Source organism: Streptomyces sp. NPDC102279, from assembly GCF_044766365.1.
In the GTDB taxonomy this organism is placed as follows: Bacteria; Actinomycetota; Actinomycetes; order Streptomycetales; family Streptomycetaceae; genus Streptomyces.
Genome location: NZ_JBIWLU010000003.1, coordinates 616,914 through 673,192, shown reverse-complemented (window position 1 = coordinate 673,192; position 56,279 = coordinate 616,914). Strand labels below are relative to the sequence as shown.

Below are 56,279 nucleotides of genomic sequence, written 5' to 3'. Positions count from 1 at the left end.
GGCCGACATCCTGGCGTACGGGGCCGACGAGGTGCCGGTCGGGGACGACCAGACGCAGCACGTCGAGCTGACCCGGGACCTGGCGGTGCGGTTCAACCAGCGGTACGGGCACACGTTCGTGGTGCCCCGGGCGATCCGGCCGGAGGTGGCGGCGCGGGTCATGAACCTTCAGGAGCCGACGTCGAAGATGGGCAAGAGCGACGACGTGGGACCGGGGGTCGTCTATCTGCTGGACGAGCCCGACGCCGTACGGAGGAAGGTCATGCGGGCCGTGACCGACAGCGGGCAAGAGGTCGCGTACGACCGGGAGGAGCGGCCGGGGGCGTCGAACCTGCTGGAGATCCTGGCGGCCTGTGAGGGCGGGGACCCCGAGACGCTGGGCGGTACGTACACGTCCTATGGCGCTTTGAAGAAGGACACTGCCGAGGCCGTGGTCGAGCTGCTCAGGCCCGTGCAGGAGAGGCACAAGGAACTGTGCGCCGATCCCGCCCAGGTCGAACGGGTGCTGCGGGACGGTGCGGCGAGGGCCAGGGAGAGGGCGCGGCCGACGGTGGACGCGGCGTACCGGGCGATCGGGTTGCTGCCCGCGGCGGACTGAGGGGCTCTGGGAGCGCGCCTTCGGCATCCCGGTCGCCGGGTGCCGAAGGCGGTCGGCTCGGTCAGCTGTTGCCGGAGGCGAGCTCGCGGCTGCGGTCGCGGGCCGCTTCGAGGGCGGCGATGAGGGCGGCGCGTACGCCGTGGTTCTCGAGTTCGCGGATCGCGTTGATGGTGGTGCCCGCGGGGGACGTGACGTTCTCCCGGAGCTTGACCGGGTGCTCCCCGCTGTCGCGGAGCATCACGGCGGCGCCGATCGCGGACTGGACGATCAGTTCGTGGGCCTTGTCGCGGGGCAGGCCGAGCAGGATGCCCGCGTCCGTCATGGCCTCGACGAGGTAGAAGAAGTACGCCGGTCCGGAGCCGGACAGGGCCGTGCAGGCGTCCTGCTGCGACTCGGGAACGAGGAGCGTCTTGCCGACGGCTCCGAAGATCTCCTCCGCGTAGGCCACGTGCTCGGGCGTGGCGTGGCTGCCGGCGGAGATGACGGACATGGCCTCGTCGACGAGGGCGGGGGTGTTCGTCATGACGCGGACGACGGGCGTCCCGGCGGCCAGGCGCTCCTCGAAGAAGGAGGTGGGGATGCCGGCCGCGCCGCTGATGATCAGGCGGTCGGCGGGGATGTGCGGCGCGAGTTCGTCGAGGAGCGTGCCCATGTCCTGCGGCTTGACGGTCAGGATCAGGGTGTCGGCGGTCTTCGCCGCCTCCGCGTTGGTGACCGGGGTGACGCCGTGACGCTCCCGGAGTTCCTTCGCCCGCTCCGGCCGGCGGGTGGTGACCAGGAGGTCCGTGGGGGCCCAGCCGGCTCGGATCATTCCGCTGAGCAGAGCTTCGCCGATCTTGCCGGTGCCGAGGACTGCGACTTTCTGGATCATGGTTGCGGGTGCCCTCCGAGGGTTGGGTCGTCCGTGTTCATCCTCCCACCGGGATCATGGGCGCGGGCGGGGTGTCCGGTGGGCGGACGAGCACGGACGGCTCCGTCGGGGCGGGCGGCTAGGACGTACGGCGGCGCAGCGTGGCCGCGCCGAGGAAGAGGACCAGCACGGCGCTGCCGGCCACGATCAGGATGTCGCGTACGAAGGTCGCGGTCATGTCGGTGTGTTTGAGGACCTCGTTCATGCCGTCGACCGCGTACGACATCGGGAGTACATCGGAGACGGCCTCCAGGACGGGGTGCATGGCGGAGCGCGGGGTGAACAGGCCGCAGAGGAGGAGCTGGGGGAAGATCACGGCCGGCATGAACTGGACGGCCTGGAACTCGGAGGCGGCGAACGCCGAGACGAAGAGGCCGAGGGCCGTTCCGAGGAGGGCGTCGAGCAGGGCGACGAGCAGGAGCAGCCAGGGTGAGCCGGTGACGTCGAGGCCGAGGACCCAGACGGCGAGGCCGGTGGCCAGGGCGGACTGGACGACGGCGACCGTGCCGAAGGCGAGGGCGTAGCCCGCGATCAGGTCGCCCTTGCCGAGGGGCAGGGCGAGAAGGCGTTCGAGGGTGCCGGAGGTGCGTTCGCGCAGGGTCGCGATGGAGGTCACCAGGAACATCGTGATCAGCGGGAAGATCCCGAGCAGGGACGCGCCGATGGAGTCGAAGGTCCGGGGGCTGCCGTCGAAGACGTAGCGGAGCAGGAACAGCATCACGCAGGGGACGAGGATCATCAGCGCGATGGTGCGCGGGTCGTGGCGGAGCTGGCGCAGGACGCGGCTCGCGGTGGCGGTGGTGCGGGAGATGTTGAGCGCGCTCGGACGGGAGACGGAGCGCGGGCCGGAGGCGGGGTCCGGCGTGGAGGCGGCCGGAGTGTCGGGGGTCGTGGCCGCGGTCGGCTGTGCGGGGCTCATCGGGCGGTCTCCTCGCGGGGGTCGGTGGCACCGGCGGGCCGGGGTGCGGGGGTGGCGGCCGGGTGCGGGGTGTCCGTCCCGGGCCGGCGGGCGGCGGCGGCCGCCTCGTCGACGAGGGTGAGGAAGGCGGCCTCGACGGTGTCGGAGCCGGTCCTCTCGCGCAGGGCGTCCGGGGTGTCGTCGGCGAGGATCTCGCCCTCGCGCATGAGCAGGAGCCGGTGGCAGCGCTCGGCCTCGTCCATCACGTGCGAGGAGATGAGCAGTGTGGCGTCGCGCTCTTCGGCGATGGCGTGGAAGAGGCTCCAGAGGTCGCGGCGCAGGACGGGGTCGAGTCCGACGGTGGGTTCGTCGAGGACGAGGAGTTCGGGGGCTCCGAGCAGGGCGACGGCGAGGGAGACGCGGTTGCGCTGGCCGCCGGAGAGGGTGCCGGCCAGAGCGTCGGCGTGCGAGGTGAGGTCGACGTCGGTGATGGCGCGGGTGACGTCGGCGTGCCGGCGCTCGGCGGCTGCCCGGCCGGGGTCGAGGATCGCGGCGAAGTAGTCGAGGTTCTGGCGGACGGTCAGGTCGTCGTAGACCGAGGGGGCCTGGGTGACGTAACCGATGCGCGAGCGGAGCGTGGGGTCGCCGGCGGGGCGGCCGAGCACTTCGAGCGTGCCGTCGACCTTGGCCTGGGAGCCGACGGTCGCGCGCATCAGGGTCGATTTTCCGCAGCCGGACGGGCCGAGCAGTCCGGTGATCCGGCCGCGCGGGACGGTGAAGTCGATTCCCCGCAGGACGGTACGGGGGCCGCGCAGGACGGTGAGGCCTTCGGCGCGGACGGCGGGCTGGGGTGAGGACACGGGCGTTCCTGGGAGTCGGGTGTTCAGGAGTGGGGCTCGTTGGGGCGGGACGGAGGGGGCTGCGGGGGCCGGATGCCGGGTGCTTGCCGGCGGGTGGGCACGCCGGTGACGTCCGGCTCCCGGGCCGGTGTCCGGCTCCCCGTGATGTCCGTGACGCCCATGACATCTGGGGCGTGCGTGGTGTGTGTGGTGTCAGTGGTGTCTGAGATGCGTGTGACGTCGGTCGGCCGCGGCTGAATAATCATCACTCGATGAATATTGCTCCTGCCCGCGAGACCGGTCAAGGGCCGGGAGGGCGGGGCCGCTTCGCCCTCCCGGCGGCGGGCGCGGGGGCGCATCGGGGTGGGCGGGCCGTTCGATGACGTGCGGCCACGGCCATCGTGGGTGCCACCGTCATCCGTGAGTGCCCCCGTCGCCCGTAGGCCTCGGGTGGCTCTCGGAGGCGGAGGTGCTGGGGCGGGGCCGTCCTGGCGTCCGCGCTGATCGCTTCGGCGCAGGCGTGGTTCAGCGTTGCGGCGGTGTCCGGGGACGCGGACGTACCGATGGAGGCGGGCGGTTCGTGCGCGGCCCCGGGGCGGGCCGCCGCACGGGGTCACGAGTGGGTCGCGACCAGGAGCTCGACGACGTAGGTCTCCTCGACGAGCCCGTCCGGGAACGTCCCGAGGAGGTGCTCGCGCTCCTCCGCGAAGAACGCCGCGGTGGCCTCCCCGCCGAGGACCAGGAACGCCGAGTGGCTGCCGATGTTGGCGAGGTGGGTGTCGAGCGGGACGTGGCGGCTCCAGCGGACCTGGCTGCGGTCGAAGGACAGGCGTCCACCGGGGTCGGCGCTGAGGGAGTGGGCGGCACGGGCGCCGCTGCCGTTCTTCTCGACCACCGGGTCGATGCCGAGGAAGCGCTCGGTGCGCCGGGCGGCCGCCTCGATCCACGGCACGTCGAGCGCCTCGGTGTTCCACCACAGGGCCAGAGACCCTCCGGGCCGCAGCACCCGCAACGCCTCCGGCACCGAACGGTCCGGGTCGGTCCAGTGCCAGGACTGGGCGTACGTCAGGAAGTCCATGGAGGCGTCCGCGAGCGGAAGGGCGTCGCCGCTGCCCCGGACGATCGGGAGGTGGGGGTGGACGCGGCGGAACTCGGCGGCCATACCGGGACCCGGTTCCACGGCGAGGACGTCCGCGCCGCGGTCGTGCAGGAGGACGGTCGAGATACCGGTCCCCGCACCGATGTCGGCGACCCTGGCACCGGCCAGGGTCCGGCCCGCGATCTCCTCGACGGCGTCGAAGAGGGCGGGCGGATACGAGGGACGGTTCGCCGCGTACTGGGCCGCCGCCGCGTTGAAGGAGTGCGCGCGGGTGGCGTGCGGGGCGGGCTCGGGGCGGGGGGCGGAGGGGGAGGAGGAAGCCGTCATGGGGTCATGATCGCTGGCGGGGCGGAGGCTTGAGTAGGGAGTTTCGTACGAGGGGAGAGCGGGGCGCGCTGGCTTCTCACGCCGATCCCGCACCGACGGGCTCGGATCCGGCCCCTCCCCCGCGCCGGGTCAGGCCTTGCGCTTCTGCTTCGCCTGCGGGTCGAGGTCGGGCTCTACGGCCGTTCACCGGCTGCGGGACCAGGTCAGGCCCTGCGGCTCTTCGCCTGCGGATCGAACGCAGGCCGTACGACCGTTCACCGCCTGCGGGAGCAGGTCAGACCTTGCGGCTCTGCTTCGCCTTCGACGCCTTCGACGGGTTGCCGGTGCGGCGCGTGGTGCGGCGGGCGTACTGCTCCTTCGCCGTCTCGTACTCCTCGCGGTGGAGCCGCTCACCAGGGGCCTCCGTGAGGGAGCGGAAGCAGTAGGCGAGCAGGGAGCCGACGAAGCCGATGGCGAGGAGTCCGCGGAGGGAGGCCTGGCGGTCGGGGTCGGGCCGCCTGGTGAACGAGCCCGAGGTGTGACGGAACGCGAGGGCGCTGCACACCGCGAACATCACGACGACCATCACCGTCACGGGTGTGCCCACGTCGGCGATGGCCAGGCCCTGGTAGGCGAAGCGGAGCACGAAGCAGGCGGCCACGGCGGCGGCGAGCGAGCCGGCGGCCACACCGGCGCGCCGGCCGGCGTAGCCGCCGTCGTGCTCCACCCATGTCGTCCCGAAGAAACGCAGGGGCTCGGGCAGGGGTCCCGCGGGGGTGCCGGTCACGGTTCCGGGGGTCGTCTTGTCGGTCACCCGACGATTATCGCCCCGGTTCCGGGACCGGTGGGCGCCGCGGGGGCCCTGGTGCGGTGGTCCGGGTCAGGAGCACTGCGGGGCGACGTAGCCGTCGCTGCCCGTGTGGACGTAGGCGTCCGAGACGAACTGGGCGTTGGCGATGTTGTCCCAGATGGTCGACGTGCCGTAGTAGCCGCTGACGGACTCCCCCTGGCACTGACAGCGGATCGGGACGCTCTGACCCGCCGGGATCGTGCGGACGACCGGGTAGTGCGTGCCGGGCCCGCTGCGGACATTGACGCTGGCACCGGGCGCGAGCGGATACGTCCTGGTGACCGCTGCCGCCTGGGACATGGTTCCCGCCACGGCCAGGAGCGCGGCGGCGAGCCCGCCCACCAGCATCCCCTGTCTGCCGGACACGATCTTCACAGTCGGTTCCCTTCGTCTGACGTCAGGAGCATTTCGGGGCGACATAGCCGTCGCTGCCCGTCTGTACGTACGCGTCCGACACGAACTGGCCGTTCGAGATGTTGTCCCAGATCTTGCTCGCGCCGTAGGGGCCGCTGACGGACTCCCCCGGGCACTGGCAGTAGATCGGGATACGCGAACCCGCCGGCAGGGTGCGGACGATGCTGAAGTGGGTGCCTGGGCCGCTTCTGACGTTGACGTTGTGACCCGGTGCGAGTGGGAAGGTGCGGAGCGCCTGGGCGGTCAGCGGCTCGGCTTCCGCCGCTTCGGTCGAGTCCGTGAGAGCAATGTCTTCCGTGGCCATATCTATCTCCCCCGTTGATTGGTTCACGCCAAAATCATGCTGCGCGCCGAGGCTAGCAAGCCGCCGATGTTTCGTACGCAGGATCGACTAGGCTCTGCGCGTCGCGCATGCGGTCGAACCCACGGGGGTGAGTGATGCCGCCACAGCGCAGCACCGGTACGGACCCGGAAGCGGAACAACCGCGCTATGCCGGGCAGTACCTGCTGGAGGCCGAACTCGGCTCCGGCGGCATGGGCATCGTGCATCTGGCGCGCTCCGCCTCCGGGTTGAGACTCGCCGTCAAGGTCGTCCACGCCGCACTCGCCCAGGACCCCGAGTTCCGGGGGCGGTTTCGCCAGGAGGTCGCGGCTGCCCGCCGGGTCAGCGGTGCCTTCACCGCGCCCGTGGTCGACGCCGATCCCGAGGCCGAAAACCCGTGGATGGCAACCCTGTTCATCCCGGGGCCGACCCTTGCCGAGCACGTGAAGCGGAACGGCGCGCTGTCGTCGGCGCGGCTGCGGCACCTGATGGCCGGGCTCGCCGAGGCACTGCGGGACATCCACCGGGCCGGAGTCGTTCACCGCGACCTCAAGCCCAGCAACGTCCTGCTGGCCGATGACGGTCCGAAAGTCATCGACTTCGGCATCTCCCGCCCCGCGGACAGTGAACTTCGCACGGAAACCGGCAAGTTGATCGGCACGCCGCCGTTCATGGCGCCGGAGCAGTTCCGCAAGCCACGGCATGTGGGCCCGGCAGCCGACGTGTTCGCCCTGGGTTCGCTGATCGTGCACGCCGCCACCGGGAGTGGACCCTTCGATTCGGACAGTCCCTATCTGGTCGCCTATCAAGTCGTCCACGACGAGCCGGACTTGACAGGTGTTCCGGACGACATGGTCGGCCTGGTCGCCCGCTGCCTGGCCAAGGAGCCGGAGGACCGGCCGACCCCGGACGAGCTGATGACGGCGCTGCGCTCGGTCTCCGCGTCGTACGACACCCGGGCGTTCATACCCGAACAGCGCTCCTGGAAGGGGGAGTCGGACAAGCCGGCATTCGCGGTCCGGGCGGCGCCGCCCGAGCGTCCGGAGGGTTCCGAGGACCTGACCCACACGGCCGGGCGGAAGGGGCCCGGGAGGCGGTGGCGCCTACCGATGGCAGTCGCGGTCGCCGCCCTGACCGTAGGCGGGCTCGCCGTCCTCGGCCTTCACGGACACCCGCATGATCCTGCAACGAAGCAGGACACGGCGGCGACACCTCGGAGCGCCTTCCGCCCGTGGGAACTCGACCTCGGTGCCTCCGGCGCGAAGGCCGAGGGGCAGCCGCAGTGCACGGATGCGCCGAAGGCGCTGTTCTGCGTCCGGCCCGGTGTCCTGGCCGCCGCGATCGATCCGGATGACGGCAAGGTGCTGTGGTCCCGGAGCGACCCGGGGGACGCGAGTGCCTACGCCACCCCGGCTCCGGTCCTCTCCGGAGGGCTCCTGCTGGTGGGCAGCAGCAACGGGCATCGCCTGACCGCGCTGGATCCCGCGACCGGCTCGACGCGCTGGAGCCGCGACGTCTCGCGCTACTCCGGCGGTGTCGCCCACGTCGCCGGAGTTGTCCTGCTCAGCGGCTCCGACTCCCGGGTCACCGCCCTGGACGCCGCGACCGGCGAGGAGAAGTGGCGCCACGCGATCCCGGGGTTGGCCGTGCCGCAGTTCCACACGTACGGGGACGGAACCGCCTACGCGATGGCGCCGCCTTCCGGGACGGGGACCCGGGTGACCGCTGTGAACCCGGAGACCGGCGCCGTGAAGTGGCAGCGCCGCGTGGAGGGGACGCTGGACCTGGTGGCTGCCCGCGACGGGACCGCCTGGTTCACCTCGGCCACCGTCGACCAGTACACGAATGCCGTCCTGCGCTACGACGTGGCGACGCGCGCCCTCCACCGCACCGTGCTGCGCATCCCGCAGGCACAGGCCCAGACGGTGCTCCGGGGGGACGTGGCCTACCTGTTGGGAAGCGACGGTTCGCTGGTCGCCGTGGACACCCGGACCTCGAAGCAGCTGTGGCGGGTGGAGACATCCGTCAGCAAGGCGTCGGCGCCGGTCGTGTCGGGCCATCGCCTCTACCTCAGCGCGGTGGACGGGCGACTCATCGCGGTCGACACCGATCGGGGCACCCTGCTCGGCCAGACCCGGGCCCGCCTGGGCGACAAGCGGGGCTCACTCGTCAGTCTGCTTCCCGCCCCCCTCCCCGACCGCGACAAGATCTACGCCACCTCACCCGACGGCTCCCTCTTCGCGGTCGACGCGCGGGATCCTTCGGGTTGGTGACAGGCCGAAGGGGGCCGCCCCGGCGGGAGCGGCCCCCTTCGCAGTCCTCAGGCCGGTGTTCAGCCCAGCTTCGAGACGTCCCGGACGGCGCCCTTGTCCGCGCTCGTCGCCATCGCGGCGTACGCGCGGAGCGCGGCGGAGACCTTGCGCTCGCGGTTCGCCGGGAAGTAGGCGCAGTTCAGGGCCTCGTGGCGGGCGGCCAACTCCTCGTCGGAGACGAGGAGTTCGATCGAGCGGTTCGGGATGTCGATACGGATGCGGTCACCGTCCCGGACGACGGCGATCGTGCCGCCGGACGCGGCCTCCGGGGAGGCGTGACCGATGGACAGGCCCGAAGTGCCGCCGGAGAAGCGGCCGTCGGTGACCAGGGCGCAGGTCTTGCCGAGGCCGCGGCCCTTGAGGAACGAGGTCGGGTAGAGCATCTCCTGCATACCCGGGCCGCCCTTGGGGCCCTCGTAGCGGATGACGACGACGTCGCCGTGCGTGATCTCCTTGCGGAGGATCTTGTCGACGGCCTCGTCCTGCGACTCGCAGACGACGGCCGGACCCTCGAACGTCCAGATGGACTCGTCGACGCCGGCGGTCTTCACGACGCAGCCGTCGACCGCCAGGTTGCCCTTGAGGACCGCGAGGCCGCCGTCCTGGGAGTAGGCGTGCTCGGAGGAGCGGATGCAGCCGTTCTCGGCGTCCTGGTCGAGCGCCTCCCAGCGCTCGGACTGGGAGAAGGCCTCGGAGGAGCGGACGCAGCCGGGGGCCGCGTGCCACAGCTCGATCGCCTCCGGGGACGGCGAGCCGGCGCGCACGTCCCAGGTCTTCAGCCAGTCCGAGAGCGACGGGCTGTGCACCGAGTGGACGTCCTCGTTCAGCAGGCCCGCGCGGTGGAGCTCACCGAGGAGGGCGGGGATGCCGCCTGCGCGGTGCACGTCCTCCATGTAGTACGTGCGGTCCTTCGCGACGTTCGGGGCGACCTTGGCCAGGCACGGCACCCGGCGCGACACCGCGTTGATCTCGTCCAGGCCGAAGGGGACGCCCGCCTCCTGGGCGGCGGCCAGCAGGTGCAGGATCGTGTTGGTGGAGCCGCCCATCGCGATGTCGAGCGCCATGGCGTTCTCGAAGGCGGCGTGGGTGGCGATGTTGCGCGGCAGGACCGACTCGTCGTCTTGGTCGTAGTAGCGGCGCGTGATCTCGACGACCGTGCGGCCGGCGTCCTCGTACAGGCCCTTGCGGGCGGTGTGGGTGGCGAGGACCGAGCCGTTGCCCGGCAGGCTCAGGCCGATGGCCTCGGTCAGGCAGTTCATCGAGTTGGCGGTGAACATGCCGGAACAGGAGCCGCAGGTCGGACAGGCGTTCTCCTCGATACGGAGGATGTCCTCGTCCGAGATCTTGTCGTTCACGGCGTCGGAGATCGCGTCGACCAGGTCGAGCGTGCGGACCGTGCCGTCGACCAGGGTGGCGCGACCGGACTCCATGGGGCCGCCGGAGACGAAGACCGTCGGGATGTTCAGGCGCAGGGCGGCCATGAGCATGCCGGGGGTGATCTTGTCGCAGTTCGAGATGCAGATCAGGGCGTCGGCGCAGTGCGCCTCGACCATGTACTCCACCGAGTCCGCGATCAGGTCGCGGGAGGGCAGCGAGTACAGCATGCCGCCGTGGCCCATCGCGATGCCGTCGTCGACCGCGATGGTGTTGAACTCGCGGGCGATGCCGCCGGCCGCCGTGATGGCCTCGCTCACGATCCGGCCGACGGGCTGGAGGTGGGTGTGGCCGGGCACGAACTCCGTGAAGGAGTTGGCGACCGCGATGATCGGCTTCCGTCCGATGTCCGCGCCCGGTACACCGGAGGCGCGCATCAGGGCGCGTGCGCCCGCCATGTTGCGGCCGTGGGTGACTGTGCGGGACCTCAGATCGGGCATCGTCGCTCGCTCCTTCGGGGAGGCATGAGGAGAGTTATGACTGACGTCGAGCCTACGCCGGTGCTCCAGGATCCGGACAGGGTGTCCGCATCCCGGGACACCCGTCTCGCCGAGCGGCCACCACTACGGGGTGTACGCGCAGGTCAGCGAGGTTGCGACGGCCCGGCTCCCCACCGTACGCCGGTCCACTCGCTCATGGGTTCGTCAGGTGTCCCTGGACCACGGGGGCCACTCCCGCCACGATGCGCTCGACGTCCGCGGAGGCCAGCGGCTCGATCCTGATCACGTAGCGGAGCATCGCGACCCCGACCAGCTGGGCCGCCGCCAGCTCGGCGCGCAGCTCCGCGTCGGGGGCGTCGAGCCGGGCCGCGATCCGGCGCAGCAGCTGTGCGGCGACGAGCCGACGGAAGACGGAGGCCGCGGTGTCGTTGTTCACCGCCGAGCGGACGATCGCGAGCAGCGGGGTACGGCTCGTGGGGTTCTCCCAGACGCCGAAGAAGAAGCGCGTGAGGCGTTCCCCGACGCCGTCGAGCGGTCCCTCGACGATCGTGTCCGGGGCGCCGAGCGCGGGGGCCATGGCTCCCTCGACGGCCGCCTCGAAGACCTGTTCCTTGGTGCCGAAGTAGTGGTGGACGAGCGCGGCGTCCACGCCGGCGGCCTTGGCGATACCGCGCACCGACGTCTTCTCGTACCCGCGCTCGGAGAACTCCTCGCGGGCCGCGTCGAGGATGCGGTCGCGGGTGGCGGGGCCCGCCTCCGTCTGCGTACGGGTGGGGCGTCCCCGGCCGCGGCGGGGGGCGACGTCCGTCACCGGCGGGGCACCTTCACGGCGGAGGCGAGGTGGAGCCGGGTGAAGGCCAGGGCCTCCGCCAGGTCGGCCTCGCGCTCGGCGCTGGACATGGCGCGGCGGGTGTTGACCTCGATGACGACGTGGCCGTCGAATGCGGACTGGGCGAGGTGGTCGAGCAGCTCGGCGCAGGGCTGGGTCCCGCGGCCGGGGACCAGGTGCTCGTCCTTTGCGGAGCCGTTGCCGTCCGCGAGGTGCACGTGGCCCAGGCGGTCGCCCATGCGGTCGATCATCTGGAGGGCGTCCGTGCGGGCGGTCGCGGTGTGGCTGAGGTCGATCGTGAAGTGCCGGTAGTCGTCCTTCGTCACGTCCCAGTCGGGGGCGTACGCGAGCATCTCCCGGTCGCGGTAGCGCCACGGGTACATGTTCTCGACGGCGAACCGGACGTCCGTCTCGTCGGCCATGCGCCAGATTCCGGTGACGAAGTCACGGGCGTACTGGCGCTGCCAGCGGAACGGGGGGTGCACCACGACGGTGCTCGCGCCGAGCTTCTCGGCGGCCGCCTTCGCGCGCTGGAGCTTGGTCCACGGGTCGGTGGACCAGACGCGCTGCGTGATCAGGAGACACGGGGCGTGGACGGCGAGGATCGGCATCCGGTGGTGGTCGCTGAGGCGGCGGAGGGCGTCGATGTCCTGGCTGACCGGATCGGTCCACACCATGACCTCGACGCCGTCGTAGCCGAGGCGCGCGGCGATCTCGAAGGCCGTCGCCGTCGACTCCGGGTACACGGACGCCGTGGACAGCGCGACCTTCGCATCCGGGATCCGCACGACTGGTTCTGCCACGAGGGACAGCGTACGGGGTGCCTCCGGCAGGTGGGTGAGGGTCGGTGGGGGTGGCCGGGACGCTCCGGTGGCCGTCCCGGGCCGGGGCCCTTCGCCCTGGGGAGCGGGGCGATCGGGCTTCGGGGCGGCGGCGGTTGGGCTCCTGCCTGGGGGTTCTCCGTCGCTCCGGGGTGGAGGCGGTGCGGGTTCCGCTCGGGGGGTTGTGAGGCTGGTCTCCCGGCAAACTGTGGGCGAGGCCACGTGGCGCGGGGAGGCGGTACGGGGCTTGGGGGTGCCCCGTGCGGGGGTGGGTGGCTGCTCGCGCCGTTCCCCGCGCCCCTGAGTCCGTCTCCGCCCACGTCCGATTCCAGCCCGGTCCGCGTGCCCGGCCACTCGCCGTGTCCACCGTCGGCCGTTCCCGGGTGCGGGACGCCTGTGGCTGATCGCGCCGTTCCCCCGCGCCCACGACCGGCGTCCCCGTTCCCCCGCCCCCGACCGGCGTCCGTCCACGCCCAAGCCCGCTCCCGGCTCGCCCCTGCCGGTGTCTCCAGCCAGTTGTGTTCGCTAGTTCGATTCCATTTGGTCCAGGCGGCGGAGGATTACTCCCTCTCGTAGGGCCCAGGGGCAGATTTCCAGCGTTTCCACGCCGAAGAGGTCCATGGCGCCCTCGGCGACCAGCGCGCCGGCGAGGAGTTGGCCGGAGCGGCCCGGGGAGACGCCGGGGAGTTCGGCCCGTTCGTCGGCCGTCATGGCGGTGAGGCGGGGGACCCAGTCCTCCAGGGAGCGGCGCTTCAGTTCGCGCTGCACGTACAGGCCGTCGGTGGAACGTGCAGCGCCGGCGAGGCGGGCGAGCTGCTTGAAGGTCTTGGACGTGGCGACCACGTGGTCGGGGGCGCCGAAGCGGCTGAACTCGCCGACGGTCCGGGCGATCTGGGCGCGCACGTGACGCCGCAGAGCCCGTACGTCCGACGGGTCCGCCGGGTCGGTGGGCAGCCAGCCCGCGGTCAGCCGGCCCGCACCGAGCGGCAGCGACACCGCCGCGTCGGGCTCCTCGTCGATGCCGTACGCGATCTCCAGAGACCCCCCGCCGATGTCAAGGACGAGGAGCTTGCCCGCGGACCAGCCGAACCAGCGCCGCGCGGCGAGGAAGGTGAGCCGGGCCTCCTCGGCGCCGGTGAGGACCTGCAGCTCGACACCGGTCTCGGTCTGCACGCGCGCGAGGACCTCGTCGGCGTTGCTCGCCTCGCGGACGGCGGACGTCGCGAACGGGAGCAGGGCCTCGACGCCCTTGTCCTCGGCGGCCTCCAGGGCCTCCTGGACCGTTTCGATCAGTTTGTCGACGCCCTCGGGATCGATCGCCCCGCTCTCGTCGAGCAGTTGGGCGAGCCGCAGATCGGCCTTGTGCGAATGCGCGGGCAGCGGGCGGGCGCCGGGATGGGCGTCCACCACCAGCAGATGCACCGTGTTCGAACCCACGTCGAGGACACCGAGTCTCATGTACGGAACGCTACTGCCAGCGCGGCGCTTCTCGTGGGGCGGGGCGAAAGGCCTTGTCAAAGGGTGATCTGCGGGTGACGGACGGGGCGTCCCCGGAGCGGGCGGAAGCGACTTACCCTGGACCCGTGCCAAAGACGAAAAAGGCGAAGTCCGACAAAACAGCCACGGGTTCTTCGCAGGCGAAGGCCACGAAGTCGAAGAAGGCAGCGATGAAGAGCGACGAGAAGGGCCTCGACTTCGCCCGCGCGTGGGTGGAGTTTCCCGATCCGGCCGACGACGAGCAGATCTTCCGGTGCGATCTGACATGGCTGACCTCTCGCTGGAACTGCATCTTCGGGAGCGGCTGCCAGGGCATCCAGGCCGGCCGCGCGGACGACGGCTGCTGCACGCTGGGGGCCCACTTCTCGGACGAGGAGGACGAGCAGCGGGTGGCGGGGCACGTGGCCCGGCTCACGCCGGAGCTCTGGCAGCACCATGACGTGGGTACGGAGACCGGCTGGGTCTCGGAGGACGACGACGGCGAGCGCCAGACCCGCCCGTACAAGGGCTCCTGCATCTTCCAGAACCGCCCCGGCTTCGCCGGCGGCGCGGGCTGCTCGCTGCACATCCTGGCGGTGAAGGAGGGGCGCGAGCCCCTGGAGACCAAGCCGGACGTCTGCTGGCAGCTGCCCGTGCGCCGCACGTACGAGTGGATCGACCGGCCCGACGACACCCGGATCCTCCAGGTCTCGATCGGCGAGTACGACCGCCGGGGCTGGGGCCCGGGCGGCCACGACCTGCACTGGTGGTGCACGTCGGCGACCTCGGCGCACGGCGCCGGTGACCCGGTGTACGTCTCGTACCGGCCGGAGCTGGTCGAGCTGATGGGCAAGGAGGGCTACGACCGCCTGGTCGAGCTGTGCGAGGAGCGCCTCGCCTCGCAACTGCCGCTGCTGGCACCGCATCCCGCGGACCCGGTGGCCTGACAACCCGGTGGCCTGCCCCGTCCGACGGGGGGCCACGGCCCGTATGCCTCGTACACCCCCGCCCTACGACGAGGGGCTCGCCGTGCCGCTCTCGCTCGGCGGGGGTGTCGAGCCGCCCGGGTCCGAGGGGGACGAGTCGCTGGGCGTCGGGGTGGGCGACGGGTCGGCCGGGGTGTCGGACGGCTCCGGGTCGGCCGGAGGCGTCGCGCCCGGCCCCGACGGGCTGGTGTCGCTCGGGGTCGGAACGGGTCCGTGGCTGTGGCCGTGGCCGCCGGGGTGGGACGGGCGCGCGTTCCCGTACCCGTCGATGGTGACGACCGCTCCCGCCGGGGCGATCGACACCCGCGCTCTCCAGTGGCCCAGCGGCTCGTGGAGATGATCGACGTACACCTTGATCGTCAACGATTCGCCGGGTTCGAGCGTTCCCGACGCCTTGCTCAGGTAGATCCAGGCCGCGCCGGTGCGGGCCGACCAGTGGACCGGTGCGCTGCCGGACGCGGTCAGGGTGACCAGCGTGGTGTCCCCGTCGTTGCGGGCCGCCACGGAGAGGTGCCCCTGGCTGCTCCCCGGGGCACTGACGACCTCCACGGAGACGTCCGGTGAGCGGCTGCCCTTGGTGAAGCGGGAGCCGGGCCGGGAGCTGGCGTTGCCCGCGTTCTCGTAGCCGCCCGCCCGGCCCGCGTCCAGGCCGTCGGGGTCCTGGGCCTCGCTCGCGGTGGCCGGACGGCCGTCGACGCCCTCGCCCGTCAGCGGCGCGCCCCGGTACGCCGCCCACAGGGCGACGACGGGCGCCGCGACGACGGTGGCGACGATCGCGGTCGTGACGGCACGCGCGCGCAGCCGGTCCCGCCGGGCCGCGTGATCCTTGGGGTCCATCGGGAATCCGCGCCGGTCGAAGCGCGGAGCGCTGCCCCGCGCGCGTGGAGCGTGTGCCATCGCCACGCGCAGGTCCGCCTGCGGGGCTTCGAGGACCGGGAGCGCCGCGGGCGTGACGCTGGTGCCCGGCCAGGTGCCGGGGACCGCGCGCTCGGCGGTACGGCGGCAGCGCGGGCAGTCGTCGACGTGCCGGACCAGCTCGCTGCGCAGGGTGGCGCTCAGGACGAGCCGGCTGTCGCCGGTGAGCCGGGCGACGCTGGGGCAGGTGCCCGTCTCGACGACGGCGAGGGCCGCACGCGTGCGTTCCACCTCGCAGGCGGCCGAGGCGAGCAGCTCGCGCGTGCCGGCCAGGTCCATGCCGAGGACGGCGGCGACCTCGTGGGCGGCGAGCTGGTGGCGGACGGCGAGTTCGAGCGCCTCGCGCTGTTCCGGGGTCGTACCGGCGGCCTCCGGCCAGGCCAGCAGGGCGAGTTCATGACTCCGTCGCGCCTGGGCCTCCTCGGAGAGGGGGACGGCGCTCAGTGCCTCGGCCGCGCGCCGGTCGGCGGCGGCCTTGTGGGCTCCTTTGTGGGGCGCCCTGCCCTCGGCAGCCCCCGCGGTGGCGCCGGACGCGCCGAAACCCTGGGAGTCGTTCCTCTGTCGCTTCGACGGCTTCCGCGGGGTGTGTCGCCCGGAGGCGTGCGCCGCCTGGCGCTTGCGCCGCGCCTCGGTGAGCTTGCGCAGGCAGGACCAGCGGGCCAGAGCGTAGAGCCAGGCCCTGCGGTCGGCGCCGGACTCCGGGCCGCGCGGACCGCGGCGCTCGGCGAGGGCGAGGGTGTCCCCGAGGGCGGCGGTGGCCTCGTCGTGGTCGCACAGCACGGACAGGCAGTAGGTGAACAGGCCGTCCAGGTACGGCTCGTACCGCGCGGGGGGACGCTCGGCCAGGGTGTGGGGGGTCGCGCCACGGGGCACGGCCGCCCGCTTGCGCGCGGCTCCGTGCGCCCGGTGTGCGCCGGTGGTGTGCGTGGAGGTCTCCGGACTGCTGCTCATCACCCGTGCGACCGTAGGTGCCCGGCGGTGGCCGCTTCCTCCACCTTGAGCACATTTAATCCGTACGGGTGAAACGATCCCTCAATAGGGGACAGTGACCCCCGATCCCTGGCCTGGGCCGTCACGGGCGGCGATGGCAGTCGATGGCAGATGACCCGGCGCGAGGCCACCGGAGGTTCCGTCACGCGGGGGTGGAACCGGGGCACGGGGGGCTCGGGGTGGCGACGCGAGGGCAGGGCCGGGCGCAGGGGCGACGCGACGGCGGGCCGCCCGGAGAGACGGCTCGCGATCGCGCCCGGGCGCACTTGATCCGTTGCCGGCGGCCGGCGGGGGCCGGGTTGTCAGTGGGTCCGGCTACGGTTCGGTCATGGCTGCCCGTACGAAATCCGCGAAGGACCGGCCGTCCTACCGCTGCACCGAGTGCGGCTGGCAGACGGCCAAGTGGCTCGGCCGTTGCTCCGAATGCCAGGCATGGGGGACGGTCGAGGAGTACGGCGCGCCCGCCGTCCGGACGACGGCTCCGGGCCGGGTGACCACCTCCGCGGTCCCGATCGGACAGGTCGACGCCCGTCAGGCCACCGCCCGCAGCACCGGCGTGCCCGAGCTGGACCGCGTCCTCGGCGGCGGACTCGTCCCCGGCGCGGTCGTCCTCGTCGCGGGCGAGCCCGGCGTCGGCAAGTCCACGCTGCTGCTGGACGTGGCGGCCAAGTCGGCGAGCGACGAGCACCGCACGCTGTACGTGACGGGTGAGGAGTCGGCCAGCCAGGTGCGCATGCGCGCCGACCGCATCAAGGCGATCGACGACCACCTGTATCTCGCCGCCGAGACCGATCTGGCCGCCGTCCTCGGCCACTTGGACGCGGTGAAGCCGTCCCTGCTGATCCTGGACTCCGTGCAGACCATCGCCTCCCCGGAGATCGACGGCGCGCCCGGCGGCATGGCGCAGGTCCGCGAGGTCGCGGGCGCGCTGATCCGCGCTTCCAAGGAGCGGGGCATGTCCACCCTGCTCGTGGGCCATGTCACCAAGGACGGCGCGATCGCGGGCCCGCGCCTGCTGGAACACCTGGTGGACGTCGTCCTGTCCTTCGAGGGCGACCGGCACGCGCGCCTGCGCCTCGTGCGCGGCGTCAAGAACCGCTACGGGACGACGGACGAGGTCGGCTGCTTCGAGCTGCACGACGAGGGCATCACCGGGCTGACCGACCCCTCGGGGCTCTTCCTGACGCGCCGCGCCGAGCCCGTGCCCGGCACCTGCCTGACCGTCACCCTCGAAGGCCGCCGTCCCCTGGTCGCCGAGGTGCAGGCGCTCACCGTGGACTCGCAGATCCCCTCCCCGCGACGCACGACGTCCGGTTTGGAGACCTCCCGCGTCTCGATGATGCTCGCCGTCCTGGAGCAGCGCGGCCGGATCAGCGCGCTCGGGAAGCGGGACATCTACTCGGCGACGGTCGGCGGCGTGAAGCTCTCCGAGCCCGCCGCGGACCTCGCCATCGCGCTGGCCCTGGCGTCCGCCGCGAGTGACACCCCGCTGCCCAAGAACCTCGTGGCGATCGGTGAGGTGGGCCTCGCGGGCGAGGTGAGACGCGTCACGGGCGTGCAGCGCAGGCTGGCCGAGGCGCACCGGCTGGGCTTCACGCACGCCCTCGTTCCGGCCGACCCCGGCAAGGTCCCGGCCGGTATGAAGGTCCTGGAAGTCGCCGACATCGGAGAGGCGCTCAGCGTCCTTCCGCGCTCGCGTCGCAGAGAGGCCCCACGGGAAGAGGAGCAGCGCCGGTAGACTTTGCCCTGGTCTCGCCCGTCCGTACGAACCGAGCGCGACCGGAAACCCGCGACCGGAGGAGTGCAGTGGCAGCCAACGACCGGGCAGCAGCTCCCGGAAAGTCCGGTGGGAGCTCCGGCGCCGATGGCCAGATGCGCGCCGCGCTCAGCGCCGTGGCACCCGGTACGGCACTGCGTGACGGACTCGAACGGATTCTCCGCGGCAACACGGGCGGACTCATCGTGCTCGGCTCCGACAAGACCGTCGAAGCGATGTGTACGGGTGGATTCATCCTGGATGTCGAGTTCACCGCGACCCGTCTGCGCGAGCTGTGCAAGCTCGACGGCGGCATCGTGCTCGACAAGGACATCACCAAGATCCTGCGGGCGGGTGTGCAGCTGGTGCCCGACCCGACGATCCCGACGGAGGAGACGGGTACGCGGCACCGCACCGCGGACCGGGTGAGCAAGCAGTGCGGCTACCCCATCGTCTCGGTCTCCCAGTCGATGCGCCTGATCGCCCTGTACGTCGACGGTCAGCGCCGTGTCCTGGAGGACTCCGCCGCGATCCTGTCCCGTGCCAACCAGGCCCTCGCGACCCTGGAGCGCTACAAGCTCCGGCTGGACGAGGTCGCGGGCACGCTGTCCGCGCTGGAGATCGAGGACCTGGTCACCGTGCGGGACGTCTCGGCGGTCGCGCAGCGGCTGGAGATGGTGCGCCGTATCGCGACCGAGATCGCCGAGTACGTCGTGGAGCTGGGCACCGACGGACGTCTTCTGCCGCTCCAGCTCGACGAGTTGATCGCCGGTGTCGAGCCCGACCGCGAGCTGGTCGTCCGGGACTACGTGCCGGAACCGACCGCGAAGCGGTCCCGCACCGTCGACGAGGCGCTCTTCGAACTGGATGCGCTCAGTCACGCGGAGCTTCTCGAACTGTCCACGGTGGCACGGGCATTGGGCTACACCGGCTCCCCCGAGGCGCTCGACACCGCGGTGTCCCCGCGCGGGTTCCGGCTGCTCGCCAAGGTGCCGCGGCTCCCGGGCGCGATCATCGACCGGCTCGTCGAGCACTTCGGCGGGCTGCAGAAACTGCTCGCCGCGAGCGTCGACGACCTCCAGACGGTGGACGGCGTGGGCGAGGCCCGGGCCCGCAGCGTCCGCGAGGGTCTGTCCCGGCTGGCGGAGTCCTCGATCCTGGAGCGCTACGTCTGAGGCCGACGGCCGATCGCCGGACGGGCACGCCTCGTCCGGCGTTCGCCGCGCCCCGAGCGCACACGACGTGTGAGGCCTTCGGGAAGGCGGCGCCGCGAAGGCCCCGGGCCTCCCGCCGGGAGACCGCGTCCGGCGCTCAGTCCTTCGAGAGCACGAACGACGTCTGCGCCTTGGACAGGCCCGGGGCCTTCGCCTCGACCAGGTAGGTGCCGGCGGGGGCGGAACCCGCGGGGGGCGTCGCGCACTTGGGGGCGCTGGGCTTGCGGTCCCACTTCACGGTGTAGATGACCTGGTTGTGCGCTGGGACGCGGTACAGCGTGCCCGTGGCGCCCTTCGGGCAGTCGTCGGACGCCCAGATGTCGTCGTCGCTACCGGCCTGAGTGATCGTCAGAACCGTGTTCTTCGGGCCGAGATCGACCTTGCAGTCGCTGCCCGAGGTGTTCTTGGCGATGAGCTGGACGGTGGGCCGCTCGTCGGGGGCGTACGAGTTGTGCTCGCTCTTGAGCGTCAACTTGACGTAGTTCGGGGTGCAGTTGGGGAGGCTGGAACCGGCCGGGAGCTGACCGCCAGCCCCGCCGCCGCCGTCGTTGGCCCCGTCGCCGGAGCCGCCCCCGGCGCTTCCGCCGGAACCTGCGGTCCCCGAACCGTCGCCGGAGCCGTCACCGCTCCCGCCGTCGCCACTGCCGTCCCCGCCACCACTGCCGCCGCTGCCGCCGCTGCTGCCGCTCGACTCGTCCCGGCCGCCCGGGTGTTGACTGATCGCGGGACCCGAGCCGGAGGGTCCCGGCGTGATCGAGGGCGCGGGGTTCTTCCCGTTCGATCCGCCGGAGTTGTTGTCACCGCCCCCGCCGCCCGGGCCGACCACCCAGACCGTGAGCAGCGCCAACAGGGCTGCCACGGACAGCAGAACGGCCCTCCGACGCCAGTAGATGGTGGAGGGAAGCGGCCCGACCGGATTGCGCAGTGATCCCACGGCGCAAACTGTACGAGAGATCCGCGGCGTCACTGGCCCCACCCGCCGCCCCGGCATCAACTTTTCCGGATCATCATCCCGGTCGGCACCCTTCGGGGGCCGTGGAGAGGGCCCGGTGCGGTCTTTCACCACCGCCCGCCCCCGGCGTCGCCCCCACGTCCCCGCCCCCGCATGGCAGGATCGATACCGCCATGACTGCACCCACCAAGCCCACCGAAACCGCCCGGAACGCTCCCGGCGAGGACCTCCACGCGCCCGTCATCGACTGGTTCGACGAGCACGCCCGCGAACTGCCCTGGCGCCACCCCGACGCCGGACCCTGGGCGGTGATGGTCAGCGAGTTCATGCTCCAGCAGACCCCCGTCAACCGCGTGCTGCCCGTGTACGAGCAGTGGCTGGCCCGCTGGCCGCGCCCCGCCGACCTGGCGAAGGACGCCCCCGGTGAGGCCGTCCGGGCCTGGGGCCGGCTCGGTTACCCGCGCCGCGCGCTGCGGCTGCACGGCGCCGCGGTGGCCATAACGGAACGGCACGGCGGCGACGTACCGACGGAGCACGCGCAGTTGCTGGCGCTGCCCGGCATCGGGGAGTACACGGCGGCGGCGGTCGCCTCGTTCGCGTACGGACAGCGGCACCCCGTGCTGGACACCAACGTCCGCCGGGTCTTCGCCCGCGCCGTCACCGGCGTGCAGTACCCGCCGAACGCCACCACCGCGGCCGAGCGCCGGCTCGCCCGCACGCTGCTGCCCGAGGGCGAGAACACGGCCGCACGCTGGGCGGCGGCCTCGATGGAGCTCGGCGCACTGGTCTGCACGGCGAGGAACGAGTCCTGTCACCGCTGTCCGATCGCCGCGCTGTGCGCGTGGCGGCTGGCCGGCAAGCCGGAGCACGACGGGCCGCCGCGCAAGGGACAGACGTACGCCGGCACCGACCGCCAGGTGCGGGGCAAGCTGCTGGCCGTCCTGCGCGAGGCCCATGTGCCGGTTCCGCAGGCCGCGCTGGACCGCGTGTGGGAGGAACCGGTCCAGCGGGCCCGGGCCCTGGACGGACTCGTCTCCGACGGACTGGTCGAACCGCTCCCCGGCGGTCTGTATCGGCTGCCGTCGACATAGCCGGAGGGTCGAACCAGAACCAACCCGGACATAGACCCACTCCGCCTTACCCAGCTCCTACATCCGTTACACAACCGACGGACAGCCGAGTGCTGGCCGCAGGCTGTCTCGGACAACCCCGTGACAACGCCTCCGTAGCTTCATTGCCGTACCGCAGGGCGGGCCGCGACAAGCGGCCGGGGAGCCCTCGGTCGCAGGCAATGGAGAACCGGCAGCAGGCAGGTCGGAAACGGGGATGGAGGCGGTTGATCATGGCGCACGGCGAGGTGCTCGAATTCGAGGAGTACGTCCGCACCCGACAGGACGCGCTGCTGCGCAGTGCCCGCCGTCTGGTCCCCGACCCGGTCGACGCCCAGGACCTGCTCCAGACCGCGCTCGTGCGGACGTACGGCCGCTGGGACGGGATCGCCGACAAGCGGCTGGCCGACGCCTACCTGCGCCGCGTCATGATCAACACCCGCACCGAGTGGTGGCGGGCCCGCAAGCTCGAAGAGGTGCCCACCGAGCAGCTGCCGGACGCGAGCGTCGAGGACGCCACCGAGCAGCACGCGGACCGCGCGCTGCTGATGGACATCATGAAGGTGCTGGCACCCAAGCAGCGCAGTGTCGTGGTGCTGCGACACTGGGAGCAGATGTCCACCGAGGAGACGGCCGCCGCACTCGGCATGTCGGCCGGAACGGTCAAGAGCACGCTGCACCGGGCGCTGGCCCGGCTCCGCGAGGAGCTGGAGAGCCGCGATCTGGACGCCCGCGCGCTCGAACGTGAGGAGCGGGAGCGTTGCGCGGCCTAGGAGTTCGGGCCAGACAGGTCCTGAAGGCGGGGAGTTCGGCAGTGGCCGCGCTCGCCGCCCTCGGCCTTTTCATGACCGCCTGCGCGACGGGCGGCACCGGGGCCCGCGACGAGGGCCCCGCGGGCACTGACGCCGTCGCCAAGGGCAGTACGGCGCCGGTCGGCTCCGCGTCGCCGACCAAGGCGCCCCGGCGGGTGGACGCGGTGAAGATCGTCCGCGACGATCCGGCGGTCAGCGCGGCGGTCAAGCGCGGCCTGAAGCCGTGCGTCGCCGACGAGTACCCCGTCGACGTGTCGTACGGGGACCTCACCGGCGGCGGCTCGAACGACATCGTCATCAACGTGATGACCTGCGCCGACGCGGTCGGCATCGGCTCGTACGTGTACCGCGAGCAGAACGGCCGGTACCAGAACGTCTTCAAGGCCGAGGAGCCGCCGGTCTACGCGGAGATAGACCGGGGCGACCTGGTGGTGACCCAGCAGCTGTACGAGAAGGGCGACCCCGTGTCGTACCCCTCCAGCGAGGAAGTGATCACCTACGGCTGGTCGACGGCCCGTTTCGTCGAGCGGTCCCGGATCCACAACGACTACAGCAACGCGGTGGGCGGCGCGAGTTCGGCCTCCCCCGACGCGAACTGAGAGCAGACGGAGCAGCCGGATGGCAGAGCAGACCCACGTCCTGTTCGTCGAGGACGACGACGTCATCCGCGAGGCCACGCAACTCGCCCTGGAGCGCGACGGCTTCGCGGTCACGGCCATGCCCGACGGGCTGTCGGGGCTGGAGGCGTTCCGCGCCGACCGCCCCGACATCGCCCTGCTGGACGTGATGGTCCCCGGGCTCGACGGTGTCTCGCTGTGCCGCCGCATCCGCGACGAGTCGACCGTCCCCGTCATCATGCTGTCCGCGCGCGCCGACTCCATCGACGTCGTGCTCGGCCTGGAGGCCGGCGCCGACGACTACGTGACCAAGCCGTTCGACGGCGCGGTCCTGGTGGCCCGGATCCGCGCGGTGCTGCGCCGCTTCGGGCACGCGAACGGCGGCCACGGCGCACCCGGCGAGGGGCCCGCGTCGGTGGACGGCGGTGTGCTCGCCTTCGGCGACCTGGAGATCGACACCGAGGGCATGGAGGTGCGCCGCGACGGGACGCCGGTTGCGCTGACGCCCACCGAGATGCGGCTGCTCCTGGAGTTCTCCTCCGCACCCGGTACGGTGCTGAGCCGCGACAAGCTGCTCGAACGGGTGTGGGACTACGGCTGGGGCGGGGACACCCGCGTCGTCGACGTCCATGTGCAGCGGCTGCGTACGAAGATCGGCCAGGACCGTATCGAGACGGTCCGCGGCTTCGGCTACAAGTTGAAGGCCTGAGCAGGGGTATGCGGGGGATATTTCAGCGGTCGGCGGCGGCTCCGGGCAAGCGCCCGATGCCGGGGCAGGGACCGGTTCGGGACAGACGCGCGGACACGGTCGTGGGCCGGGTCACGCGCCCGGCCGGCGGGCCGGGCACCAGCGACGGCGGGGGCCGGGACGCGGGCAGGATCCGCGGTCTGAGCATCGGCATCGACCGCGGCACGGACTCGGGCACGAGCATCCGTACGGGCATCCGCTGGAAGCTCAGTACGGCGATCGCCCTGGTCGGCGCGCTCGTCGCCATCGCGCTCAGCCTCGTCGTGCACAACGCGGCCCGCGTCTCGATGCTCGACAACTCGCGCGATCTGGCGGACGAGCGCATCCAGCTCGCCGAGCGCATGTACGGGCCGGGGCGTCCACCGCCGTTCGGCGCCAAGATCGACGACCCCTCCATCCCCGCGGACCTGCAGGAGAAGGTCGGCGAGGGCCGGCGGGCGACCTACGTCTCCGACAGCTCGGCGGGGGTCCCCGACATCTGGGCCGCCGTTCCGCTCAGGAACGGGCAGGTGCTGTCCTGGCACGAGCGGTTCACCGACCGCAACGCGGACGTGATGAAGGACCTCGACCAGGCGCTGGTCATCGGCTCCATCGCCGTGGTCTTCGGCGGCAGCGCGCTCGGTGTCCTCATCGGGGGCCAGCTGTCGCGCCGGCTGCGCAAGGCGGCGGCCGCCGCGAACCGTGTCGCCAAGGGCGAGACCGACGTCCGCGTCCGGGACGCGATCGGCGGTGTCGTGCTCGACGAGACCGACGACCTCGCACGGGCCGTGGACGCCATGGCCGACGCGCTCCAGCAGCGCATCGAGGCCGAACGCCGGGTGACCGCCGACATCGCGCACGAACTGCGCACACCGGTGACGGGGCTGCTCACCGCAGCCGAACTGCTGCCTCCCGGGCGCCCCACCGAACTGGTTCGGGACCGGGCGCAGGCCATGCGGACCCTCGTCGAGGACGTCCTGGAGGTCGCCCGGCTCGACGGCGCCTCCGAGCGGGCCGAACTGCAGGACATCATGCTCGGCGACTTCGTCACCCGCCGCGTGGCCGCGCGCGGGGCGGACGTCGAGGTGCGCGTGGTGCACGAGTCGGAGGTCACGACGGACCCGCGGCGCCTGGAGCGCGTCCTGTTCAACCTCCTCGCGAACGCCGCCCGGCACGGGAAACCGCCCATCGAGGTCACCGTCGAGGGCCGCGTCATCCGGGTGCGCGACCACGGTCCCGGCTTCCCGGAGAAGCTCCTCGCCGAGGGCCCGAGCCGCTTCCGCACCGGCAGCACGGACCGCGCGGGCCACGGCCACGGCCTCGGCCTCACCATCGCCGCGGGCCAGGCACGGGTGCTCGGCGCCCGGCTGACCTTCCGCAACGTACGGCCCGCGGGGGCTCCCGACGGCGTGCCCGCCGAGGGCGCGGTCGCCGTCCTGTGGCTGCCGGAACACGCGCCGACGAGCACGGGCAGCTACCCGATGCTGCCGCCCGCCGCGAAGTAGCGGGCGGCCGGGGCGGGGCCGATCCGTCAGCTCCAGTCCCGCTCCAGGTCGAGGTCGCCCTCGCGGCGCTGGGTGAAGGAGAACCAGTTCCCGGAGTCGTCGCGGAAGAGGGCCTCCGTGCCGTACGGGCGCTCCTGCGGTTCCTGGAGGAACTCCACGCCCCGGTCCTTGAGCTTGCGGTAGTCGCCGTGGATGTCGTCGGTCCGCAGCACGCCCGCGCCGAGCGCGCCCTTGGCGACCAGCTTCTTCATCATCTCGGCGGACTCGGGGTCCATGGCGGGCGGCCCGGGCACCATGAGGGTCAGCTCGACCTCGGGCTGGTCCGGCGCGCCGACGGTGAGCCAGCGCATGCCGCCCTCCCCCATCGTCATGTCCGTACGGACCTCCAGACCGAGCTTCTCCGTGTAGAACTCCCGGGCCCGGTCCTGGTCGAGAACCCAGACGGTCGAGATGGCCAGCCCTTTGATCATGGTGTGCTCCAGGTGTGCGGGGTCGCGCGGTACGGCACGGCGCGTCTGCGTGCCCTGCCACCGTAGGCAGCCGCCGGGTCAGGGCGCTTCTCCGGAATTGCGGTCTTCCTCAGCAGGGGCCGCAGGGGGCCCGGCGTTCGCGTCCGGGCCCTTTCCCGCAGCGCCCGGGCCCGTCCGGAAACCGCCGGCCCAGAGCATCGCGTAGCAGCCGGGGATGAGCGCGGCGCCCCGGCCGACGTGCCGCTCCCGGTACGCGCTCGGTGTCAGCCCGGTCCACGCCTTGAAGCGCGCCGAGAACGTGCCGAGGCTGCTGAAGCCGACCAGGTGGCAGATCTCCGTCACCGAGAGGTTCGCGGTGCGCAGCAGGTCCTCGGCACGGTCGATGCGCCGGTGTGTCAGGTACTGGCCCGGCGTCTCGCCGTACGCCGCCTTGAACGCGCGGACGAAGTGGTACCGCGAATACCCGGCCCGCGCGGCCAGCGCGTCCAGGTCGACGCCGGGCTCGGCCCAGTCCCGGTCCACGACGTCCTTGGCGAGCCGCAGCTGCCGCATTCGGTCCACGCCCCGATGGTGGCACGCGGCACCGACAGGGGCCCTGTACGGGCGAAGGCCCCCGGGGGCGGACAACCGCCGGGGGCCTTCGGGTCGGAGCGAGAGGGAGCAGGTGGGTGAGGTCAGACCGGCTCGGCCAGGGGGGCCGGCACCGCGTCGCTGGGCTCGTCCTCGCCGGGCTTGGGCGCTCCCGCCCCCTTCAGCGGGACCTCCTTCACGAAGACCGCCGCGATCAGGGCGACCACCGCGATCACGGAGCCGAGCAGGAACGCGGAGTGCGTACCGGACGACACCGCGTGCTGGTACGCCTCCCGGGCCGGAGCCGGCAGCTTCGCCAGGCTGGCCGCGTCGAGCTGCGCCGACTTCTCGGTCAGCTTGGAGCCGAGCGCCCCCGCCTTCTCGGTCATGACGTCCTGCACCCGGTGGTTGAACAGCGCACCCATGATGGCGACACCGAACGAGGAGCCGAGCGTACGGAAGAGGGTGGTGGACGAGGACGCGACGCCCATGTCCTTCATCTCGACGCTGTTCTGCGCGACGAGCATCGTGATCTGCATCAGGCAGCCCATGCCCGCGCCGAGCACCGCCATGTACAGGCCGGAGGTGAGGCGGGTGGTCTCGGTGTCCATCTGAGAGAGCAGGAACAGGCCGATGATCATCAGCACGCTGCCGACGAGCGGGAAGATCTTGTAGCGGCCGCTGTTGGTGGTGACGCGTCCGGCGACCATCGAGACGGCGAGCATCGCGCCGAGCAGCGGCAGGAGCAGCAGACCGGAGTTGGTGGCGGACGCGCCCTGCACGGACTGCTGGTACAGCGGCAGGAAGAGCACGGCGCCGAACATCACGAAGCCGGTGATGAAGCCGATGATCGACATCAGGGTGAAGTTGCCGCTGCGGAAGATGTGCAGCGGGATGACCGGGGCAGCGGCCTTGGTCTGCCAGTAGACGAAGCCGACGAGGGCGGCGACGCCGATGCCGATCAGCTCCATGATCCGGGCGGAGCCCCAGGCGTACTCGGTGCCGCCCCAGGTGGTGACCAGCACGATGGAGCAGATGCCGAGGGCCAGCAGCCCCGCGCCGAGGTAGTCGATCTTCGCCTGGACGCGCTTCTTCGGCAGGTGCAGCACCGCACTGACCGCGAGGAGCGCGACGATGCCGAGCGGCAGGTTGATGTAGAAGGACCAGCGCCAGCCCCAGTGGTCGGTGATGGTGCCGCCGACCAGCGGGCCGAGGATCATCGCGAAGGCCATGACTCCGGCCATCATGCCCTGGTACTTGCCGCGCTCCCGCGGCGGAATCAGGTCACCGATGATCGCCATGACGCCGACCATCAGACCACCTGCGCCGAGGCCCTGGATCGCACGGAAGCCGATGAGCTGCCCCATGTCCTGGGCCATGCCGCTGAGCGCGGAGCCGATCAGGAAGATCACGATCGAGGTCATGAAGGCGCCCTTGCGCCCGTACATGTCGCCGAGCTTGCCCCAGATCGGGGTGGAGGCCGCGGTGGCGAGCGTGTACGCGGTGACCACCCAGGACAGGTGCTCCAGACCGCCCAGCTCACCGACGATCGTCGGCATCGCGGTGCCCACGATCATGTTGTCCAGCATCGCGAGCAGCATCGCGATCATGAGCGCCAGCAGCACGACGCGCACGCTGCGTGGCTTCTTGTCCTGCGCCACCGGTTGGCCTTCGGCCTGTCCCCCGGCCCCCGCGGCCGGCACGGCCACCTGTGTCTTGTCCGCCATCGATTCCACTCCCCTAGCTGCGACTGCTTGCCGTTCGGCTACTTACTTGCCGACCGGCAAGCTGACTACACTGAGGAAAGTAGACCCGTAACTAGCCGGGCGTCAAGTAAGTTTAAGTAGTTTTGCCGCGGGGTCACAGGTAGGTTTTCAGGGAGCGCGAGGAGCACGAGGATGGGCGGCACGATGGACGGCACCAAGCGGCAGCGCCGGGGCGACACCCGGCAGCGCATCCAGGACGTCGCCCTAGAACTCTTCTCCGAGCACGGGTACGAGAAGACCTCGCTGCGGGAGATCGCCGAGCACCTCGACGTCACGAAGGCGGCGCTCTACTACCACTTCAAGACCAAGGAAGAGATCCTCATCAGCATCTTCGAGGATCTGACGAGGCCGCTCGACGAGCTGATCGAGTGGGGCAAGCAGCAGCCGCACACCCTGGAGACCAAGCAGGAGGTCCTGCGCCGCTACAGCGACGCGCTCGGCGGCGCGTCCCCGCTCTTCCGCTTCATGCAGGAGAACCAGGCGACGGTCCGCGAGCTGAGCATCGGCGAGACCTTCAAGCACCGGATGATCAGCATGCTGGAGATCATCAAGGAGCCGGAGTCCCCCCTGACCGACCAGGTCCGCTGCATCAGCGCGCTCTTCACGATGCACGCCGGGATGTTCGTCCTCAAGGACGTGGAAGGCGACCCCGAGGACAAGCGCAAGGCGGTCCTGGAGGTCGCGATCGATCTGGTGACACAGGCCCACGGCGGCTCGGCCGCGTAGGCACGAACGCGGAGGCGGAGCCTCGCGGCGCCGCTTCCTGACGCCGTGAGACTCCGCTTCGGTCCGCCCCGTCCGGGCACTGCCGCGCCGGCTCACCGGCGCGGGGTGGATCAGACCTTGACGCCCTTGCCGTGCAGGAAGGCGACGGGGTCGATGGCCGAGCCGTAGTTCGGGGTCGTACGGATCTCGAAGTGAAGGTGCGGGCCGCTCGAGTTTCCGGTGTTGCCGGACTTGGCGATGTGCTGACCGGTCGTGACGACCTGGCCTATCTTCACGTCGATGCGCGACAGGTGGGCGTACTGCGAGTACGTGCCGTTGCCGTGCTTGATGACGATGGCGTTGCCGTACGCAGGACCGTCACCGGCGCCGTTGCCGCCGGTCTTGACGACGGTGCCGCCGTGCGCGGCCATGACGTCCGTGCCCAGCGGCACGGCGTAGTCCTGGCCGGAGTGCTTGTGGGACCACATGCCGCCGGCCTGGTTGAAGGTCGCGGACAGCGTGTACTTCTTGACCGGGTCGATCCACGAGGCGGCCTTCTTGGCGGCGGCCTGCTTGGCGGACACGGTGGACTTCTTGGCGGCGGCGGCCTTGGTGGCGGCTGCGGCCTTCTTCGCGGTTGCGGCCTTGGCCTGCGCGGCGGCCTGCGTCTGCACGGCGTGCGCCGCGGTGACGGTTCCACTGCTGCTGAGGCCGGATTCGGCGGCGGTCGCGACCCCGGCGCCCAACGCGACCGTGGCGCTCAAGCCGACAGCCACGACGGCCGCCCGGTTGCGGACCAGGGACGTGAGGGACTTGCGGGACGTGACGCGCTTCGACATGGATACCTCGCGATGACGGGGACAAGGACGGTGCGACCACTCGGTTGCGATGACCGCCGACCGGGTGGGCCATACCTTGGTAACCCGCACACCCAGGGATGCCCAAACCCCCTCGCTACGACGCAAACTAGTAGTTCATCCCGAAACCGAATGAACCTTGACAGCTCGGACATCGGGGACGCGATCTTCCCGTTTCGGCCCGGGAAGCGAGGTTTAGGCCCACTTCGGGCTGCGGCATCCCTGGTGAAACGGGCTTCCGGACCGTCGGCCCGCAGGGCGGGAGGACCGTCCCGGAGGTTCCGGGCCAAAGGTCCTTTATGTCCGTTCTCATGCATCCACTATTCGTCCTAGTACCGGACAAATCGCCTGTGCGCCATGTCACCGGGCGGCCGGTTCCGGACCCCCCTGAATGTGACCCGGGCTACCCTCCCGCCCCTGGTCACAAGGCACTTGGGGTTGTGCCCCAGGCCACTTCACCCCTCTCCGTACTGACCCACGGCGACGGCCCGGACGTGGTCCGCGACCGCGGGGAGGGGGTTCGGGGGGGGCGGGCCCGCTCCGGGCAGCCAAGAAGGCGGGAAACAGGGGCTGCGACGGGTCGTCTCGGGCCCCCGTCCTGCTTTCTCCCGTGCAGCTGAGCCTGGACGGCGGGGCGAGGGCCGCAGGGCCGCGGAGCTGGTGCAGACGTGGCCTCAGGGCTGCGGGCCGCAGGGCTGCGGAGCTGCTGCGAGGCGGTACCGGTGCAGCCCCACTGCGGCCCGCGCGGGGCATGCGCACGGGACCGCTGGGTGGCATACGGAAGATCGCACGGTGCGGCGTGCGGACGGACCCCTGTGCGGCGCGGGCCCCGCCCGATGGGCGGGCTTGCTGCCCAGCGGCCCGCCCCCCGGCTCTCGAGCGGCTTACGCGGGGAGCCGCACCCACAAAGGTGCGCCCCCGCGACCGCGTACACGAAAGGGGCTGCCCCAGGACCGTGGTCCTGGGGCAGCCCCTGTCAGGCGAACCCGGGGGTTACGCCTCCTTGCTCAGGTTGGGACCGGCGCCGCCGGCCGCCTGCTCGATCGGCGGGACGTCGGGCAGTGCCGACTTCTCCTCGCCGCGGAAGGTGAAGGCCTTGGTCTCGCCCTCGCCCTCCGTGTCGACGACCACGATGTGGCCGGGACGGAGCTCGCCGAAGAGGATCTTCTCGGAGAGGATGTCCTCGATCTCGCGCTGGATGGTCCGGCGCAGCGGCCGGGCGCCCAGCACGGGGTCGTAGCCCTTCTTCGCGAGGAGCGACTTGGCACTGGGGCTGAGCTCGATGCCCATGTCCCGGTCCTTCAGACGCTCGTCCACCTTCGCGACCATGAGGTCGACGATCTGGATGATGTCTTCCTCGGTGAGCTGGTGGAAGACCACCGTGTCGTCGACACGGTTCAGGAACTCCGGGCGGAAGTGCTGCTTCAGCTCGTCGTTGACCTTGGCCTTCATCCGGTCGTAGTTGCTCTTGACGTCGCCCACGGCCGCGAAGCCGAGGTTGAAGCCCTTGGAGATGTCCCGCGTGCCGAGGTTGGTCGTCATGATGATGACCGTGTTCTTGAAGTCCACGACCCGGCCCTGGGAGTCGGTCAGTCGACCGTCCTCCAGGATCTGCAGCAGCGAGTTGAAGATGTCCGGGTGGGCCTTCTCGACCTCGTCGAAGAGGACGACGGAGAACGGCTTACGACGGACCTTCTCGGTCAGCTGGCCGCCCTCTTCGTAGCCCACGTAGCCGGGGGGCGAACCGAAGAGACGCGAGACCGTGTGCTTCTCGCTGAACTCCGACATGTCGAGGGAGATCAGCGCGTCCTCGTCACCGAAGAGGAACTCCGCGAGGGTCTTCGACAGCTCCGTCTTACCGACACCCGAGGGGCCGGCGAAGATGAAGGAACCACCGGGACGCTTCGGGTCCTTCAGACCCGCTCGCGTACGACGGATCGCCTGCGAGAGCGCCTTGATGGCGTCCTTCTGGCCGATGACCCGCTTGTGGAGCTCGTCCTCCATGCGCAGCAGACGCGAGGACTCCTCCTCGGTCAGCTTGAAGACCGGGATGCCGGTGGCCGTGGCGAGGACCTCGGCGATGAGCTCGCCGTCGACCTCGGCGACGACGTCCATGTCGCCGGCCTTCCACTCCTTCTCCCGCTTGGCCTTCGCCGCCAGCAGCTGCTTCTCCTTGTCGCGGAGAGACGCCGCCTTCTCGAAGTCCTGGGAGTCGATGGCCGACTCCTTGTCGCGGCGCACGCCCGCGATCTTCTCGTCGAACTCGCGGAGGTCCGGCGGCGCGGTCATCCGGCGGATGCGCATCCGGGAGCCCGCCTCGTCGATCAGGTCGATCGCCTTGTCGGGCAGAAAGCGGTCCGAGATGTACCGGTCGGCGAGCGTCGCCGCCTGCACCAGGGCCTCGTCGGTGATGGAGACGCGGTGGTGGGCCTCGTACCGGTCGCGCAGGCCCTTGAGGATCTCGATCGTGTGGGGGAGGGAAGGCTCCGCCACCTGGATCGGCTGGAAGCGGCGCTCGAGGGCCGCGTCCTTCTCGAGGTGCTTGCGGTACTCGTCCAGCGTGGTGGCACCGATGGTCTGCAGCTCACCGCGGGCCAGCATCGGCTTCAGGATCGAAGCCGCGTCGATGGCGCCCTCGGCGGCACCCGCCCCGACGAGCGTGTGCAGCTCGTCGATGAACAGGATGATGTCGCCGCGGGTGCGGATCTCCTTGAGCACCTTCTTCAGGCGCTCCTCGAAGTCACCGCGGTAGCGGGAGCCGGCGACCAGCGCGCCGAGGTCGAGGGTGTAGAGGTGCTTGTCCTTGAGGGTCTCGGGCACCTCGCCCTTGACGATGGCCTGGGCGAGGCCTTCGACGACGGCGGTCTTGCCGACGCCGGGCTCACCGATCAGTACCGGGTTGTTCTTCGTGCGGCGGGACAGCACCTGCATGACCCGCTCGATCTCCTTCTCGCGCCCGATGACCGGGTCGAGCTTGGACTCACGAGCGGCCTGGGTGAGGTTCCGGCCGAACTGGTCGAGGACCAGGGACGTGGAGGGGGTGCCCTCGGCGGGACCGCCACTGGCGCCGGCGGTCTCCTTGCCCTGGTATCCGGAGAGCAGCTGGATCACCTGCTGCCGCACCCGGTTGAGGTCTGCGCCCAGCTTGACCAGGACCTGGGCGGCGACGCCCTCGCCCTCACGGATCAGGCCGAGCAGGATGTGCTCCGTGCCGATGTAGTTGTGGCCCAGCTGAAGGGCCTCGCGGAGCGACAGCTCCAGGACCTTCTTGGCACGGGGGGTGAAGGGGATGTGGCCGGACGGGGCCTGCTGGCCCTGGCCGATGATCTCCTCCACCTGCTGGCGGACCGCCTCGAGCGAAATCCCGAGGCTCTCCAGGGCCTTAGCGGCGACACCCTCACCCTCGTGGATCAGGCCCAGGAGGATGTGCTCGGTGCCGATGTAGTTGTGGTTGAGCATCCGGGCTTCTTCCTGAGCCAGGACGACAACCCGCCGCGCGCGGTCGGTGAACCTCTCGAACATCGTTAATCGCTCCTCAGAGCGGTCAGGCAGTAAGGGGACGCTCCCCTCCCTGTCCTTCCGCAGCTTAGTCCCGCAAGCGGGGACCGCTCATTCCAACTGCCGACACCGTCCTTGGCCTCCTGACCCCGAACGCCGACATCTGCCTCAACCTGATGGTGCGAGACGATGTTCCCGCAGGCCAGGCAGATACCCTCACCATCTGTACGCCGATGGCGAACGTGAGATGCCGGATTCCTGCGTGTCGCCCCTCCCACTAGGGATGTCTTACCCGCACGCACGGACAGTCCATGCCGCGCGCACCCGTTCCCTCCGCTACGGGCGAACACCCATGCCCCGCCGAACGCTTCCGCACGCCCGTTTGTCCGGAACTCTGTGCGCCCATGGAGACACCCAGCGTAACTCCGGGGCTGTTCCGGCGGTTGCTCCTTGCATGGTTCCCACCGTTCCCCTTCCCCGTCGGCCGCTCGACCCGGGTGATCCGGTCGATCCGGTGCAGCAGTGGTACGAGAACGAACTGGGCTGGGCCACGGTGCCCGGTCCGCCGTCGCGGCTCGTGACCGGGGTGCTCTTCGACGTCCTGGAGGGACCGGCCGAGGCGGGATTCGCGGCGCTGCGGCATCTCGGGCCCGGGTCCCCGGTGGTTCTGCACGGGGACCGGATGGGGCTGCTGGTGGCCGCGGGGAGCGCGGAGGAGCTGCCGGGGCTGCTCGACTGGCTGGAGTGGGGCGGCCTGGCGCTGGACCTCACGGCGGTCGGCGCGGGCGGGAGCGTCGAGGCTCCCCCGCCGCCGGGTTTCCTTACTCCGCCGGCCGGACGGGAGACGCGGGAGGACCCGCGAGGGGCCGCCCGCTGGCTGCGGCCCCCCGAGCCCGGCTGTGCCGTGCGACCGGCACTGCCGACGCTGTCGGCACTGGGCGGCGGGGCCGTCGGCGGGGGCGTTGGGGGCGCCCCCGATCTCGTACGCGTCGTACAGACGATGGCGACGCAATGTCACCGGGTGCGGCTGGGGCGCGTGAGCGCTCAGCCGTTGACCTCTTCGTACTTCTCGCGAATGGACGCGGGAACGCGGCCGCGGTCATTGACCTCGTAGCCGTTCTCCTTGGCCCACGCGCGGATCTGCGCGGTGTCCTGGCTGCCGCCGGAAGTGGCGCGCGCCTTTCCGCGTCCGCCCGAAGCACGGCCTCCGGTACGCCGGCCACCCTTCACGTACGGCTCGAGAAGGCCACGGAGCTTGTCCGCATTGGCGGTCGTGAGATCGATTTCGTACGTCTTGCCGTCCAGCGCGAACGTCACGGTCTCGTCCGCCTCGCCGCCGTCGAGGTCGTCGACAAGAAGGACCTGAACCTTCTGTGCCACTGGATTTCCTTTCATCGATAACTTCAGGGCAAGGAGGGTCTGCGGCGTCCGCCGTTTCGCCGTCCCTTGTTATATGCAGTACTGCAGTACGTCGGAAAGCAAACCGCTTTTGCTGGAAAAACACAAACCCCTGGCAGAGACTCAGTGGACACCGACTGCCGGGAAACATGCGCGTTTCGGACATAGGGCACCTGGGCAAGGCGCTCGGCCGGAATAGCCGACGGCGATCACAGATGCAGAAGCATCCGGCTGTTGCCCAAGGTGTTGGGTTTCACCCGTTCGAGACCGAGGAACTCCGCCACGCCCTCGTCATAGGAACGCAGGAGCTCGGCGTACACCTCGGTGTCGACAGGAGTCTCACCGATCTCCACGAAGCCGTGCTTCGCGAAGAAGCCGACTTCGAAGGTCAGACAGAAAACCCGCCGAACGCCCAGCCACCGGGCGGTCTGCAGCAACTTCTCCAGCAGCCGATGGCCCACACCGAGGCCCTTGAGCGCCGGGTTCACGGCGAGAGTACGGACTTCCGCGAGGTCTTCCCACATCACGTGCAGCGCACCGCAGCCGACGACCTCGGCGTTGTCGTCGCGTTCCGCGACCCAGAACTCCTGGATGTCCTCGTAAAGGGTGACCGTGGGTTTGTCGAGGAGGATGCGGTGGCGCACGTTCGCGTCAAGGAGCCGGCGTACGGCCGCGACATCGCTGGTCCTGGCCCGTCGGACGGTGAGGGCTTTTGCGGCGACTTCGGGATGCTGTGCCGGAAGGTCTGCTGGATGCTCTGCTGGCATGAGCGGACGCTATCGCCCGGAGCCGTCCTCGTGGGCGGCGGGGTTCTCCTCGGAGAGCTCGGCCTCCGGTGGCCTTTCGGCGGCTTCGGAAGCCGGGGGTTCGGGTAGTTCGGGCCCTTGCACCATCCGTACGGCATCACTGAGCGCGACCCGTTGTTCCTGGCTCATCATCCCGAAGAAGGCGACGAGAGCGGCCGCCGGGTTGTCGCTCTGCGACCAGGCGTCGTTCATGAGGGCGGCGGAGTAGGCGGCTCGCGTGGAGACCGCTTCATATCGATAGGCCCGGCCTTCCGCCTCGCGGCGGACCCAGCCCTTCTGATGGAGATTGTCCAAAACGGTCATCACCGTGGTGTACGCGATGGACCGTTCCTGTTGAAGGTCTTCCAGGACTTCCCGAACAGTCACCGGGCGGTTCCACTTCCACACCCGCGTCATGACCGAGTCTTCGAGTTCTCCCAATGGGCGAGGCACAGTCCAGAACAATAGTGGGAGAGAGTCAACAAAAAGGGCGTACGACTCGAAGAACGTATGAAACACATGAAACGTCCGAGTCGTACGCCGTGGAGGGCGCGGTGCGCGTCAGGGCGGCCGTGCGCCGCGGAGCCCCGGGAGGGGACTCCGCGGGGCGTCCGGAGGGTTCAGACCCCGGCGTCCTTGGGGCCCGAGGCCTGCCGGGCGCTCTCCGCGCGCGCGAGGACGGCGTCGACGGCCGCGTCCTCCTTGGCCTTGTTGGCGCCGCCCTGGGTCTTCACGATCGTCACGATGAGCCCGACGAAGAAGACGGCCATCACGACGGGGGGCACGAGCGCGGAGACATAGTCCATGCCTCCAGAGTAGCCAGGGGGCGCCCTGCCGATCCCTTGGGGTCGGCGACCGGTGTCAGCCCGCCGCGAGCTGCTGCGGAGGGTTCGCCGGGGGCGGGCCCGGCTTGCGGCGCGGCGGGAAGACCTCACCCGGGGTGGGGATGGGGCGGTCCGTGCGCGGGGTGTCGGCCGGGGGCTGCGACCGGGGTTTCGGCTCGGCCCTCTTCTCCGGCCGGTCGGCGGCCCGGCCTCCGGGCAGCGCCAGCAGCCGGGTGCGGGACGACGGGACCGACGGTGCCGCGGCGACCGAGCGGCCCGCGAGCCGGGCGCGCACGTCCTGCTCGGCGAGGACCCGGCAGCGGTCCAGCAGGGCTGCCGCGGTGGGGTTGCCGCGCAGCGCGCGGAGCGCGGCGAGGTCGTCGGGGTTCGGCCGGTAGCCGGCCCCGAGGACCTCCTCCAGGAGCACGAGGTAGCCGCCGACGGTGCCCGGCAGAGCGGCACGGTAGCGGGCGAGGTCCGCCAGGAGGAAGGCCCGGAGCCTGACCCCCTCCTGGAGCGCCTCGTCGACGGACTCGGCGAGGCGATGGCAGTCCTGGACGTCCTCGGCCGAGACGGGACTGGGGTGCAGGGCAAGGGCGAGAGCGCGACGGAGCACACGCAGCTCCTCCGCACCGAACGCCATGCCGCCGTGGGATCCGTAGGGCGTGGGCATGCGGTGACGATACGCGCTAATCAGACAAAAGCCGCATAACGAAAGAGATATGGCGCGCCTCGCTCGGGGCGGTCATCGAAGAACTCCGGAGAACGGTTCCGCGGGAACTCCCCGGAGAAGTCCGCGAGAACGCCGTCGCGGGACAGCGGGAACACGTCGCGCGAAGACCCGCGGATGCCGAAGATGGCGTATTCGGAAAGGGGCGCGGCAGAGGCCTGTCCATTCCGGAGGAGTTCTCGGCGATGCCGGGGTCCGGCGGGTGGCCGGACCCCGGGGCTCACATGCGGGAGACGTTGCGCTCGTAGACCAGGCGCAGCCCGATCAGGGTCAGCCACGGTTCGTGCTCGTCGATCACCGAGGACTCGCCGAGGACCATGGGGGCGAGGCCGCCCGTGGCGATCACGGTGACGTCCTCGGGGTCGTCCGCGAGTTCGCGCGCCATGCGGTTCACGACGCCGTCCACCTGGCCGGCGAATCCGTAGATGATCCCGGACTGCATGGCCTCGACGGTGTTCTTGCCGATCACCGCGCGCGGCCGGGCCACCTCGATCTTGCGGAGCTGCGCGCCCCGGACACCGAGCGCCTCGACGGAGATCTCGATGCCGGGCGCGATGACGCCGCCGATGTACTCGCCCCGCGCGCTGACGGCGTCGAACGTGGTCGCCGTGCCGAAGTCGACGACGATCGCCGGTCCTCCGTAGAGCTCGACGGCCGCGACGGAGTTGATGATCCGGTCGGCGCCGACCTCCTTCGGGTTGTCCGTGAGGATCGGTACGCCGGTCTTGACGCCGGGTTCGACGAGGACGGCGGGAACATCGCCGTAGTAGCGCCGCGTCACCTCGCGCAGCTCGTGCAGCACGGACGGGACGGTGGCGCAGATCGCGATGCCGTCGATGCCGTCGCCGAGCTCCTCGCCGAGCAGCGGGTGCATGCCCATGAGGCCCTGGAGCAGCACGGCGAGCTCGTCGGCGGTGCGGCGCGAGTCGGTGGAGATGCGCCAGTGCTCGACGATCTCCTCCCCGTCGAAGAGACCGAGGACCGTGTGGGTGTTGCCTACGTCGATGGTCAGCAGCATGGCCGGGGTTACTCCGCCGCTCGCAGGTCGAGGCCGATGTCCAGGATCGGCGAGGAGTGCGTGAGCGCGCCCACGGCCAGGAAGTCGACGCCCGTCCCCGCGTACGTCCCGGCGTCGGCGAGGGTGAGCCGGCCCGAGGCCTCCAGGAGGGCGCGGCCCTCGACGACGCCCACGGCCTTCTCGCACTCGGCGGGCGTGAAGTTGTCCAGAAGGATCAGGTCGGCGCCCGCGTCCACGACGTCGCGCAGCTGGTGCAGGGTGTCGACCTCGACCTCGATCGGGAGGTCCGGGAAGGCCTCCCGCACGGCCTTGAAGGCCTGTGCCACGCCGCCCGCGGCGACCACGTGGTTGTCCTTGACCAGTGCGGCGTCCGAGAGGGACATGCGGTGGTTGACGCCGCCGCCGCAGCGCACGGCGAACTTCTCCAGCGAGCGCAGGCCCGGCGTCGTCTTGCGGGTGTCCCGCACGCGGGTCTTGGTCCCCTCCAGGGCGTCCGCCCACGCGCGTGTGGCGGTCGCGATGCCGGACAGGCGGCACAGGATGTTGAGCGCGCTGCGCTCTGCCGTGAGCAGGTCGCGGGTGCGGGTGGTGACGCTGAGCAGGGTCTGGCCGGCCTCGACGCGGTCGCCGTCCTCGACGTGCCGCTCGACCTCGAACTCGTCCGTGCAGACCACCGAGAGCACGGCCTCGGCGACCCGCAGGCCGGCGACGACGCCCGCGTCCCGGGCGGTGAAGTCACCGGTGGACACGGCGTCCTCGGAGACGGTCGCGACGCTCGTCACGTCCACCCCGTGGTCGAGGTCCTCCTGGATCGCCACGTTGGCGATGTCCTCGACCTCGAGGGGGTCGAGTCCGGCGTCGGCGAGGAGCTGGGCGAGCGCGGGGTCGAGGCCGCACTCCAGGTACTCCTCGTCCGTTTCGGCGCCGCAGCCGCAGCCGTCGCCGCAGCCGCCGCTCTGGACGAGGGGAAGGTCGGGGGTGCTCACTTCGGTCACTGCTCCTGGGGAAGGGACGGGGGCGCCTGACGAGGCTGCCGGGTCGTCGGGGGGAAGTCTGCGGTATCGGTGGTCCGGACCGCGAGTGTCCGGTCGGGATTCAGCCGTACGACGATGTGGCGGCGCCAGTCCGTGTCGTCCCGGTCCGCGTGGTCCTCGCGCCAGTGGCAGCCGCGGGTCTCCTCGCGGAGGAGGGCGGCGGCGACCAGGACGCGGGCCACGCACAGCAGGTTGGTCGCCTCCCAGGTGTCGACGCCCGGCTCGGAGGTCTTGCCGTTCTCGTCGAGGGACTCCCGCGCCTCGCTGTGCAGCCGCTGGAGCTGGTCGGCCGCGGTCGCGAGGGACTCGCCGGAGCGCAGCACGCCGGCGCCGCCGGTCATGATCCGCTGGATCGCGAACCGGGCCTCCGGAGCGAGCAGCGGGTGCGCGGGCTTCTCGGGATGCGGGACCGGCTCGGGCACGCGCGCGTGGAGGCCGTTCTCGGCGCTGCCGGCCGCGATGTCCGCGGCGATGCGCTCCGCGTAGACCAGGCCCTCCAGAAGCGAGTTCGAGGCGAGCCGGTTCGCGCCGTGGACGCCGGTGCAGGCGACCTCGCCGCACGCGTACAGGCCGGGGACGGTGGTGCGGCCGCGGGCGTCGGTCCGTACGCCTCCGGAGGCGTAGTGGGCGGCCGGGGCGACCGGGACGGGCTCGGTGACGGGATCGATGCCGTGGGTACGGCAGGCGGCGAGGATGGTCGGGAAGCGGTGTTCCCACATGTCGGCGCCGAAGTGCCGGGCGTCGAGGAACATGTGCTCGGCGTCCCGCTCCTGCATGCGGCGCGTGATGCCCTTGGCGACGATGTCGCGGGGCGCCAGCTCGGCCAGTTCGTGCTGGCCGAGCATGAAGCGCACGCCGTCCGCGTCGACCAGGTGGGCGCCCTCGCCGCGCACCGCCTCGGAGACGAGCGGCTGCTGGCCCTCCGCGTCGGCCCCGAGGAACAGCACCGTCGGGTGGAACTGGACGAATTCGAGGTCGGAGACCTCGGCGCCCGCGCGCAGGGCGAGGGCCACGCCGTCGCCCGTGGAGACGGACGGGTTGGTGGTCGCGGAGTAGACCTGGCCCATGCCGCCGGTGGCGAGGACCACGGCGGGGGCGTGCACGGCGCCGACGCCGTCGTGCTGGCCCTCTCCCATGACGTGCAGGGTGACGCCCGCCGTGCGGCCCTCGGCGTCGGTGAGGAGGTCGAGGACGAGCGCGTTCTCGACCGTGGGCAGGCCGCGCGCGCGGACCGCCTCGACGAGGGCCCGGGAGATCTCGGCACCCGTGGCGTCGCCGCCCGCGTGCGCGATGCGCCGGCGGTGGTGACCGCCCTCCCGGGTGAGTTCGAGGCCGCCCTCGGAGGACTCGTCGAAGTGGGCGCCGGTCGCGATGAGCCGGCGGACGGCGTCGGGGCCCTCGGTGACGAGGATGCGCACCGCCTCCGCGTCGCACAGGCCGGCACCCGCGACGAGGGTGTCGTCGAGGTGCTGCTCGGGGGTGTCGCCGTCACCGAGGGCCGCGGCGATACCGCCCTGCGCCCAGCGGGTGGAGCCGTCGTCGAGGCGGGCCTTGGTGACGACGACGGTGCGCAGCCCCGCCGCCTCGCAGCGCAGGGCCGTGGTCAGGCCGGCGACGCCGGAGCCCACGACCACGACGTCCGCGGTGAGGGCCCAGCCGGGAGCGGGTGCGTGCAGGCGTATGCCGGTGCCTGTGGCGGTGTCTGAACCTGTGCCTTTGCCGGTCACGAGGCGGCTCCGAAGGTGAGGGGGATGTTGTCGATCAGCCGGGTCGTCCCGACCCGGGCGGCGACGGCGAGGACCGCCTCGCCGGTGAAGTCGTCCTGGATGTCGGTGAAGTCGGACGGGTCGACGAGGGCGAGGTAGTCCAGCATCAGCGGCGGGTTCATCCGCGCCGCCTCGTCGAGGACGAGGCGGGCGGCCGAGCGGACCCCGACGGGTCCGCCGGGGGCGGCCTTCGCGACGGCGTGCGCGTCGGCCGCGGCCCGGGACTCGCCCAGGGCGCTGAGGGCCTCGGCCCGCGCGCGCGTGGCGGGCACCTCGCGGGCCCGGGCGCGCAGCGCCTCCTGTGCGGCGTGCCGGTCGCGGCCCGCGAACAGGGCCTGCGAGAGGGCGAGCGCGGTGTGCCGCTCGGCCGCCGCCAGGTAGCGGTTGCGGCTGGAGAGGGCGAGGCCGTCCTCCTCGCGCACGGTGGTCACGCCGACGATGTCCACGCCGAAGTTCAGGTCGCGGACCATGCGCCGGATCAGGGCCAGCTGCTGGGCGTCCTTCTGCCCGAACAGCGCGGCGTTCGGGCGGGTGAGGTGCAGGAACTTGGCGACGACGGTGAGCATGCCGTCGAAGTGTCCCGGCCGCGCGGAGCCCTCCAGGCGCTCGCCCATCGGCCCGGCGGAGATCCGGACCTGCGGTTCGCCGCCGGGGTAGACCTCGTCCACGGAGGGCGCGAACACGACGTCCGCACCGGCCAGTTCGGCGATCTTCAGGTCGGCGTCGAGGGTGCGCGGGTAGCGGTCGAGGTCCTCGCCCTGCCCGAACTGGAGGGGGTTCACGAAGACGGTCACGACGACCTCGCCGCCGTCGCCCGCGATCTCGCGGGCGGCGCGGACCAGGGTGGCGTGGCCCTCGTGGAGGGCGCCCATCGTCATGACGACGGCGCGGCGGCCCGTGCGGGAGCGCGCGTGCAGCTCGTCGGCGGTGCGCAGCAGGGCGGTGGTCATCGGGTGTCTCCCTCGGTCCCCTGGGTCCCGTCCGCTCCGTTGGCGAGTACCCCCAGGAGGTCCTCGGCGAGTTCCGGCTTGAGCAGTCCGTGGGCGAGCGCGCGGTCGGCGGTCGCGCGGGCCATCGCGAGATAGCCGGCGACGGTCTGCGGTGCGTGCTCGCGCAGTTCGGCGACGTGTGCGGCGACCGTGCCGGCGTCACCGCGCGCGACGGGACCGGTGAGGGCCGCGTCGCCCGATCGCAGGGCGTTGTCCAGCGCGGCGCCCAGCAGCGGGCCGAGCATCCGGTCCGGGGCCTCGACACCTGCGGTGCGCAGCAGCTCCATGGACTCGGCGACCAGGGTCACCAGGTGGTTGGCGCCGAGCGCGAGGGCCGCGTGGTAGAGCGGCCGGGACTTCTCCGCGATCCACTCGGGCTCGCCGCCCATCTCGATCACCAGGGCCTCGGCGGCCAGCCGCAGCTCGTCGGGGGCGGTGACCCCGAAGGAGCAGCCGGCGAGCCGCTGGACGTCCACGGCGGTGCCGGTGAAGGTCATCGCGGGATGCAGCGCGAGCGGCAGCCCGCCCGCCCTGAGGACCGGGTCGAGGACGCGTGCGCCGTACCGGCCGGAGGTGTGCACGACGAGCTGGCCGGGCCGGACGGCCCCGGTCTCGGCGAGTCCTTCGACGAGCCCGGGCAGGGCGTCGTCCGGGACGGTCAGCAGCACCAGTTCGGAGCGCTCCAGGACCTGCGCCGGGGAGAGCAGCGGCACGTCGGGCAGCAGCTGCGCGGCGCGGCGCCGGGAGGCGTCGGAGACGCCCGAGACGGCCACCGGGCGGTGCCCGGCGAGCTGGAGCGCAGCGGCGAGCGCGGGGCCCACACGGCCGGCGCCGACGACGCCGACGGCGAGCCGCGCGGGGCGGTCCTTGGGCTCTGGCTGTGGGAATGTACTCACTCGACGGCGGCCTTCCGTTCCAGTCCGCTCGGGGTACCGGACGATTTCTCGTCATGTTAACGCGATTGTCTCGGGGGGCGTCGGTCGTCCACAGGCTGTGGACGACCGCGGACGGCCTGAAACCGCGGACGACCGACCGCGCGAACACGATCTGCGCAGGTCACAGGCGTGCGAAAAATTCGAGATGACCGGCCGGGCTCGCTCAGGACATCATCCAGGGATGAGTGACAGGGCGACAGAGACCGGTACGGAGCCTGCGGAGCAGGTCGGGGAAGAGGCGGCACCGCTGTCTCCCAAGGAGCGGTTCGAGCGGCGCGCGGTCGCCTGGAAGACGGCGGAGCGGGTGCTGTGGCGGCCCAGCTACCAGCAGACCCTTCGTGAGCGCCTGGCGTCGCTGAGCGAGGCCGCCGAGAAGACGTACGACCTCGACGGGCGGGTCGACATGTACGGCGACGGCATCGTCGAGGCCCTGGAGGAGCGCGTCGCCGGGCTGCTGGGCAAGGAGGCCGCGGCGTTCTTCCCGACCGGCACCATGGCGCAGCAGATCGCGCTGCGCTGCTGGGCGGGCCGCACCGGGAACCCGACGGTGGCCCTGCACGCCCTCAACCATCCCGAGGTCCATGAGCGGCACGCGTTCAGCCAGGTCAGCGGTTTGCGCCCGGTGCGTCTGACGGACGAGTCGCGGATGCCGACCGCCGAGGAGGTACGGGACTTCCCCGAGCCGTTCGGCGCGCTGCTGCTGGAACTGCCCCTCAGGGACGCCGGTTTCGTCCTGCCCACCTGGGAGGAGCTGACCGAGGTCGTCGAGGCCGCCCGCGAACGGGACGCGGTGGTCCACTTCGACGGGGCACGCCTCTGGGAGTGCACCCCGCACTTCGGCCGCCCCCTCGACGAGATCGCGGGCCTCGCGGACAGCGTGTACGTGTCGTTCTACAAGTCCCTCGACGGCTTCGGCGGCGCGGCGATCGCCGGCCCCAGGACGCTCGTCGACGAGGCGAAGACCTGGCGGCACCGGTACGGCGGCATGATCATCCAGCAGTTCCCGACCGTCCTGTCCGCCCTGAACGGCCTGGAGCGGGAACTGCCCCGGCTGCCGGAGTACGTCGCTCACGCGCGCGTGGTGGCCACCGCTCTGCGCGAGGGGCTCGCCGAGGCCGGGGTGCCGTGGGCCCGCGTCCACCCGGAGGTGCCGCACACCCACCAGTTCCAGGTCTGGCTGCCGTACGACCCGGACGTCCTCGGGGACGCGGCGCTGCTGCAGACCGAGGAGACGCGGACGGGCCTGTTCGGCCAGGGCTGGGCACCCGCGGGCCCGGGCATCTCGCTCACCGAGGTCACCGTGGCGGAACCGGGCCTGGAGTGGACGGCGGACGACGTGAAGGCGGCCGTCCGCGAGTTCGTGAAGCGGCTGCCCGCGAGTTCGTGAGGCCGCTGCCCGGCGCGGTCTCCCGGCGGCCGCGACGGGTCACGGGGTCCGGGTGGCCTCGACGGGCCACGCGGTCTCCGGGCGGCCCGCGTCGGGCCGGGGCTCAGCAGGCCGGGTGGTGGCGTCCTCCGTGCAGCCACCGGCCCAGCGCGCCCCGGATCCGGCCCCGCGCCGGACGCCCGGCCACGACGGCCCGGAAGCGCCGGTACTCACGCAGCTCGCGCACGGTCTCGGCGTCGTGGGTGCCCGGTGCCGGAGGGGCGGGCTCCCCGTGCTGCGCGGCCCGGTAGGTGTCCAGGAGGTACTGCTGGGTGATGCTCATGACGGATCGCCTTTCCGGACGGTGACGGGATCCGAAGGCCCGCACGAAGTGCCCTGGTCGTACCAGGTTGCGCCTGATCACGACGGGTGTCCCGTCGATTGACGGCTGCGGTCAATCGACGGCGGCCGTTGTCGGTGGCGGGGTGCACCATGGGGGCATGAGCGTGCGTATCGACATCGGGGGGCTGCGGCCGGAGCGGATCAGTTTCGTGCCGTCCCCGCTGGCCGAGCTGGGCATGGCGCTGCACGCGCTCGCGGAGCCCGGCCACCACCCCGGTCTCCTGGGCTGGGTGACCGGCGTGACCGCCGGGCTCGACCCGCACCTCGCGGACCGTATGTGCGAGGCGGACTTCCTGTGGCGTACGACGTTCTCGGACCTGTTCCTGCCGTGCGCGGGCATCCCCGGCGGGGCCACCCTGCCGGGCGGGACGCTCGCCGAGGACCTGGACCTGCTGGACAAGCTCACCGACGAGCAGTTCGTGGACGCGGCCCTGGAGTTCACCTCGGCGCTGGCGTACAGCTCCGCGGGACCGCACGCCCTCGGCGATCCCGAGGTGCGCCGCAGGGCCGTCGACCTGGCCGCCTCTCGCGGCCCGCAGCAGACGCGGTTCACCGAGCGGCTGCTGACGGACCCGCCCGGCGTGCGGGCCTGGCTGCGGCAGTTCCTGGAGGACTGCGACGAGGCCTTCTTCGCCGAGACGTGGTCCCGGCTGCGGCACCCGCTGGCCGCCGAGGCCAGGCACCGGACCGAGCTGCTCCGCCGCAAGGGCCTGGCCGAGGCGCTGACCTCCGTCTCCTCCGCGCTGTCGCTGGACGAGACGGCAGGGCGCATCGTCGTCGACAAGCTGACCGAGGGGCACACGGTCACGGCGGACGGCGGTCTGCTCCTCGTCCCCACCAGCCTCGGCCGCCCGCACCTGATGGTCCTGCACCGGTACCGCTGGCAGCCCGTGCTGCACTACCCCGTCAGCTCCCCCGACTCCCCCGACCTCGCCGTCCCGCCCTCCGTGGAGCAGCTCACCCTGCGCATGAACGCCCTCTCCCACCCCGTCCGGATGCGTATCTGCCGTCACCTGGCGCGCAGCGCGTACACCACCGGCGAGCTGGCGCAGGTGCACGGCGTGACCGCGCCGGAGATATCCCGGCACCTGAGCGTGCTCAAGAAGGCGGGCCTGGTCACCACCCGGCGGCGCGGCCGGTACGTGCTGCACCAGCTCGACGTCGGTGTGGTGGCACGGCTGGGCAGCGACTTCCTGGAAGGCCTCCTGCGGTAGGGCGGCCCGCCGGTGGCCGGGCGGAGGGGATTGCGCGGACGGGCGCCGGGGGTCAGTCGAAGCGGATGTGGCGCGTGCTCGTCCACGCACGCCGCAGGCGCCCGCGGACGGCCCCGTCGCGGTTGGGCGTGAGCGTCAGTCCCGCGAGCACCGCGATCCGGTCGGCGGTCCTCGCGACCGTCGCCTGATCGGTCCACAGATGCTCGGCGAACTCCGGTTCGCGCAGCCGCTCCAGGCAGTGGTCGAGCCGCTCCACGGCCCAACTCTCGCGCCGCAGCGGGGCGTCCTTCCCGGCGACGTACCGCAGGAGCCGCCCGAAGCCGCGCTCGCGCAGCCGCGCCAGTACGGTCTCCCGCTCGGCCAGCAGCGTGAAGTGCCGTACGTCGTGGCCCAGTTCACGAAGGCGGCCGACCGTCTCCGCGAAGTGCCGTGGATCGGTCACCGTCATGGGCGCGATGACCACACCGTCGTGCTTGCCGAGCGCGAGGTCGAGCACCTCCACGACGCCCTGCCGCCAGGACACCAAGTCCTGGAAGTCGCCGCGCAGTTCGGGCGGCAGCATCCGGCGCAGACCGAAGCCGGGATGTTCCGGGTCGCAGATGACGCTGCCGGGCAGCCGGCGCTGGATCTCGTGTGCGGTCTGTGTCTTGCCGCCCCCGAAGGGGCCGTTGATCCACAGGAGCATGCGCAGACCCTAGTGGGCGCCGGTCACGCCCCGGTCACGCCTGCGGCCCCGGGCGTGACCGGGTCAGCCGAGCCCGCCGGCCCGGACCAGCCCCGTCTCGTACGCCAGCACGACGACCTGGACCCGGTCGCGCAGCCCCAGCTTCGTGAGGATGCGCCCCACATGGGTCTTCACGGTGGCTTCGGAGAGGACGAGCCGCGCCGCGATCTCGCCGTTCGACAGGCCCTGTGCGACGAGGATCATCACCTCGCGCTCCCGTTCGGTGAGCCGCTCCAGGCCCTTGTGCTGGGGCTCCTTGCCCGTGTTGGGCAGCATCGGCGCGAACCGGTCGAGCAGCCGCCGCGTGGTGGACGGCGCGACGACCGCGTCACCGCTGTGCACGGACCGGATGGCGGCGAGCAGTTCGCCGGGCGGCACGTCCTTGAGCATGAAGCCCGAGGCGCCCGCCTTCAGCCCGGAGAAGGCGTACTCGTCGAGGTCGAAGGTGGTGAGGATCAGCACCTTCGGCGGGTTCGGGTCCGAGCAGATGCGGCGGGTCGTCTCCACGCCGTCCAGCTTCGGCATGCGCACGTCCATCAGCACCACGTCGACCGCTGTGGCGCTCAGCACCTGCAGGGCCTCGACGCCGTCGCCCGCCTCGGCCACGACCTCCATGTCCGGCTGGGCGGCGAGCACCATCCGGAAGCCGGTGCGCAGCAGCACCTGGTCGTCGACGAGCATCACGCGGATCGCCATCGGGGTCCTTTCACTTCGTACGGGTCACCGTACGGATCAACTACGGATCAAGCGTGTGTACAGGTGTCAGTGGGCCGGTTTGAGCGGCAGCAGGGCGCTGATGCGGAAGCCTCCACCCGGCCGCGGCCCCGCGTCCAGGGTGCCGCCGACCATGCCGATGCGCTCGCGCATGCCGATCAGGCCGTGGCCCTGCCCGTCGGCGCCCCCCTCCTCGTACAGCTCGTGGGGTGCGCCCTTGCCGTCGTCCTCGACGAGCAGGCCGAGGCCGTCGTCGAAGTAGACCAGGCGGACGCTCGCCCCCGCGTTCGGCCCCCCGTGCTTGCGCGTGTTGGTGAGCGCCTCCTGCACGATGCGGTACGCCGTCAGCTCCACGCCGCTGGGCAGCGGCCGCGGGGTGCCCTCCACCTTGAAGTCGACGGGGAGGCCGGAGGCGCGGCACTGCTCGATGAGGTCGTCGAGCTGCTCGACGTCGGGCTGCGGCACGTACTCGCCGCCCTCCTGGTGCTCGCCGGTGCGCAGGACGCCGAGCAGGCGGCGCATCTCGGCGAGGGCCTGGCGGCCGGTCCCGGAGATGGTCTCCAGGGCTTTCCTGGCCTGGTCCGGGGCGGTGTCCATGACGTACGCGGCGCCGTCGGCCTGGACCACCATCACCGAGACGTTGTGCGCGACGACGTCGTGCAGCTCACGGGCGATCCGGGCGCGCTCGGCGGCGACGGCCACCTTGGCCTGCGCCTCGCGCTCCTTCTCCAGCCGGGCCGCGCGTTCCTCCAGCTGGGCCAGGTAGGCCCGGCGGGTGCGGATCGAGTCGCCGAGCACCCAGGCGAGCGCGAACGGAACGGTCTGGAAGATCGCTATGAGGACGCTGCCCAGGGCGCCCGACTCGTTCGCCGGCCAGCGGAGCTGCGCGAGCGTGCCCGCGCACAGGCCGCCGGCCAGTGCGAACCGCGACGCCCAGCGCGCGCCGTCCGCGGCGACCGTGTAGATGATCACGAGCATCGCGAAGTCGGCGGTCATCACCTCGACGTCGACGACGAGCTGCACGAAGCCCATGGCCGCGGCCAGGACGAGCATCTTTTCCGGCATACGGCGGCGCAGCGCGACCACCACACACAGGACGAAGGCGATGGGCAGCGTCTCGGCGATCGACCCGTGGTGGTCCGCGGCCCCGTCGACACTGACGATGTTCACGCCGGTGATCCCGAGCAGGGCGACGGCCCAGAAGCTGTCGACCCATGTCGGGTGCCTGCGGAGAAAGTCATAGAGGCGCTGCACGTAACCCAGAGTAGGGAAGCGTGCAGCGTGCAGGGGTCAACCGGAGGATCGATCCGGGACCGCCCCTCGTACTCCCCAAGGTGGAGGCCCTCCCCTTCCCGGCCCATAGTGTGGGCCGGTGAGAGCGACGACAGGCCCCAGGGCGAACGGCCGCCGGCGCGGGTGGCGCGCGGCGACGGAAGAGGCGCTGTACGGGCCCTCCGGCTTCTACCGCAGGCCCGAGGGACCGGCGGGACACTTCCGGACCTCGGTGCACGCGTCCCCGCTCTTCGCGGGGGCCGTGGCACGGCTGCTGTGCCGTCTCGACGCGGCGCTCGGCCGGCCCGGGGAGCTGGCGTTCGTCGACATGGCGGCAGGCCGTGGCGAGCTGGTGACCGGGGTCCTCGCCACCCTCCCCGCCGAAGTGGCCGCCCGGGTGCGCGCGTACGCGGTCGAGCGCGCCGGCCGTCCCGCCGGTCTGGACGCCCGGATCAGCTGGCTCGCCGAGCCGCCGCGCGCCATCACCGGGCTGCTCTTCGCCAACGAGTGGCTGGACAACGTGCCGGTCGACGTCGCCGAGACGGACACGGAGGGAGTGCCGCGGCTGGTCCTCGTGGGCGACGACGGCTCCGAACGCCTCGGGGAGCCCGTCGGCGGCGCGGACGCGGAATGGCTGCGCACCTGGTGGTGGACGCCGTCCTCCGCCCCCTCCGAAGGCTCCCGGGCCGAGATCGGGCTGCTCCGGGACCTGGCCTGGGCCGGCGCCGTGGCCTCGCTCGACCGGGGGCTCGCCGTCGCCGTCGACTACGCCCACTTCGCCGGACGGCGACCGCCCTTCGGGACCCTCACCGGCTTCCGGGAAGGGCGGGAGACGGCACCGGTGCCGGACGGTTCGTGCGACATCACCGCGCATGTGGCGCTGGACGCGTGCGCACGGCCCGGAGGGCATGTGACGTCGCAGCGCGCGGCGCTTCGGGCGCTGGGCGTGAGCGGCGCGCGCCCCCCGCTCACGCTCGCGTCGACGGACCCCGCCGCCTACGTCCGCGCTCTCGCGGGCGCGGGGGCGGCGGCGGAACTGACCGCGCCGGGGGGCCTCGGCGACTTCGGCTGGCTGATCCGTCCCGTCGGCCTCCGGGGCACCGGCGAAGCCGTCCCGGAGGACGGCGACCCCTTCGGGGCCCTACTTGTCGATGTCCCCGACGACGAAGAACAGTGACCCGAGGATCGCCACCATGTCCGCGACCAGCGTGCCGGGCAGCAGCTCGGTGAGCGCCTGGATGTTGTTGAACGACGCGGACCGCAGCTTCAGCCGGTACGGCGTCTTCTCGCCCTTGCTGACGAGGTAGTAGCCGTTGATGCCGAGCGGGTTCTCGGTCCACGCGTACGTGTGCCCCTCGGGCGCCTTCAGGACCTTGGGCAGCCGCTGGTTGATCGGCCCGGGCGGCAGCCCGGCGAGCCGGTCGAGGCAGGCGTCCGCGAGGTCCAGGGAGACGTGCGTCTGCTCCAGGAGGCACTCGAAGCGGGCCAGGCAGTCGCCCTCCTGCCGGGTGACGACCCGCAGGGTGTCCTGCAGTTCGCCGTACGCCAGGTAGGGCTCGTCACGGCGCAGGTCGAAGTCCACACCGGAGGCGCGCGCGACGGGACCGCTCACTCCGTAGGCGTGCACGGCCTCCGCGGACAGGGTGCCCACACCGCGGGTCCGCCCCCGGAAGATCTCGTTGCCGAGCACCAGGTCGTCGTACACGTCCATCCGCGAGCGCAGCGCGGCGACGGAGGCACGCGCGCGCGAGGCCCATCCGGCCGGGAGGTCCTCCTTGAGGCCGCCGACCCGGTTGAACATGTAGTGCATGCGCCCGCCGGAGATCTCCTCCATGACGTGCTGCAGTTCCTCGCGCTCGGTGAAGGCGTGGAAGATCGGGGTGATCCCGCCCAGCTCCAGGGGATAGGACCCCAGGAACATCAGATGGTTGAGGACGCGGTTCAGCTCGGCGAGGAGCGTGCGGGTCCACACCGCGCGCGCGGGCACCTCCATGCCGAGCATCCGCTCCACGGCGAGGACCACGCCCAGCTCGTTCGAGAAGGCGGACAGCCAGTCGTGGCGGTTGGCCAGCATGATGATCTGGCGGTAGTCGCGCGCCTCGAAGAGCTTCTCCGCGCCGCGGTGCATATAGCCGACGACCGGCTCCGCGTGCTGGATCCGCTCGCCGTCGAGCACGAGCCTGAGCCGCAGCACGCCGTGCGTGGACGGGTGCTGGGGGCCGATGTTGAGCACCATGTCGGTGCTCTCCGCGGCGCCGCCGATACCGACCATGGTCTCCGTCGTGGGAGTCATGGACACAGTCTGTCGTACGTACGCTTGCCCCATGGAGACGGGGAGCACGGAGACCGCCGAGAACGCGACGCCCGAGCCGGTGTGGACCGGACTGCCTCCGGGGCTGCTGCGGATGCGCCGACTGCTGCTGGTGGTGTGGCTGGGGCTGCTGACGGTCGCCGTCGGAGTGCTCCTCGGCGTGTTCGCGGGTACCGGCTGGGCCCTGTTCGCACTGCTCCCGCTCGCCCTGGCGGTGTGGGGCTGGCGCATGCTGGGCCGCAACTGGCGCTCCTGGCGGTACGCCGAGCGCTCCGACGACCTGCTGATCAGCCGGGGCGTGCTGTGGCGCGAGGAGACCGTGGTGCCGTACGGGCGCATGCAGCTGGTCGAGGTGACCTCCGGGCCGGTCGAGCGGCACTTCGGGCTCGCCAGCGTGCAGCTGCACACGGCGGCCGCGGCGACCGACGCCTGCATCCCCGGGCTCGACCCGGCCGAGGCGGAGCGGCTGCGCGACCGGCTGACCGAACTCGGCGAGGCCCGATCGGCGGGCCTGTGAGCGCGGCCTCACCGGGCCCCTCGGGTCCCCCGCCCGCCGTGCCCGGGGCCCCGGCCGCCACGGCCGCCACGGCCGCCACGGCCGCGCTGCCGGACGAGGACGCGGTCGCCGGACAGGAGCCGCTGTCCGAGCGGCGGCTGCATCCCGTGACCCCGTTCCGGCGTGCCTGGGCGCCTGTCGCCGTGATCGCCGGCTGGGCCGTCCACGACCCCAACCAGGCGCAGGAACAGCTGACCCGGCTCACCACGACGGCGCTGCTCGTCGGGCTCGCCGTGATCGTGCCGGGCGCCGCCCTGTACGGCTTCCTGAGCTGGTGGTTCACCCACTTCGCGGTGACGGACACGGAACTGCGCATCCGCACCGGGCTGTTGTTCCGCCGCACCGCGCACATCCGGCTCGACCGGCTCCAGGCCGTCGACGTCACCCAGCCGCTGCTGGCCCGCGTCGCGGGCGTCGCCAAGCTGAAGCTCGACGTCGTCGGGGCGGACAAGAAGGACGAACTGGCCTACCTGGGCGAGGGCGAGGCCCGCAAGCTCCGTGCCGTGCTCCTCGCCCGCGCGGCCGGGTTCACGCCCGAGGCCGCCCGCGAGGTCGGCGAGGCGCCGGTGCGGCAACTGCTGCACGTGCCGCCCGGCGTCCTCGCCGTCTCCCTGCTGCTGACCGGCGCCACCTGGGGCTCCCTGGCCGCCGCGCTCGTCGTCCCGCCGCTGCTGTGGTTCGCCACGCACAGCGTGTGGACGGTTCTCGCGACCGGCATCCCGCTGCTCGGCGCGGCGGGCGCGAGCAGCGTGGGCCGCTTCGTCGGCGAGTACGACTGGACGGTGGGCGAGTCCCCCGACGGGCTGCGCATCGACCACGGGCTCCTGGACCGTACGCACGAGACGGTGCCGCCCGGCCGGGTGCAGACCGTGCGGATCGTCGAGCCGCTGCTCTGGCGGCGGCGCGGCTGGGTCCGCGTCGAACTGGACGTGGCGGGATCGTCGAACTCGGTCCTCGTGCCGGTCGCCCCGCGCGAGGTCGCCGAGGCCGTGATCGCCGCGGTGCTGCCCGGGGTGACCGTCCCGGCGTCCCTGGACCGGCCCCCGCGGCGGGCCCGCTGGTGCCTGCCGATCTGGTGGCGCGGCCAGGGACTCGCCGTCACCGGCGCGGTCCTCGCGGCGCGGCACGGCCTGCTGCGGCGCAACCTCTCCCTGGTCCCGCACGCGAAGGTGCAGAGCGTCCGGCTGACGCAGGGGCCCTGGGAGCGGTTCAAGGGGCTCGCCGACGTGCGCGTCGACACGGGCGCGGGCAAGACGGTGACGGTACGGCTGCGCGACACCGCGGAGGCGAGGGAACTGCTCCAGGCACAGGCGGACCGTTCCCGCACGGGGCGGCGCGAGGCCCGGCCGGACCGGTGGATGGCCTGACGGGGCGAAGGATCTGACGGCGTGCGGCTCCGACCGGGCGAAGACTCCGACACGGGACGGCACCCGCGCGTGGCCGGGGAGAGCGCCACGCGCGCGTGTCCAGCGCATTCCGGGTGGAGAGAGCGGTGAGGGCAGTGGCGTGGTGCCACTGCCCTCCGCGTCAGCTGCGTCGGATGTGCGCGCGGCTCAGGAAGCCGCGCTGCGCAGTCCCGCCACGTCGATCTGCTCGGTCTCGTCGTGCGCGGTCAGGTCGATGACCTGGCCGGCCCCGAGCGAACCCTCGCTCGCGGTCTTGAACCCGGACTCCGCCTCCGCCTTGTGCAGGGCGAGCGCCTCCTGGCCGACGACATCGGCCAGGTCCTCGTTCTGCACGGCCTCCATCGTGGCCGCGTCGGAGGCTTCCTTCTGCGTACCGAAGAAGTCGAACCCGCCCTCGACCGAGGGACGTCGCACCGGCGCGGTGGGCGGGGCGACGGCCACGGCCGTCGGAACGGTGAAGTGCCCGGACCGCTTCACGGGCTCGGCGGGCTTGGCGGGGTGGTGCGCCCGGGCCGCCGGAGCCGGCACGACGTCCGCTGCGGACGGAGCGGGGGAGCCGGGCGACGTGGCCCGGGTGACCGGGCGGGAGGGCGAAGGCTTGGCTTCGGCGGCCGCGCGCTGATGCCCGCCGACCGCCTCGGGCTTCCCCTGCGCCCCACCGTCCTCCGCGCCGGCGCCCGAGGACGGCCCCGGTCCGGCGGAGCGGCCCGCGTCCGGCGGTGTTGTCGGCCCACGCCGTGGAGCGCCCTTCGGGGGCTCGCCGTTCGGGATCGCGGCCTTCGGGCCGGTCGCGCGATGCCGGGCCGCCGCGCTCTTGCGGGCCGCCGCGTCCTTCACGGCCGCGTCGAGCGCCGACTCGCCGTGCTCGGCACCCTGCGAGGTGGCCGTCTCCGGCTCCGCGCCGCCTTCGGCATCCGCGTCCGTAACGGGCGCGGCATCGGGGTCCGGGTCGATGTCGGGGTCGCTGTCGGACTCCGCCACGGCGACCGCTCCGGGAGCCGCCGTCCCGGCGTCCTCCTTCTGCGGACCACCGCTCGATATCCGGCTCAGCGCGGCGCCCGCCCGCAGGAACAGCCCCGAACCGGCCGGCGAGAAGACCTCACTCACCTTCTCGGCGTCGGCACTGGCGTCGGCTCCGGCCTCCGCACCGGTGTCGGCGCCGGGGTCCGTGGTGTCGTCGCCCGCGGGCGACGAATCGTCGTCCCCGGCCGCCGTCCCGGCGTCCTCGGCGGCCTCTGCCGACGTGGAGTCGGCCGCGTCCTTCGTGTCGTCCTGCGTGTCCTCGGCCGAGTCGGCGTCGTCCGCCGGCGCAGCCCCCACGGCCTCGGAGGACCGTTCGCGCTCGCCTTCGGTGTCCGGAGCCTCGGCGACGCCGAAGAATCCCGCCGGGTCGACGGGTTCCGGGACGGCCGTCTCGTCCGGAGCGGTCCGCGCGGCCGGGAGGGCACGCGTCGGGACCGACGCCTCTATGGCGAGCTGCCGGCGCCCTTCCAGGGCGGTCGCCCGCTCCGTCTCCGCGGTCGCGTACCGCCGCAGCAGCGCCGCGTGTTCGTTGCGCAGGCCGGCCAGCTCGGTGCGCTTGGCGCGCAGCTTGTGCTCCAGCTTCACGCGCAGCTCGCGCGACTCGTCGAGGTCGGTCTCCAGTTCGGCGACCCGTTCGTCGTGACGCCACTCGTCGCTCGCCCGCGCGCGCGTGAGGTCGGCGACGCGTTTGCCGGCCGCGGTGTCCCAGCGGCGCATGACGACCGCACCGGCGACCGCCGTCACCGCGGCACCCGCGGCCAGCACACGGAGCACGGTCGGCTCCGTGAACAACCAGGGCCCCACGGCGCAGACGAGCGACACGCCGGCGATCGCCGAAGGAGGCAGCAGCCTGTGCAAGGGCGGGGAATGGCGGTGGCGTCCACGTGGCATGGCCAGAAACTTACCGCGCGTAGGCGAATCGTGGTGCCCCGCACGGTAAAAACACAGCCACCCCGGAGGCTTTGTCGCGTACCGGCCGCCGACAGGACGTGTCCCTTGTCCCGCAAGGGCCGTCGCAAACCACCGGCCTCCCCCGCCCGTTGATCAATTCGGCCCGTCCCAGGCCGTCACCTCATCGGAATCAGCGGGCGGCGGTAATTCTCCGGAACGGCTTTTCGGCGCCGGACACCGAATTCGTCCCGACCCGGCACACCCCCGTCACATCCCCCGACGACACCCTCACGCCCCCGCGCGGGACATCGGTGCGGCGCCCGCGGAACGGCCCGCCTCAGCGGGCGGTCAGCCGTCCGCTCATCCACTGGAGCGCCGCCGGGATCTCCCGCCGCCACGTGTTGAAGTTGTGGCCGCCGCTGTCGAGGATGATCGACGAGATCCGCGTCCGCCGGGTGGACTTCACGAGGTCTATGAAGCCGAGGGTGTTCCTGTAGTTGGACTCGCCGATCCTGCTGCTGCTGACGAGCAGTGAGGTGTCGGGCGCGGGCCGGTTCTTCAGGTACCAGCGCAGGTCGGCGCTGTCGCGCAGTGCCTTGTCGCCGTGGAAGAGGTCGCCCGTCGTGCGGTCGATGGGCGCCTTGTAGTACGGCGAGAGGCCCGCGCCCGCCGCGTACACCCCGGGGTGGTGGACGGCCAGCTTCAGCGCGCAGTAGCCGCCCGTGGAGTCGCCCATGACACCCCAGCTCCCGGGCTTCGCGCCGACCCGGTAGTGGGCCGACACGGCCTCGGGCAGGTCCCTGGCGAAGAAGGACTCGGCCTGCGGTCCGCCGGGGACGTCCACGCACTCGGTGTCCCTCGGGGGCGCCACGGTCGGCCGCAGCATGACCAGGATCATCGGCTGGATCCTGCCGTTCTTGGCCAGCCGGCTCACGGTCTGCGGGTAGTGCAGCCCCTTGACGAGGGCGCCGGCGGTCCCGGGATAGCCGGTCAGCACGGTGACAGCGGGGAACGTCCGGGTCCGGTAGCGCGGCTGGAAGTACTCGGGCGGCAGATAGACGTACGCGGGCGTGGCGATCCGGGTCGCACGGCCGACGATGTCGATCTTCTGGATCTGGCCGCCGGTCCCCGGCCGGGAGCCGCCCGAGATGTTCACCCGCTGCGTGTCGACCACTTGGAGGGGGCCGCCGCCCGCACCGCGCGCGCCGTTGTGGTCCACGACCACGCCCTCGCCGTGTTCCTGGCCGAGCAGGTCGGCCCAGCTGGCGTAGAAACCGAAGGCCTGGTTGGTGCCGAGTCCGACGCAGGCGAACAGCGCCAACTGGGTGGCCAGCAGCAGGCCCACGCGTCCGCTGACGGCCCGCCAGGTGCGCCGCGCCAGCCGCGGCCACCACCACACCGTGCCCGCGAACAGCAGTACGGCGAGCAGGACCGCCAGTACCAACACCTTGTTGCTCGTGAGACCCATGAGCTGCTCCGCCCGCGCTTTCCGCCCGGGCGGTCCCGCTCCTTCGCGAGGCCTTGCCCTGGACTTTCCTTACCTTTTGAACCGGCTTTCCGGAGACGAGTGAACCTGTGTCCCCAAGACACCGTCCTAGAGGGCGCAATGTCGCCGGATGCCGGAATGGCACCGGATTCAAGGTCTCTCGCAGAACTACGGGATGCGATGTCTGTCAGGATAGATGGGGAATTGTCGGGCGAGGTTCCGAGCCGAACAGGCCGAACGCGGCGCATACTCCGCGGTCCGAGCCCCGACGCCGTCCCCGCCCTGATCGCCAGGGCCTGCACGCTCGTCGGTGTCCTGGACATCGCCGCGGGTGTCTTCCCGCGCTTCCGTCACAGCCGTATGCACGCCCTCGCCGAGGTGCTGCCCGGCTCGTTCGGCCCGTTCGCCGCGGCCCTGTCGCTCAGCGCCGGCGTACTC

General features: G+C 71.9%; 53 protein-coding genes (2 of these 53 cut by a window edge). 18 read left to right on the top strand and 35 right to left on the bottom strand.

Annotated features, from left to right (window positions below):
• Positions 1-598: the 3' portion of a tryptophan--tRNA ligase gene (trpS, locus tag ACIRQH_RS09800; RefSeq protein ID WP_404224997.1), read on the top strand. 404 nt of this gene lie to the left of the window's left edge; only the last 598 of its 1,002 coding nucleotides appear in the window; its start codon lies beyond the left edge, outside the window; the stop codon is at positions 596-598.
• Between the two features lie 61 nt (positions 599-659).
• Here trpS and proC read toward each other — a convergent pair whose 3' ends face one another.
• The 7 genes from proC to ACIRQH_RS09765 all read right to left on the bottom strand — a co-directional run bounded on the left by proC (position 660) and on the right by ACIRQH_RS09765 (position 6,218).
• Positions 660-1,469 carry a pyrroline-5-carboxylate reductase gene (proC, locus tag ACIRQH_RS09795; RefSeq protein ID WP_358815550.1) on the bottom strand — a complete coding sequence of 270 codons (810 nt, stop codon included), beginning with the start codon at positions 1,467-1,469 and terminating at the stop codon, positions 660-662.
• Positions 1,470-1,587: 118 nt separating this feature from the next.
• On the bottom strand, positions 1,588-2,427 hold the full coding sequence (locus tag ACIRQH_RS09790) for an ABC transporter permease (RefSeq protein ID WP_404224995.1): 840 nt from the start codon (positions 2,425-2,427) through the stop codon (positions 1,588-1,590).
• Positions 2,424-3,266, bottom strand: coding sequence for an ABC transporter ATP-binding protein (locus ACIRQH_RS09785; RefSeq protein ID WP_404224993.1), 843 nt, complete (start codon positions 3,264-3,266; stop codon positions 2,424-2,426). Before ACIRQH_RS09785 ends, ACIRQH_RS09790 begins: the two co-directional genes overlap by 4 nt.
• A 592-nt stretch (positions 3,267-3,858) precedes the next feature.
• Positions 3,859-4,671: a class I SAM-dependent methyltransferase gene (locus ACIRQH_RS09780; RefSeq protein ID WP_404224991.1), complete on the bottom strand. Its 813-nt coding sequence runs from the start codon at positions 4,669-4,671 to the stop codon at positions 3,859-3,861.
• A gap of 274 nt (positions 4,672-4,945) precedes the next feature.
• A complete protein-coding gene (locus ACIRQH_RS09775; protein WP_404224989.1) occupies positions 4,946-5,464 on the bottom strand; it encodes an EamA/RhaT family transporter in 519 nt (172 codons plus the stop codon).
• 66 nt (positions 5,465-5,530) lie between these two features.
• Positions 5,531-5,848, bottom strand: coding sequence for a hypothetical protein (locus ACIRQH_RS09770; RefSeq protein WP_388876183.1), 318 nt, complete (start codon positions 5,846-5,848; stop codon positions 5,531-5,533).
• A gap of 49 nt (positions 5,849-5,897) precedes the next feature.
• A complete protein-coding gene (locus tag ACIRQH_RS09765) occupies positions 5,898-6,218 on the bottom strand; it encodes a peptidase (protein ID WP_388876151.1) in 321 nt (106 codons plus the stop codon).
• A gap of 134 nt (positions 6,219-6,352) precedes the next feature.
• Between ACIRQH_RS09765 and ACIRQH_RS09760 the strand changes: the two genes are divergently transcribed.
• The gene (locus tag ACIRQH_RS09760; RefSeq protein ID WP_404224986.1) at positions 6,353-8,509 is read left to right on the top strand and encodes a PQQ-binding-like beta-propeller repeat protein; all 2,157 of its coding nucleotides are present in this window, start codon (positions 6,353-6,355) and stop codon (positions 8,507-8,509) included.
• Positions 8,510-8,568: 59 nt separating this feature from the next.
• On the opposite strand, the gene ilvD is transcribed toward ACIRQH_RS09760, so the two are convergent.
• The 4 genes from ilvD to ACIRQH_RS09740 all read right to left on the bottom strand — a co-directional run bounded on the left by ilvD (position 8,569) and on the right by ACIRQH_RS09740 (position 13,530).
• Positions 8,569-10,422 (bottom strand): dihydroxy-acid dehydratase, encoded by a 1,854-nt coding sequence (ilvD, locus tag ACIRQH_RS09755; protein WP_404224984.1) that lies wholly within the window; start codon positions 10,420-10,422, stop codon positions 8,569-8,571.
• Positions 10,423-10,615: 193 nt separating this feature from the next.
• Positions 10,616-11,233, bottom strand: coding sequence for a TetR family transcriptional regulator (locus tag ACIRQH_RS09750; RefSeq protein ID WP_404224981.1), 618 nt, complete (start codon positions 11,231-11,233; stop codon positions 10,616-10,618).
• Positions 11,230-12,054 carry a sugar phosphate isomerase/epimerase gene (locus ACIRQH_RS09745; RefSeq protein ID WP_358815541.1) on the bottom strand — a complete coding sequence of 275 codons (825 nt, stop codon included), beginning with the start codon at positions 12,052-12,054 and terminating at the stop codon, positions 11,230-11,232. The genes ACIRQH_RS09750 and ACIRQH_RS09745 overlap by 4 nt, the downstream gene beginning before the upstream one ends.
• 543 nt (positions 12,055-12,597) lie before the next feature.
• Complete coding sequence (locus ACIRQH_RS09740; protein WP_358815540.1) at positions 12,598-13,530, bottom strand: Ppx/GppA phosphatase family protein; 933 nt, start codon at positions 13,528-13,530, stop codon at positions 12,598-12,600.
• 125 nt (positions 13,531-13,655) lie between these two features.
• On the opposite strand from ACIRQH_RS09740, the gene ACIRQH_RS09735 reads away from it, so the two are divergent.
• The gene (locus tag ACIRQH_RS09735) at positions 13,656-14,495 is read left to right on the top strand and encodes a hypothetical protein (protein WP_388930198.1); all 840 of its coding nucleotides are present in this window, start codon (positions 13,656-13,658) and stop codon (positions 14,493-14,495) included.
• Between the two features lie 63 nt (positions 14,496-14,558).
• Here the strand turns inward: ACIRQH_RS09735 and ACIRQH_RS09730 are convergent, their stop codons facing one another.
• The gene (locus ACIRQH_RS09730) at positions 14,559-16,403 is read right to left on the bottom strand and encodes a BACON domain-containing protein (RefSeq protein WP_388876132.1); all 1,845 of its coding nucleotides are present in this window, start codon (positions 16,401-16,403) and stop codon (positions 14,559-14,561) included.
• A gap of 364 nt (positions 16,404-16,767) precedes the next feature.
• Between ACIRQH_RS09730 and radA the strand changes: the two genes are divergently transcribed.
• Both radA and disA read left to right on the top strand, forming a co-directional pair.
• Positions 16,768-18,177 (top strand): DNA repair protein RadA, encoded by a 1,410-nt coding sequence (gene radA, locus ACIRQH_RS09725; protein WP_388876129.1) that lies wholly within the window; start codon positions 16,768-16,770, stop codon positions 18,175-18,177.
• 68 nt (positions 18,178-18,245) lie between these two features.
• A complete protein-coding gene (disA, locus tag ACIRQH_RS09720; RefSeq protein ID WP_404224978.1) occupies positions 18,246-19,370 on the top strand; it encodes a DNA integrity scanning diadenylate cyclase DisA in 1,125 nt (374 codons plus the stop codon).
• A 136-nt stretch (positions 19,371-19,506) separates the two neighbouring features.
• On the opposite strand, the gene ACIRQH_RS09715 is transcribed toward disA, so the two are convergent.
• Positions 19,507-20,343, bottom strand: a complete 837-nt coding sequence (locus ACIRQH_RS09715; protein WP_388876125.1) for a hypothetical protein — start codon at positions 20,341-20,343, stop codon at positions 19,507-19,509.
• A 191-nt stretch (positions 20,344-20,534) separates the two neighbouring features.
• Here ACIRQH_RS09715 and ACIRQH_RS09710 point away from each other — a divergent pair, with 191 nt between their 5' ends.
• The 5 genes from ACIRQH_RS09710 to cseC all read left to right on the top strand — a co-directional run bounded on the left by ACIRQH_RS09710 (position 20,535) and on the right by cseC (position 25,131).
• Positions 20,535-21,452, top strand: a complete 918-nt coding sequence (locus ACIRQH_RS09710; protein ID WP_358815536.1) for an A/G-specific adenine glycosylase — start codon at positions 20,535-20,537, stop codon at positions 21,450-21,452.
• Positions 21,453-21,703: 251 nt separating this feature from the next.
• A complete protein-coding gene (locus tag ACIRQH_RS09705; RefSeq protein ID WP_266761288.1) occupies positions 21,704-22,243 on the top strand; it encodes a SigE family RNA polymerase sigma factor in 540 nt (179 codons plus the stop codon).
• Positions 22,244-22,284: 41 nt separating this feature from the next.
• The gene (locus ACIRQH_RS09700; protein WP_358815535.1) at positions 22,285-22,881 is read left to right on the top strand and encodes a hypothetical protein; all 597 of its coding nucleotides are present in this window, start codon (positions 22,285-22,287) and stop codon (positions 22,879-22,881) included.
• A gap of 19 nt (positions 22,882-22,900) precedes the next feature.
• Entirely contained in the window at positions 22,901-23,608 is a 708-nt protein-coding gene (gene cseB / locus ACIRQH_RS09695; protein WP_358815534.1) for a two-component system response regulator CseB, read from the top strand.
• A gap of 56 nt (positions 23,609-23,664) precedes the next feature.
• Positions 23,665-25,131 (top strand): two-component system sensor histidine kinase CseC, encoded by a 1,467-nt coding sequence (gene cseC / locus ACIRQH_RS09690; protein WP_358815564.1) that lies wholly within the window; start codon positions 23,665-23,667, stop codon positions 25,129-25,131.
• Between the two features lie 26 nt (positions 25,132-25,157).
• Here the strand turns inward: cseC and ACIRQH_RS09685 are convergent, their stop codons facing one another.
• The 3 genes from ACIRQH_RS09685 to ACIRQH_RS09675 form a co-directional block, all read right to left on the bottom strand.
• The gene (locus ACIRQH_RS09685; protein WP_164372950.1) at positions 25,158-25,601 is read right to left on the bottom strand and encodes a VOC family protein; all 444 of its coding nucleotides are present in this window, start codon (positions 25,599-25,601) and stop codon (positions 25,158-25,160) included.
• A gap of 78 nt (positions 25,602-25,679) precedes the next feature.
• On the bottom strand, positions 25,680-26,153 hold the full coding sequence (locus ACIRQH_RS09680; RefSeq protein WP_388876180.1) for a helix-turn-helix transcriptional regulator: 474 nt from the start codon (positions 26,151-26,153) through the stop codon (positions 25,680-25,682).
• A gap of 122 nt (positions 26,154-26,275) precedes the next feature.
• Positions 26,276-27,898, bottom strand: coding sequence for an MDR family MFS transporter (locus tag ACIRQH_RS09675; RefSeq protein ID WP_388876117.1), 1,623 nt, complete (start codon positions 27,896-27,898; stop codon positions 26,276-26,278).
• Between the two features lie 171 nt (positions 27,899-28,069).
• Here ACIRQH_RS09675 and ACIRQH_RS09670 point away from each other — a divergent pair, with 171 nt between their 5' ends.
• Positions 28,070-28,663 carry a TetR/AcrR family transcriptional regulator gene (locus tag ACIRQH_RS09670; RefSeq protein ID WP_358815532.1) on the top strand — a complete coding sequence of 198 codons (594 nt, stop codon included), beginning with the start codon at positions 28,070-28,072 and terminating at the stop codon, positions 28,661-28,663.
• Positions 28,664-28,773: 110 nt separating this feature from the next.
• Here ACIRQH_RS09670 and ACIRQH_RS09665 read toward each other — a convergent pair whose 3' ends face one another.
• A complete protein-coding gene (locus ACIRQH_RS09665; RefSeq protein WP_358815531.1) occupies positions 28,774-29,481 on the bottom strand; it encodes a M23 family metallopeptidase in 708 nt (235 codons plus the stop codon).
• Between the two features lie 1,011 nt (positions 29,482-30,492).
• Positions 30,493-33,021 (bottom strand): ATP-dependent Clp protease ATP-binding subunit, encoded by a 2,529-nt coding sequence (locus ACIRQH_RS09660; RefSeq protein WP_358815530.1) that lies wholly within the window; start codon positions 33,019-33,021, stop codon positions 30,493-30,495.
• A gap of 430 nt (positions 33,022-33,451) precedes the next feature.
• Here ACIRQH_RS09660 and ACIRQH_RS09655 point away from each other — a divergent pair, with 430 nt between their 5' ends.
• Positions 33,452-34,111: an SCO3374 family protein gene (locus ACIRQH_RS09655; protein WP_358815529.1), complete on the top strand. Its 660-nt coding sequence runs from the start codon at positions 33,452-33,454 to the stop codon at positions 34,109-34,111.
• Here ACIRQH_RS09655 and ACIRQH_RS09650 read toward each other — a convergent pair.
• The 10 genes from ACIRQH_RS09650 to ACIRQH_RS09605 form a co-directional block, all read right to left on the bottom strand.
• Positions 34,042-34,377: an Lsr2 family protein gene (locus tag ACIRQH_RS09650; protein WP_081218632.1), complete on the bottom strand. Its 336-nt coding sequence runs from the start codon at positions 34,375-34,377 to the stop codon at positions 34,042-34,044. The genes ACIRQH_RS09655 and ACIRQH_RS09650 overlap by 70 nt on opposite strands.
• 227 nt (positions 34,378-34,604) lie before the next feature.
• Positions 34,605-35,162 (bottom strand): amino-acid N-acetyltransferase, encoded by a 558-nt coding sequence (locus ACIRQH_RS09645; RefSeq protein ID WP_358815528.1) that lies wholly within the window; start codon positions 35,160-35,162, stop codon positions 34,605-34,607.
• Between the two features lie 9 nt (positions 35,163-35,171).
• Positions 35,172-35,597: a BlaI/MecI/CopY family transcriptional regulator gene (locus ACIRQH_RS09640; RefSeq protein ID WP_388876112.1), complete on the bottom strand. Its 426-nt coding sequence runs from the start codon at positions 35,595-35,597 to the stop codon at positions 35,172-35,174.
• A gap of 203 nt (positions 35,598-35,800) precedes the next feature.
• Positions 35,801-35,986, bottom strand: coding sequence for a hypothetical protein (locus tag ACIRQH_RS09635; protein ID WP_358815526.1), 186 nt, complete (start codon positions 35,984-35,986; stop codon positions 35,801-35,803).
• Between the two features lie 55 nt (positions 35,987-36,041).
• On the bottom strand, positions 36,042-36,647 hold the full coding sequence (locus tag ACIRQH_RS09630) for a hypothetical protein (RefSeq protein ID WP_358815562.1): 606 nt from the start codon (positions 36,645-36,647) through the stop codon (positions 36,042-36,044).
• A 307-nt stretch (positions 36,648-36,954) separates the two neighbouring features.
• Positions 36,955-37,752 (bottom strand): type III pantothenate kinase, encoded by a 798-nt coding sequence (locus tag ACIRQH_RS09625; RefSeq protein WP_164372942.1) that lies wholly within the window; start codon positions 37,750-37,752, stop codon positions 36,955-36,957.
• A gap of 8 nt (positions 37,753-37,760) precedes the next feature.
• Positions 37,761-38,738, bottom strand: a complete 978-nt coding sequence (gene nadC / locus ACIRQH_RS09620) for a carboxylating nicotinate-nucleotide diphosphorylase (RefSeq protein ID WP_388930195.1) — start codon at positions 38,736-38,738, stop codon at positions 37,761-37,763.
• 5 nt (positions 38,739-38,743) lie between these two features.
• Complete coding sequence (locus tag ACIRQH_RS09615) at positions 38,744-40,513, bottom strand: L-aspartate oxidase (protein WP_404224972.1); 1,770 nt, start codon at positions 40,511-40,513, stop codon at positions 38,744-38,746.
• A complete protein-coding gene (gene panC, locus ACIRQH_RS09610; RefSeq protein WP_404224970.1) occupies positions 40,510-41,502 on the bottom strand; it encodes a pantoate--beta-alanine ligase in 993 nt (330 codons plus the stop codon). Before panC ends, ACIRQH_RS09615 begins: the two co-directional genes overlap by 4 nt.
• Positions 41,499-42,437, bottom strand: coding sequence for a DUF2520 domain-containing protein (locus tag ACIRQH_RS09605; RefSeq protein WP_358815522.1), 939 nt, complete (start codon positions 42,435-42,437; stop codon positions 41,499-41,501). The genes panC and ACIRQH_RS09605 overlap by 4 nt, the downstream gene beginning before the upstream one ends.
• A gap of 220 nt (positions 42,438-42,657) precedes the next feature.
• Here ACIRQH_RS09605 and ACIRQH_RS09600 point away from each other — a divergent pair, with 220 nt between their 5' ends.
• Positions 42,658-43,863, top strand: coding sequence for a threonine aldolase family protein (locus ACIRQH_RS09600; RefSeq protein ID WP_388876103.1), 1,206 nt, complete (start codon positions 42,658-42,660; stop codon positions 43,861-43,863).
• 103 nt (positions 43,864-43,966) lie between these two features.
• Here ACIRQH_RS09600 and ACIRQH_RS09595 read toward each other — a convergent pair whose 3' ends face one another.
• Positions 43,967-44,185: a hypothetical protein gene (locus ACIRQH_RS09595; protein WP_388876100.1), complete on the bottom strand. Its 219-nt coding sequence runs from the start codon at positions 44,183-44,185 to the stop codon at positions 43,967-43,969.
• A gap of 157 nt (positions 44,186-44,342) precedes the next feature.
• On the opposite strand from ACIRQH_RS09595, the gene ACIRQH_RS09590 reads away from it, so the two are divergent.
• Entirely contained in the window at positions 44,343-45,458 is a 1,116-nt protein-coding gene (locus ACIRQH_RS09590; protein ID WP_388876097.1) for a DUF5937 family protein, read from the top strand.
• Positions 45,459-45,510: 52 nt separating this feature from the next.
• Here ACIRQH_RS09590 and ACIRQH_RS09585 read toward each other — a convergent pair whose 3' ends face one another.
• The 3 genes from ACIRQH_RS09585 to ACIRQH_RS09575 all read right to left on the bottom strand — a co-directional run bounded on the left by ACIRQH_RS09585 (position 45,511) and on the right by ACIRQH_RS09575 (position 48,150).
• A complete protein-coding gene (locus ACIRQH_RS09585) occupies positions 45,511-46,143 on the bottom strand; it encodes an AAA family ATPase (protein ID WP_358815518.1) in 633 nt (210 codons plus the stop codon).
• A 63-nt stretch (positions 46,144-46,206) separates the two neighbouring features.
• Positions 46,207-46,878, bottom strand: coding sequence for a response regulator transcription factor (locus ACIRQH_RS09580; protein ID WP_081218619.1), 672 nt, complete (start codon positions 46,876-46,878; stop codon positions 46,207-46,209).
• A gap of 66 nt (positions 46,879-46,944) precedes the next feature.
• Complete coding sequence (locus tag ACIRQH_RS09575) at positions 46,945-48,150, bottom strand: sensor histidine kinase (RefSeq protein ID WP_358815517.1); 1,206 nt, start codon at positions 48,148-48,150, stop codon at positions 46,945-46,947.
• A gap of 118 nt (positions 48,151-48,268) precedes the next feature.
• On the opposite strand from ACIRQH_RS09575, the gene ACIRQH_RS09570 reads away from it, so the two are divergent.
• Complete coding sequence (locus tag ACIRQH_RS09570) at positions 48,269-49,345, top strand: SAM-dependent methyltransferase (protein ID WP_404224966.1); 1,077 nt, start codon at positions 48,269-48,271, stop codon at positions 49,343-49,345.
• Here ACIRQH_RS09570 and ACIRQH_RS09565 read toward each other — a convergent pair.
• On the bottom strand, positions 49,310-50,461 hold the full coding sequence (locus ACIRQH_RS09565) for an NADH-quinone oxidoreductase subunit D (RefSeq protein WP_404224964.1): 1,152 nt from the start codon (positions 50,459-50,461) through the stop codon (positions 49,310-49,312). The two genes, ACIRQH_RS09570 and ACIRQH_RS09565, sit on opposite strands and share 36 nt — an antisense overlap.
• A gap of 31 nt (positions 50,462-50,492) precedes the next feature.
• On the opposite strand from ACIRQH_RS09565, the gene ACIRQH_RS09560 reads away from it, so the two are divergent.
• Positions 50,493-50,996, top strand: coding sequence for a PH domain-containing protein (locus tag ACIRQH_RS09560; protein ID WP_388876088.1), 504 nt, complete (start codon positions 50,493-50,495; stop codon positions 50,994-50,996).
• 86 nt (positions 50,997-51,082) lie between these two features.
• A complete protein-coding gene (locus ACIRQH_RS09555) occupies positions 51,083-52,402 on the top strand; it encodes a PH domain-containing protein (protein WP_388876176.1) in 1,320 nt (439 codons plus the stop codon).
• A 186-nt stretch (positions 52,403-52,588) separates the two neighbouring features.
• On the opposite strand, the gene ACIRQH_RS09550 is transcribed toward ACIRQH_RS09555, so the two are convergent.
• Both ACIRQH_RS09550 and ACIRQH_RS09545 read right to left on the bottom strand, forming a co-directional pair.
• The gene (locus tag ACIRQH_RS09550; protein WP_404224962.1) at positions 52,589-54,355 is read right to left on the bottom strand and encodes a hypothetical protein; all 1,767 of its coding nucleotides are present in this window, start codon (positions 54,353-54,355) and stop codon (positions 52,589-52,591) included.
• 337 nt (positions 54,356-54,692) lie between these two features.
• On the bottom strand, positions 54,693-55,823 hold the full coding sequence (locus tag ACIRQH_RS09545) for an alpha/beta hydrolase-fold protein (protein ID WP_358815512.1): 1,131 nt from the start codon (positions 55,821-55,823) through the stop codon (positions 54,693-54,695).
• A gap of 222 nt (positions 55,824-56,045) precedes the next feature.
• Between ACIRQH_RS09545 and ACIRQH_RS09540 the strand changes: the two genes are divergently transcribed.
• Positions 56,046-56,279: the 5' portion of a phosphatidylglycerol lysyltransferase domain-containing protein gene (locus ACIRQH_RS09540; RefSeq protein ID WP_358815511.1), read on the top strand. 1,572 nt of this gene lie beyond the right edge of the window; the window shows 234 of its 1,806 coding nt (coding positions 1-234); it begins with the start codon at positions 56,046-56,048; its stop codon lies beyond the right edge, outside the window.

Coding starts and splice junctions, on each gene's coding strand:
- proC (WP_358815550.1), bottom strand. CDS start 1,469: ATGATCCAGAAAGTCGCAGTCCTCGGCACCGGCAAGATCGGCGAAGCT.
- ACIRQH_RS09790 (WP_404224995.1), bottom strand. CDS start 2,427: ATGAGCCCCGCACAGCCGACCGCGGCCACGACCCCCGACACTCCGGCC.
- ACIRQH_RS09780 (WP_404224991.1), bottom strand. CDS start 4,671: ATGACGGCTTCCTCCTCCCCCTCCGCCCCCCGCCCCGAGCCCGCCCCG.
- ACIRQH_RS09770 (WP_388876183.1), bottom strand. CDS start 5,848: ATGCTGGTGGGCGGGCTCGCCGCCGCGCTCCTGGCCGTGGCGGGAACC.
- ACIRQH_RS09765 (WP_388876151.1), bottom strand. CDS start 6,218: ATGGCCACGGAAGACATTGCTCTCACGGACTCGACCGAAGCGGCGGAA.
- ACIRQH_RS09760 (WP_404224986.1), top strand. CDS start 6,353: ATGCCGCCACAGCGCAGCACCGGTACGGACCCGGAAGCGGAACAACCG.
- ilvD (WP_404224984.1), bottom strand. CDS start 10,422: ATGCCCGATCTGAGGTCCCGCACAGTCACCCACGGCCGCAACATGGCG.
- ACIRQH_RS09740 (WP_358815540.1), bottom strand. CDS start 13,530: ATGAGACTCGGTGTCCTCGACGTGGGTTCGAACACGGTGCATCTGCTG.
- radA (WP_388876129.1), top strand. CDS start 16,768: ATGGCTGCCCGTACGAAATCCGCGAAGGACCGGCCGTCCTACCGCTGC.
- ACIRQH_RS09710 (WP_358815536.1), top strand. CDS start 20,535: ATGACTGCACCCACCAAGCCCACCGAAACCGCCCGGAACGCTCCCGGC.
- ACIRQH_RS09705 (WP_266761288.1), top strand. CDS start 21,704: ATGGCGCACGGCGAGGTGCTCGAATTCGAGGAGTACGTCCGCACCCGA.
- cseB (WP_358815534.1), top strand. CDS start 22,901: ATGGCAGAGCAGACCCACGTCCTGTTCGTCGAGGACGACGACGTCATC.
- cseC (WP_358815564.1), top strand. CDS start 23,665: ATGCCGGGGCAGGGACCGGTTCGGGACAGACGCGCGGACACGGTCGTG.
- ACIRQH_RS09685 (WP_164372950.1), bottom strand. CDS start 25,601: ATGATCAAAGGGCTGGCCATCTCGACCGTCTGGGTTCTCGACCAGGAC.
- ACIRQH_RS09680 (WP_388876180.1), bottom strand. CDS start 26,153: ATGCGGCAGCTGCGGCTCGCCAAGGACGTCGTGGACCGGGACTGGGCC.
- ACIRQH_RS09675 (WP_388876117.1), bottom strand. CDS start 27,898: ATGGCGGACAAGACACAGGTGGCCGTGCCGGCCGCGGGGGCCGGGGGA.
- ACIRQH_RS09670 (WP_358815532.1), top strand. CDS start 28,070: ATGGGCGGCACGATGGACGGCACCAAGCGGCAGCGCCGGGGCGACACC.
- ACIRQH_RS09665 (WP_358815531.1), bottom strand. CDS start 29,481: ATGTCGAAGCGCGTCACGTCCCGCAAGTCCCTCACGTCCCTGGTCCGC.
- ACIRQH_RS09660 (WP_358815530.1), bottom strand. CDS start 33,021: ATGTTCGAGAGGTTCACCGACCGCGCGCGGCGGGTTGTCGTCCTGGCT.
- ACIRQH_RS09655 (WP_358815529.1), top strand. CDS start 33,452: ATGGTTCCCACCGTTCCCCTTCCCCGTCGGCCGCTCGACCCGGGTGAT.
- ACIRQH_RS09645 (WP_358815528.1), bottom strand. CDS start 35,162: ATGCCAGCAGAGCATCCAGCAGACCTTCCGGCACAGCATCCCGAAGTC.
- ACIRQH_RS09640 (WP_388876112.1), bottom strand. CDS start 35,597: ATGACGCGGGTGTGGAAGTGGAACCGCCCGGTGACTGTTCGGGAAGTC.
- ACIRQH_RS09635 (WP_358815526.1), bottom strand. CDS start 35,986: ATGGACTATGTCTCCGCGCTCGTGCCCCCCGTCGTGATGGCCGTCTTC.
- ACIRQH_RS09630 (WP_358815562.1), bottom strand. CDS start 36,647: ATGGCGTTCGGTGCGGAGGAGCTGCGTGTGCTCCGTCGCGCTCTCGCC.
- ACIRQH_RS09625 (WP_164372942.1), bottom strand. CDS start 37,752: ATGCTGCTGACCATCGACGTAGGCAACACCCACACGGTCCTCGGTCTC.
- panC (WP_404224970.1), bottom strand. CDS start 41,502: ATGACCACCGCCCTGCTGCGCACCGCCGACGAGCTGCACGCGCGCTCC.
- ACIRQH_RS09600 (WP_388876103.1), top strand. CDS start 42,658: ATGAGTGACAGGGCGACAGAGACCGGTACGGAGCCTGCGGAGCAGGTC.
- ACIRQH_RS09595 (WP_388876100.1), bottom strand. CDS start 44,185: ATGAGCATCACCCAGCAGTACCTCCTGGACACCTACCGGGCCGCGCAG.
- ACIRQH_RS09590 (WP_388876097.1), top strand. CDS start 44,343: ATGAGCGTGCGTATCGACATCGGGGGGCTGCGGCCGGAGCGGATCAGT.
- ACIRQH_RS09585 (WP_358815518.1), bottom strand. CDS start 46,143: ATGCTCCTGTGGATCAACGGCCCCTTCGGGGGCGGCAAGACACAGACC.
- ACIRQH_RS09580 (WP_081218619.1), bottom strand. CDS start 46,878: ATGGCGATCCGCGTGATGCTCGTCGACGACCAGGTGCTGCTGCGCACC.
- ACIRQH_RS09565 (WP_404224964.1), bottom strand. CDS start 50,461: ATGACTCCCACGACGGAGACCATGGTCGGTATCGGCGGCGCCGCGGAG.
- ACIRQH_RS09560 (WP_388876088.1), top strand. CDS start 50,493: ATGGAGACGGGGAGCACGGAGACCGCCGAGAACGCGACGCCCGAGCCG.
- ACIRQH_RS09550 (WP_404224962.1), bottom strand. CDS start 54,355: ATGCCACGTGGACGCCACCGCCATTCCCCGCCCTTGCACAGGCTGCTG.
- ACIRQH_RS09545 (WP_358815512.1), bottom strand. CDS start 55,823: ATGGGTCTCACGAGCAACAAGGTGTTGGTACTGGCGGTCCTGCTCGCC.